A 57,006-nucleotide genomic window follows, 5' to 3' on the forward strand; every position below is an offset into this window, starting at 1 on the left:
TGAACTTCATCGGTGGGTCATCCCTTCAGTCCGCCGGCCAGCAGGTCCGCGCGCCAGAACCGCTGCAGCACCAGAACGAGGGCGATCAGCGGGATGACGGAGACGGCCGAGCCCATGATGACCAGCGAGTACAGGTCCCCATCGCCCGCGCCCTTGCCCAGGAACGTGTACAGGCCCAGGGTGATCGGATATTTGTCCTGGTCGGAGAGCATGATGAAGGGCAGCAGGAAGTTGTTCCAGATGCCGACGAACTGCAGCAGGAACACCGTGACCAGCCCCTGCACCATCATGGGCAACACGATGGTGCCGAAGATCCGGGTCTCCCCGGCGCCGTCCAGGCGCGCCGCCTCCAGCGTGCTCTCCGGCACTGAGGCGGCGGCGAAGACCCGGCACAGGAAGATGCCGAACGGGTTGATGATGACCGGCAGCAGCACCGACCAGTGGGTCCCGGCCAGGCCGACGGCGGACATCAGCAGATACTGCGGGACGGCCAGCACGATGCCGGGCACGAGCACGCCGGCGAGGATCACGGAGAACAGGACCTCGCGCCCGCGGAAGCGGAACTTGGCCAGGGCGTAGCCGGCCATGGCCGACACCAGCGTCGACAGCATCGCGCCGACGCCGGCGTAGAGCAGCGAGTTGAGCCCCCACTTCCAGAACTGGCCGCCGCCGTAGGCGCTGAGGTTGGCCAGGTTCTCGAGGAGGCCGGTGCCGGGGGCGAAGGAGAAGGTGGTGAACAGCTCGCGCGACGTCTTGGAGGCGGCGATGACCACCCAGGCCACCGGGGTCAGGCAGTACAGCGCGCCGAGCAGCAGCACGATCAGCGGGAGGCGGGGCCGCCGCGCCGCCGCCGGGCGGCGGCGGTGGAACTGGCGCTCACCGGTGCGGGATACGGCGGTCATGCGTTGTCTCCGAAGGTCCGGCGCTGGAAGAACCGCAGCAGCAGCAGCGAGATGACCAGGATGCCCACCGCCAGCACCACGGAGGCGGCCGCGGCCCCGCCGAGGTTGTCGTTCGTGAACGCCTCCTGGTAGATCTTCATCAGCGGCACCCAGGTGAAGCTGATCGTGGTCGTCATCGGCCGTAGCGTGGCCGGCTCGCTGTAGAGCTGCAGGGTGCCGATCACGGAGAACAGGCCGGTGAGCACGAGCGCGGGGGCGACCAGCGGGATCTTGATGCGCCAGGCGATCTGCCACTCACTCGCCCCGTCGATGCGGGCCGCCTCGTAGACGGAGGTGGGGATGGCGCGCAGCGACGTGAAGATGATGATCATGTTGAAGCCGACGCCGGACCACAGCGCGATGTTGGCCAGCGAGAAGTACAGGGCGGGGAAGCCGAAGAAGTCCAGCGGCCCGGCATTCAGCTGCCTGGCGAGGTAGGTGATGGGGCTGGTGCTGGGCAGGTACAGGAAGCCCCACAGGAGGCTGGCGATCACGCCGGGCACCGCGTACGGCAGGAAGATCGCGGTACGGGTGAAGCCGCGCGCCCGCACCCTGGGGGTGTCGAGCAGCAGCGCGAACAGCAGGGCCAGGCCCAGCACGCTGGGGATGGCGATGACGCCGTAGAGCAGGACGCGGCCGAGCCCGGCGACGTACTCGGGGTCGGAGAGCGCGGCGGCGTAGTTGTCGAACCCGATGAAGGCTTCCACCCGCCGCCCGAACGCGCCCCCGCCTTCGATGCGGAAGCCGCGGAAGCTCAGGTAGACGGCGTAACCGATCGGGACGATCAGGAACAGGGTGAACAAGACGATCGCGGGCGTGGCGAACAGCCACGGGGTGGCGACGGCGCGGACGCGCAGGCGTCGCCCGGCGGAGCTGGCGGTCATGAGACGTCCAGAAAGGGGTCGAGCCGAGGGCCCGGCCGGGCCCTCGGCGTCTTACTTGGTGACGGTGTAGCCGGACTTCTGCAGGTCGGCGACGACGGCCTGCTGCGTGGCCTGGTACACCGCGCGGAAGGACGTCTTGTCGAGCGCCGCCTTGTTGAGCGCGTCACCGAAGGCGCTCTGCGCGATGTTCACGTTGGGTCCCCAGGTCACCGGGATGGTCGTGTTCTTGATCACCTGGTCGGTGACCTGGTAGAAGTCCTTCTGCTGCGGCATCAGCTTAGGCGGCTCGTGGGTCAGCGTCGCCTGGCGCCCGGCGTTCCCGCCGGGATAGATGTCGAGCGTGAGCTGCAGCTTGGAGCCCTCGTCGGAGGCGCCGAGCCAGGCGGCGAAGGCCGCGGCCTCCTTGGCGTGCTTCGACTTGGCCGGCACCAGGTAGGCGGATCCGCCCAGGAACGGGACGGCGGGGTTGCCGGGCGTCCACTGCGGCAGCGGCGCGGTTTCCCACTTGCCGGCGGTGTCGGGCGCCACCGAGTAGATGACGCTGGGTGCCCAGGCCGCGGCGGCCCAGCTCAGGATCTTGCCCTTGTTGACCTGGGCGTTCCACTCCGGCGTGAGCAGCGGCTCGACCTTCACCAGGTCCCGCTTCACGAGGTCCTCCCAGAAGTCGGCGGTCTTCAGGGACGGCTCGCCGTCGATGCCGACCTTCCAGGCGTTGCCGTCGGTGCTCCACCACTGGGCACCGGCCTGGGTGGCCTGGGCGGCGAAGAACTCGAGCTGGTTGGCGGCGAAGCTGGCGATGTAGGCGTCGGGGTCCTTCTTGTGGATCTGCTCGGCGGCCTTGGCGTACTCGGCCCAGGTGGTGGGGACCTTGACGCCGTACTTGTCGAACAGGTCCTTGCGGTAGGTCAACGCCATCGGCCCGATGTCCTGGGGCACGCCGTAGACCTGGTTGTTGAAGGTGGTCAGGGCCCAGATGTTGGGGTCGATGCCCGACTTGGCGGACGCCACGTCGGCGGTGATGTCCTTCACGGCTCCGGAGACCACCATGGCCGGCACGGCGCGGTACTCCAGTTGCACGACGTCGGGGGTGTCGCCGGCCTTGTCGGCGGCCAGCAGCTTGGAGGCGGTGTCGGAGGTTCCGCCGACCTCCGACAGCTTGATCGTGACGTTGGGGTTCTCCTGGTGGTACTTAGCGATGATCGCCTCGGCCTCCGGGTCGCCGCCCTTCAAGTTCCAGGTCCAGACCTGCAGCGTGACCGGCCCGCTCGCGCTCGCCGCCGTGTTCGGGGAGGGGGTGTCGGCGGACGAGCAGGCGGCCAGCGACGCCGCCAGGGCGAGCGCCAGCGCCGCGGCGCCGAGCTTCGTCCGGGGTCGGCGGCGTCGGGGCGGGGTCGGTGGGGTCATGACGATCTCCTGGGCAAGGGGTGGTGCGCCTCGGCGGGAATGCCGGGTCGTGCGTTGGGATCTAACCTGATGTTAACGTTGTCATCCTGTCAAGCCCCCTCTTTGTGAGATCTCTCGGAGCCCCCGTGCCTGCTTTCCGCAACCCGGTCCTGCCCGGGTGCTATCCGGACGCCTCGATCTGCCGGGTCGGCGAGGACTTCTACCTGGTCACCTCGTCATTCACCTATTTTCCAGGACTGCCCCTCTTCCACAGCCGTGACCTGGTGCATTGGCGTCAGCTCACGCATGTGCTGGACCGGCCCGGACTGCTCGCGCTGGAGGGCCTGGACGTCTCCGACGGCGTCTGGGCACCGACCATCCGCCACCACGAAGGCACCTTCTACGTGGTCTCCACGCTGGCCGTGAACCGGCAGGGCAGCCTCACCTTCGTCGTGACCGCCGACGACCCCGCCGGGCCGTGGTCGGACCCCGTGCCGCTGGAGGCCGAGGGCATCGACCCGTCGCTGTTCTTCGACGACGACGGCCGGTGCTGGCTCACCGCCTGCCGCGACGCGGTCCAGGGCGGTCCCGGCGAGCTGTGGATGCGCGAACTCGACCTGGAACGGCTCAAGCTCGTCGGCCCCACGCACGTGCTGTGGCAGGGCGCGGTGCGCGGGGCGTGGGTGGAGGCGCCGCACCTGTACAAACGCAACGGGGTGTACCACCTGATCGCCGCGGAAGGCGGCACCGAGAGCAACCACAGCGTCACCGCGGCGCGTTCCGGCACCGTCACCGGACCCTACGTCACCGACCCGCGCAGCCCCCTGCTGACCCACCGGCACCGCGGCCCGGGCGAGCCCATCCACAACGTCGGCCACGCCGACCTGGTGGACACCCCCGTCGGCGAGTGGTGGGCGGTGACGCTCGGCGTGCGGCCGATCGCGGGCACCCACACGCTGGGCAGGGAGGTCTTCCTCGTGCCCGTGACCTGGACCGCCCACGGGCCCGTCTTCGCCCCCGAGTCGGGAGCCGTGCGGCTGTCGGAGCGGCTCCCGTCAATCGCGTCCGGCCGACCGGACGGCGACGCCGCCGTTCTGGCTGGACAACCGGACGGCGACACCGCCGTACCGGACGGGCAATCGGACGGCGACACCGCTGTTCCGGCCGGCCGGGCGCACTTCGGCGGGCTGGAGTGGAACAGCCTGCGCGGTCCCGCCGGCGACCGCGTCCGGCCCACGGCCGACGGGTCCGGGCTCGACCTCGGCCTCGCCCCCGAGGCCCTCAGCTCCACCGGCGTGCCGGCCTTCCTCGGCCGGCGCCAGCAGCACGTCCGCTTCGGCGTGCGGACCCGGATCAGCTTCGCCGCGGCCCGCCCGTCAGAGGAGGCCGGCCTGGCCGTCTTCCAGCACCAGGACCACCACGCCACACTCTCCCTCACCGTGGACGGCGACGGGCAGGCGCAGGTCGTGCTGACGGTCCGGGAGGCGGGCACGAGCACCCGCCGGGCCTCGGTCCCGGTCTCGACCGGCGAGGTGCTGCTGGCGGTCGACGGAGACGAGGCCGGCTACACCTTCCGCGTCAGGGACCTCACCGCGGCGCAGTGGATCAGCCTGGCCACGATCGAACGGTCCTTCTTCAGCACCGAGCGCGCGGGCGGTTTCGTCGGGGTCTATCTGGGCCTGTACGCCACCGGCAACGGCCACGCGAGCGACGGACGGGCGCGGGTCCACTGGTTCGACTACCAGCCCGACCCCGAAACGGCCGCCTAGCGGGGCGGCTTGGGCAGAGCCGTGCTGCGCCTGGCGGGTCGGCTCGGGCGGCGTTGCGCCTAGCGGGGCGGCTTGGGCGGCGCCGTGCTGCGCCGGATCACGAGCTCGGGAGCGATCCGCTCGCATGAGGCCGGCTCACCCTGCATCATGCGCAGCACCTGCTCGATGCAGCGCGCGCCGAGAGCGACGAAGTCCTGGCGGACCGTGGTCAGCGCGGGCACCTGATAGGCCGCTCCCGCGATGTCGTCGAAACCGACGAGCGAGACGTCGCCGGGCACCTTCACGCCGAGCTCGGCGAAGGCCGCCAGCACCCCCATGGCCATCTGGTCGTTGCCGGCGAAGATCGCCGTCGGCGGCTCGCCGGTGCGGCGGGTGACGAGGTAGTGGGCCAGCCGGTAGCCACTGTTGCCGGTGAAGTCGCCCTCGAAGAACTCGCCGCCGGCCTCCGGCGCCTCTTCCAGCGCGGCCCGCCAGCCCTCGACGCGGGCTCGGGCGTCGAAGGTGCGCAGCGCGCCGGTCAGGTGGACGATGTGGCGGTGCCCCAGCTCCACCAGATGCCGTACGGCGAGCCGCGCGCCCAGCTCCTGATCGAGCTCGACGAAGCCGACGTCCGGGTTGGGCACGTTGCCGGACATGACCACCGTCATCGGCACGCCGGTCACGATGTCGGCCAGGGCGTCCATCACCATGGGCCGGTCGGCGATGACCGCGATGGCCTCGACCGCCTGGTCGGTGAGCCGCTGCAGGGTCTCGGCCAGGTCTCTGGTGGTGCCGCCCTGCCAGCTGGCCATATTGACCCAGTATCCGGCCCGCTGCGCCGCCGTCTGCACGCCCCGCAGGACGCGCGGCAGCTCGTACAGCTCGGCCCCGGCGAGCACCACCCCGATCGTCGAGGAACGGCGGCTCTTGAGCGCGCGGGCGACGCTGTTACGGCGATAGCCGAGCTTCTCGATGGCGGCCTCGACGCGAGCCCGGGTCTCCGGGCGGACGGACGGGTGGTCGTTGAGGACGCGGGAGACGGTCACGTGCGACACGCCCGCCTCGCGTGCCACATCCACCATGCCTGGTGCCCGATTCATGTCCTTCGCTTCCCGGCCTCCACCGTGCTGGCCCGTCTGCCCGAGCGACCCGCCCGCGCGCCGCGGTGCCGATTCGATGGTGCCACATCCGCCGGGCGCTCCCGCCCAAAGCGGTCATGGCATCGGAGTCGTCCGTGAACTCTTTCGCGCCGTGGCGGTAAGTACAGGCGACCGTGCCCACCGAGGAAGGCACCGCATGAAGGAGCTGACCGTTTCATGGCAGAACCGGCGACGGCCGAGGCCGCCGACCCGGACCTGATCCGCAGGTCCCGGGAGGAGCCCGAGGTGTTCGCCGTGCTGTTCGACCGCCATGCCCCCGCGCTGCACCGCTACGCCGCCCGCAGGCTGGGCGCCGACGCGGCCGAGGACGTGGTGTCGGAGACGTTCCTGGCGGCCTTCGAGCACCGGCACCGCTATCAGCCCGGCCAGGACGACGCCCGGCCCTGGCTGTACGGCATCGCCTCGAACGTGATCGGCAAGCGGCACCGCCGGGAGCTGGCCAGGTACCGGGCGTACGCGCGTGGCGGCCTGGACCCGGCGGAGATCGGCGGCGGCCTGGTCGAGGACGGCGTCGCGACGCTGGCGGTCAACCGGCCGCTGGTCGCGGCGCTGGCCCGGCTGCGCACCGGGGACCGGGACGCGTTGTTGCTGGTGGCGTGGGTCGGGCTGACGTACGAGGAAGTGGCCGTCGCGCTGGACATCCCGGTCGGGACGGTCCGCTCGCGGCTCAACCGGGCGCGCAAGAAGGTCCGCCAGGCCCTGGAGGGAACCGATCATGGATGAGATGGCGGAGCTCGACCGCCTGTGGGCGGACACGCCCGAGGCCACCGAGCGTGACCTGGCCGCCGCCCGCGTCGCCCTGCTGGCCCGGGCGGCGGCCCCGCCGCGCACACGACCACGGCGCCGGTACGCCTTCCGGCTGGCCGCCGTCGGCCTGCTGGCGACGGCGCTCACCGCTGTGATCATCGCGGGGCAGGTGGTCCTGGGCGGGTCGGCCACGCCGCCGGCCAACGCCCAGGCGGTGCTGGAGCGGGCCGCCCGGGCCGCCGCCGACCAGCGGGACCTGGTGCCCGGGCCCGGCCAGTACGTGCACACGAAGAGGCGGACCCAGGACCCGCGCAACACGCGCGACCCGTCGGGCGGGCCGGTGCTGGGTTACGTGGTGACGGCGGTCGAGGAGCGCTGGGAACCCGCGGACCCCGGCAAGCCCTGGCTGCTCCGGGATCGGGCCGAGTCCGTCACGGGCGACCCGGTGCCCCGGTGGCTGTGGGACAGAGGCGCCGAGGACACCCTGTACGAGTCCTCCTGCCCCGGACAGCGCGCCTACGTGCGGCTGGGCGCCTGGCCCACCGACGTCGAAGCGGTACGCGCGAAGCTCGCGGCCCGGACCGGCCGGGACCCGGCGCGGATGTGGGCCGAGCTCAAGCAGCTGGTCGCGGAGTCGGTGGTGCGTCCGAGCCTGAGTGCCGCGCTCTTCCAGGTGGCGTCCGAGCTGAAGGGGATCCGCCTGATCGGCGATGCCGTGGACGCGGCGGGCCGGCCGGGCGTCGCCGTGGCCATGGACGAGGGCGACGGCCGCCGCTCCGAGCTGATCTTCGATCGGCGGACCTACCACTACCTGGGCGAACGCACGGTGAACACCAGGGACATCCAGGTCAAGATGCCCGAGGGCGTCTACACCTCCCGCAAGGGGACGGTGACGGGCACCGCCGTGCTGACCGTCGATCTGGTCACCGCCCTGCCGGAGGTGTCGCCCAAGGCGTCGCGGCTGCGCATCCCCTGCTGAGACCTTCCCCCGATCCGGCGCCTTTCGCGCCGGGAGTTCTGTTTCGCATGTCCGGAAAACGAAGGGAAATCATCATGTTCATTGCCAAGGCGGTCGCCGCCGCCCTGCTCGCGACCTCGTTCGGCGGCCTGGCCACGGCCACGCCGGGGACCGAGGCCGCGTACGAGAACAAGGCCAAGATCGAGTCGATGCGGGCCGCCTGCATGAAGGAGCAGGGGCTCGCGTACCTGCCGGAGAAGGTCATCAAGCGCGACCGGACGAAGGACGAGCGCGCCCGGCTCGCGGGCGACCACGAGGCGATGCGGGCCTACCGCGCCAAGTACGGCTTCGGCGTCTGGTCCAGGCTCGTCTTCCCCGGCGACCCCGCGGTCGACCGGGACATGGGTGAGAGCAGGAACGACAAGCTCCTCATGTCGCTGTCGGCCAAGGACCTCAAGGCCTGGCGGGCGGCGGACGACAAGTGCTTCGCCAAGGCCGTCAAGACCGTGCTGGGCAAGACGGTGACCTCGCAGGACGACTTCCTCGCCGACGTGAACTCGGCGCTCGCCAAGGGGCTGCGCGAGCTCGACGCCGACGCCAAGGTGGCCGCGCTGGGCAAGGAGTTCGGCGGCTGCCTGAAGGTCGCCGAGACCAGGCCGTCGGTGCTGGCCGGCCGGGGACGGGCCACGTTCGCGAAGGAGGCCACCGAGGTCGCCAGAGCCCAGAGCAAGGGCTCGCTGCCGAAGGGGGCCGTCGTGCTGCCTCGGCTGACGCCCGAGCAGGCCAAGCCGTACCTGGACAAGGAGGTCACGGCGGCGCTGGCCGACCTGGAGTGCGGCAAGGCCTTCTACCCGGCGTACGCGCCCCGGGCGCGGGCGATCGAGGAGCGGGTGTACCAGGAGTTCGCGCTGGACTTCGCGCTCTGAGCACCGTTGCCCGGCGGACCATGCCGTCCGCCGGGCAACGGCTGGGCATGGATCATCTTTGACCACCGAAAGGTAGGACATGAGCTTAGGCAGTGGGCTGATGGCCGCGGTACTGGCCGGCACGGTCGGTCTGGCTGCCGTTCAGCAGCCTGTTCCCGGTGACAGTGCGAGCGCCGCGCAAGAGGCAGGCAGCGTCACCCTCCTGACCGGCGACCGCGTCGTCGTGACGGGCCGCGGCCACCGGGTGGAGCCCGGACCGGGCCGGCAGGTGAGGTACTTCACGCAGTACCGCGACGGACACCTCCACGTGATCCCTTCCGACGCGATGCCGCTGGTGGCCGCGGGCGTTCTGGACAGGCGCCTGTTCGACGTCACCCAGCTCCTGCGGTGGCGGCTGGGCGACGCGGACAGAGCGGACATCCCGCTCATCACCCAGACGGGCGCGGATCCGGCGTCGCCGCTGAAGGCCGCGCAGCAGACCGCGCGACTCGCCGCGCTCGGGATGACCGCCCTGCGGCTGCCCAAGAAGGGCGCGGGAGAGTCCTGGAAGGACCTGATCAGCCGATCCCGGGCCCAGACCGCGGGCAGGACGAGGATCTGGCTGGACGGGCGCCGCTCGTTCACGCTCGACCAGAGCGTCAAGCAGATCGGCGCCACCGAGGCGTGGAAGCAGGGCATGACCGGAGAGGGCGTCACGGTCGCCGTGCTCGACAGCGGCTACGACCCCGACCACCCGGACCTCAAGAGCGTGGTCACGCAGGCGCGCAGCTTCACCGGCGACTCCGACCCGCGCGACACGTTCGGCCACGGCACGCACGTCGCCTCGATCATCGCGGGCGCCGGGGAGAAGTACCGCGGCGTGGCGCCGGGGGCCAGGCTCGCCGTCGGCAAGGTCGGCGGCGCCGAGGGCATCACCGACTCCGCCCTGCTGGCGGGCATGGAGTGGGCGGCCACCGAGGTCAAAGCGAAGATCGTCAACATGAGCATCGGCGGGGCCGACACCATGGACCTCGACCCGCTGGAACAGGCGATCAACACGCTCTCGGCGCGGACCGGCGCGTTGTTCGTCGTGGCCGCGGGCAACAACGGCGGTCCGGGCACCGTGAGCAGCCCGGGCAGCGCCGACGCGGCCCTGACCGTCGGCGCGGTGGACCGTACGGACCAGCTGGCCGGGTTCTCCAGCCGCGGTCCCCGGCTGGGCGACCACGCGATCAAGCCGGAGATCACCGCCCCCGGTGTCGAGATCACGGCGGCGGCCGTCGGCGGCGGTTACATCGCGCACAACGGCACCTCTATGGCCGCGCCGCACGTGGCGGGGGCCGCCGCGATCCTCGCCCAGCGTCATCCCGGCTGGACCGGTGAACGACTCAAGGCCGCCTTGATCGGCAGTGCCGTCCCCACCCCGGGCGCCACACCTTTCGACCAGGGCGGCGGGCGGGTGGACCTGGTCCGCGCGCTGGCACAGCCGGTCGTCGCCGTACCGGGCACCGCCTGGGCCGCCTTCCCCTGGGACGGCACGGACGGCCGGCAGGCGACCAGGACCCTCACCTACGCCAACTCCGGCGACTCCCCCGTCACCCTGGACCTCGCTGTCACGGGCGACGTGCTGAAACTGTCCACGGACCGGCTGCAGGTGCCGGCGGGAGCGGAGGCGCAGGTCACGCTCACCATCGACGCCGAGGGCAAGAGCACCGGTGAGCACACCGGCGTCGTCACCGCCACCTCGGGCGACACCGTCATCCGCACCCTGGCCGGCGCGTACGTGGAGCCGGAATCGGCCGACGTGACCGTCACCGGCATCACCCGGGACGGCGGCCCCGCCTCGGGCTTCGGCGAGTTCTACAACCTCGTCACCGGCGGTTCCCAACTCATCATGTTCGAGCGCGGAACGGCCAAGGTCCGCCTGCCCAAGGGCCGTTGGAACCTCTACGCGGACGTGTACGAAGCCACCGCCGCCACGACCGCGCACGTCCCGGTCTACGTCGGCAACGACGATCAGAAGGTGGTGCTGGACGCGCGCCAGGCCAAGCAGATCCGGTTCTCGGTGGACGATCCGACCGCCGTGCCGGAGCAGATCCAGGGTCTCACCCTGGCCAACGGGACCTGGTACTTCGGCTGGATAGCCGTCGGAGACCCCGGCCGGAGCTTCTTCGTGCTCCCCGTACGCCAGCCCGAGCTGCGCTACATGACCAGCACCGTCTGGCACAAGAAGGACACCTCGCCCAGCCCCTACCGGTACGACCTGGTCGACTACCGGGTCGGCGGCATTCCGGACGACCCTGCCTACACCGCGCGGACGGCCGACCTGGTGAAGGTGAGCGAGACCTACCGCGCCTCGGGCGTGCCGGGCCGGGGCGTGGCGGCCACCGGACCCCGCATGCCCGGTATGGACTGGGCCTTCACGGTCCCGTCGCCCGCCGTCGATCTCCCCGGCTCCATGACGAACTACCGGACCCCGGGATTCGTCTGGGACAGCGACTTCCGGACCGGCACCGCCACGCTGACCGGCATCAGCGGCCGCCTGGATCGGGGACCGGTACGCGAGGTGTGGAACGCCGCGGTCACCGGACCCGGGTTCGCCGCCGGCGGCGGCGAACGTACCGGAAACGAGCTGAACGTCTCGGCCGCACAGCTGTTCAGCGACGGCGCCCCCGGGCGGAGCGGCGCCGACGCCGCGGCCACCGGCGCGCTCACCCTCGCCCGGAACGGCGAGGTGATCGCGAAAGCCGACGTGACCGGCTGCGCGCCCGCGGAACCGGGCAAATGCCTGCTGTCGGCGCGGCTCCCGGAGGCCGCGGACACCTACACGCTGACCGCGTCGGTACGCAGGCAGGCACCCCACACGGCCCTGACCACGGCGGTGGACACCATCTGGACCTTCCGCTCGGCCGGCACGGCGAAACCGTCGCCCCTGCCCTTGATGGCGCTACGCTACGCACCGGCCGGCCTCGACGACTCCAACCGCGCCCGTCCGGGATCCGTGACCCGGGTCCCCGTCCGGGTCGAGCGGAACCCCGGAGCCGCCAAGGCCGCGGTGCGGTCTCTCACCCTGGAGATGTCCGCCGACGACGGCGCGACCTGGCGCCGGATCCCCGTGCTCCCCGGCGGCACCGGCTGGACGGTGCTGCTCCCCAACCCCCGCACCCCGGGGTACGTCTCGCTCCGCGCCACGGCGACGGACAGCGCGGGTGACCGCGTCACCCAGACGATCAGCCGCGCCTACGCCGTCGGCTGACGAGACCTGGCCGGCCGACCTCGGCCGGCCAAGTCTCCTGTCACATCACGTCGGCCGCTCCACCGCCGGCCGGCCTCGCGGACAACGCCGTGACCCTGATCACCCGGCGACCGGGTCCCGGCCAGGACCGGGAGGTGACGTTCACCGGGCAGATGAGCGGGGGCCATCTGTACGTGATCCCGTCCGACGCCCGGCCGCTGATCGCCAAGGGGGGGCCTGCCCATGGCGGACACCGCCGGCACCGGCCTCACCCGGACCGTCATCAGGGCCTGCGCGGTGGGCTCTCCCAGCTGAGGGAGCGCAGCGTGTCGGCCTGACGAACGCGTTCGGCCAGGCTGTGGTCCAGGGACGACACCGTACGGGCCGGGCAGGGCTCGTCCCGCAGCTCGGCGGCGAGGATGCGGTCCAGGCGGAAGCCCCGCCCCGCCCGCCGGCTGCGGCACCATCCGATCAGGTACCACGCGCCCGAGGCGGTGAGCAGCCCGCCCGGCTCGACCTCGCGCTCGCTCTCCCGGCCCGCCGAGTCGGCGTACCGGATCCAGACGACGCGCCGGCGGGCCACCGCCTGCTCGACGACCGGGAGCACGCCGGAGGCGGTCCGGGCGGGCAGCACGTGGATGCGTTCGGTCAGGGCGCGCACCTCCTCCGCGGCCGACTCGCCCAGGGCGGCGGCCAGCTTGCGCATGGCGGCCGGCCCCGCGGCCGAGAACGGCGTCGTCTGCTCGGCTCCGGCCAGCGCCGCGGCCACCGCCAGCGCCTCCGCCGCGGTGAGGTTGATCGGCGGCAGGGCGGTGTCGCGGTCGATGAACCAGCCGCCGTGCCGCCCGGCCTCCGCGCGCACCGGCACCCTGGCCTCCATCAGCGCCTGCAGATCACGCTGCACGGTACGCCGCGACACCCCGAACCGGTCGGCCAGCCAGCCCACGGTGCGCGGCCGGGGCGCGGCCGCGCGCAGCTCGTCCACCAGGGCGTAGAGGCGTTCGGTACGGTTCATGGCGTCATCCGGGTCGGGGTTCTCAGGTTAGGGCAGCCGCCGGCGGACGAACTCCTCCTGGGCCGCCAGCTCGCCCCGGGCCAGCGCCGTGGGATGCAGCGTGAACCCGTGCCAGCCCTCCTCCGCCACCACCAGTTCGGCCGTGTTGCCCGCCGCCGCCCAGCGGGCCGCCATGAACAGCGTGTCGTCGAGGACGGGATCGGCCGTTCCCACCGTGAACCGCGCGTGGGGCAGGTCACGCAGGTCCGCGTAGAGGGGGGAGATGTCGGGATCGAGGCGTTCGTCGGGCGAAAGTCCCGGAAACTGCTTGCTCCGGAACCATTCCTGGATCGGCCGGTTGATCAGCCGGTTCCGGTCGCCCGACGCGCGGCTGCTCGGCGTGCCATGGCCCAGGTCATAGCCGCCGAAGGAGAGCTGTGCGGCCAGGAACGCCTCGGCGGGTGTCACGGCGTGCCGGTCACGCAGCCGCAGGAGCGTGGTGACGGCCAGCCGCGCCCCGGCCGACTCGCCGCCGACGAGCAGCCGTTCCGTGCCGAACTCGGCGGCGGCGTTCGCCAGCAGCCAGAGGGCCGCCTGCTCGGCGTCGTCGTTCCCGGCGGGATAGGGGTGCTCCGGGGCGAGCCGGTACTCGACGCTGAGCACCGCCACCCCGCAGTTGGCGGCCACGTCACGCAGGCGCGGATCCTGCCCGTCCGCCGAGCCGATCACCCCGCCACCGCCGTGGAAGTGCAGGAACACGCCCTCCGGCGCGCGCCCGTCCGGCGGGAGGAAGACCCGGAGCGGGAGCCGGCCGCCGTCGGAGGTGGTCACGGTGCGCCAGCTCGCCTCGGGAACCCGCGGCAGGGTGGGGAACCCGCCTCCGCCCGTGCGCTGGAACTCGCGGGCCGCCACGGGGTCGTCCTGGACGTGCAGCGGCACCTGGCCGTCGAGCAGTTTCTCCATGCGGTCGTTGACGGCGACGGTCTCGGCCAGCTCGTCGGGGTCCTGACCGATCAGGTGAATGGTGGGTACGTTCATGCGGCCCAGCGTGTCGCGAGGCCGCGACACCGTTGTGTCACGGTTGGCGGGTGATGTCGCTCACATCGTGGTGCCGCGTTTCCGCCGGTCCGACGGGGAACAGGTCGGGCATGGAGGTGCTGAGCAATCGAGTGCTGCTGCGTCCGAAGGATCTCGCCCGGAGCCTCGGCTTCTACCGTGAGACGCTCGGCCTGGCCGTCTATCGCGAGTTCGGCCCCGCCGACCACCCGGGCGTGGTCTTCTTCCTCGGCCAGGGGTTCCTGGAGATCTCCGGGCACTCCGACGACGGGGCCGTTTCCGGGCTGTCGCTGTGGCTGCAGGTACGCGATGTGGCGCAGGAGGAGGGACGGCTCCGGGAGGCGGGGGTCACGGTGGTGCGTGAGGCGCGGCTGGAGCCGTGGGGCCTCATCGAGCTGTGGATCGAGGACCCCGACGGGCACCGCATCGTGCTGGTCGAGGTCCCGTCCGATCATCCGCTGCGCCGTGACACCCGCTGACGGAGCCGGGTGCCGTGACACCCGGCGACAGGGCCGGGTGAAGGTCAGGCCATCGCGCGCTCGATGGCCTCGATGATCCGCGGCCGCAGCTCGGCGGCGCTGATGATCGCGTCCACCGAGCCGACCTCGACCGCGCGCTGGATGCTGTGCACCCGGTCGAACTCCGCGGCGACCTCGCCGAGCTTCTCCGCCCGGACGGCGGCCTGCACCTCGGCGAGCTGGGCGTTGAGCGCCGCCCGCTCGGCGCCGCTGGCCGCCGAGACCCGCGTCTGCAGCTCGGTCACCCGCGGGTCGGTCGCGGTGCGGTTGTTCACCTCGCCGGAGAACACCACGGCGGCGGCCGGGGCGCCGCCGAGCACCGAGGCGAACGAGCCTTCCAGCGCCAGCACGGTCATGTTCGGGTTGAGCGCCTTGGAGAACACCACGAACGCGCCGCCGTGGTAACGGGAGATCACGCAGAACACGATCGGCCCGTCGAAGTTGACGATCGCCCGGCCGATCTCCGCGCCGTACTCCAGCTGGAGCTTGCGCATCGACTCCGGCGAGCCGTCGAACCCGGACAGGTTGGCCAGCACCACCAGCGGCCGGTTGCCCGACGCGGAGTTGATCGCCCGCGCGGTCTTCTTCGACGACCGCGGGAACAGCGTGCCCGCGGTGTAGGTGTCGGGGCCGTCGGTGGGCGGGAAGCCGCGCCGCGGCACCGAGCGCGACTCGATGCCGATCAGGCAGACCGGCCGGCCACCGATGTGCACGTCCTGTACGGCGGACGTCTCCGCGTCGGCCATGCCCGCCCAGCGCTCCAGCACCGGGTGGTCCTGGTCGGACACGGCACGCATCACGGTGCGGATGTCGAACGGCTTCTTGCGGTCGGGGTTGTGTTCGGCGGAGAAGATCTGGCCGACGGTGGCGAAGTCGCTGCCGTCGATCGTGTGCGGGAACTCGGTGATGTCGCGGTCGGCCGGGTCGATGGTGTGCGCCCGCCGCGGCGCGGTCTCGCCGGGCACGACGTAGGTGTGGTCGTAGTGCGCCATGAGCACGTCGCGGGCGGCCGGCAGGTTGGGCGCCCAGTATTGCGCCTGGCCGTTCGGCCCCATGACGCGGTCGTAACCGCCGATGCCGAAGTTGTCCTCGGCCGACACGCCGCCGGAGAAGTCGAGTGACTGCTTGCCGGTGAGCACCATCGCCGAGTCCGGCGTCATCACCAGGATGCCCTTGGTGTGCATGAGCATCGTCGCCTCGGCGTTCCAGTACGGCTGGGCGCCGACGGTGATCCCGGCGACCACGATGTTGATCTCGCCGCCGTCCTGGGTGAACGTGACGATCCGCTTGAGCGCGGCCGCGACCCAGTCCATGTTCTCGGTGCCCGAGGTCATCGAGATCCGCGCGCCGGCCGACAGCGCGTACCACTCCAGCGGAACCCGCATCCGTTCGGCGAGGTCGAGGGCGGCGATCACCCGCGAGCACTCGGGCTCCGACAGCGCGCCCAGCGCCTTCGTCGGGTCGCCGAGCAGGACCACGCGGGTGACGCCTTCGGGGTGCCGCTCGGTCGGCGTCGTGACGACGCCCGCCACGATCGCCGCGGAGTTCTTCCCCTTGGGCCGGTCGACCGGCACGAGCACGCCACCGGCGTCGAGGTCGTGCTCGGCGAAGCTGCCCTCCGGCCCGGCGAGCAGGCCGGTCAGCTCGTACGGGTAGACGTTTCCGCGCCGGGCCGCGCGCAGCACCTTCTGGCGGTAGTCGTCCAGCGGCTGGACCGGCTCCGTCGACGGCTTGCCGACGTCGAGGCTCGCGCCGTGGCCCGGGTCGAGGGTGATCCGCACGGCGACCTCGGCCAGCTCGCCGGCGGCGTTGCGCTGGCGGGCCACGAACTGGACCTCCTCCAGCCCCGCGCCCGCCGTGGTCGGCAGGATGCGCTGGACCAGCATGTTGAGCTCGTCGGTGGACAGCTCGGTCGACGGCCAGACGTACATCATGATCCGGTTGGTGTCGAAGCGCTTGTTCTGGGGGCGCTGCGCCTGGATGTTGCGGATCGCGTCGAGGCCCGCGGTGAGCGCGTCCTCCACGGCGGGCAGCGCGATCAGCCTGCCGTCGGCCTCGCGCAGCGGCGTCAGGTCGCGGACCTGGCCCATCGCGATGAGCCGCTCGTCGGCCGGGTTGCTCCGCGCCACGGCCTTGAACAGGTAGACCTCCTCGTCGGCCGACGGCAGCCGGGTGAGGTCGAACTCACGCAGCCGCTGCAGTTGCAGGCGCTCCGCGATCTGCGGGTGCAGGCCGCGGATCAGCCGGTCCTCGGCGAAGCCCGCGCCGTCGGGGCGGAAGGTGAAGTGGTGATGCATCACGGCGCCGCTGGTGCCGACGACGGTGGTGGTGACCCGGCTGACGCCCGCGGGCCGCGAGTGCTCGGCGAGGAGCTGCCCGATCCGCGCAGCCATGGCGTCGGCGTCCGGCTGGTCCTCCCAGGTGACGTAGAGGTCGGCGACCAACCCCCCATCGGTGGCGCTGCCGGTGGCGAACGTGCCGACGGCGCCGATGGCCGCGGGCAGGGCGGCGATGTCGACCGCCGTGGTGACCACGCGGGTCACGCCGTCCGCGCCGGTGCGCTCGGCGGTGACGAACGGGCAGCCCGCCACCTCGCGCGCGGTGACCTCGGACAGCCCGCGGTTGCCGTAGTAGCGGCGGGTCAGCACCTCCAGCAGCGGCGCGTGGTCCAGCCCGGGCCGGCCGATCCGCTGGCCGATCAGCCGGACCAGCGGCTCGGAGCTGGCCACCATGGCCTGGATCCGCTCGGCGCGGTCCGGCGCGTCGGGGTCGGCGTCCAGGTAGCGCAGGTCGTCACGTACGGCGGCGTAGACCTTGGCGCGGTTGCGGCGCAGCAGCGGCTGGGCGAACCAGCGGAACACCACGCCGCGGGCCAGGTCGGACACCGTGGGGAAGCGCACCTGCGTGGCCTCGACCAGGTGCTCCAGGCCGAGCCCGGCGCGCTCGTTGAGCGACTCGAACGGCGGCGCGCCGGCCAGCCAATGGCGCAGCAGCTCCGACACGATCGCGACGCCGGCGCTCATCTGCTGCTGGGCCAGGAAGATCCGGAAGACCGCCGCCTCCAGCTCAGGCGTGCGGTCGAGGTCGTGGACGCCGTAGTGGGCGAGGACCCTGGTGAGCTTGGCCTGGAAGCTCTGGGTGACGCCGGCGCGCTCGACGTCGAGGCTCTGCAGGTAGCTGTGGAAGAACTCGCGCGGGCTGTGCACGGGGTTGCCCGGCTCGACGTCGAGCGCGCCGCCCGGCTTGTTGCGGCTCAGCTCGGCCAGATCGGCGAACACGGTGAGCAGGTCGAGCTCGCCCTCGATCGGCTGCCTGCCCAGCTCGGCGCGGGCGTCCAGGTACGAGGTCAGCACCTGCTTGCGGTCGTCGGGCCCGCCGTCGAAGCCGAGCAGCAGGCCACGCAGGTCCTGCAGGCCGCGCTCGACCCGGTCGGCCGCGGACACGTCCGACGGCACGGCGGGCAGGTCGATCTCGACGGTGCCCGCGGCCTCCTCTTCGGGGCCTTCGTCGGCGAGGGGCTCCAGGCGCATCAGCGGCGCACCGGTCTCGACCTGGCTGCCCACCGACACCGGGCACTCACGGACGCGGGCGCGGAACGGCGCGCGCAGCACCGTCTCCATCTTCATGCTCTCCAGCACCAGGATCGGCGCGCCCGCCTCGACCTCGTCGCCGGCCGACAGCGGCGTCGCGACCACCAGCGCCGGCGCGGGCGAGCGGACGACGCCGCCCTCGTCGCGGCTGATCCGGTGCGTCACGCCGTCGACCTCGACCAGGTGGATCGGCCCGTGCGTGGCCGACACCACCCGGAACCGGCGGCCGTTGACCACGATCTGGCCGCTGTGCTCGTCGAACCGCTCCACCTCGACGTCCGCCGGGTGCACGTCGCCGCCGCCGGAGATCCCGACGCGGAAGCGCCGGTGCCCGACGCGGGCCACGCTCACCCGGTAGCCGACGCCACGGAGCTTGAGGTCCAGCGGGCGGCCCGAGTCGTGCTGCACCTGCGGGCGGCCGCCGTGCGCGGTGGACAGCAGCCGCCGGCGGCCGACCTCCTCCTCGTCCTGGTAGGCCTCGATCGCGGCGGCGGCCAGGGCGATCGCGGAGTGGCGGTGGCTGATCAGGCGGCCCTTGGCGCGTACGCGGTCGATCCAGCCCGTGTCGGCGCTCGCGTCGATCACCTCGGGCTGGTCGAGCAGGTCGAGCACGAAGCTCTTGTTGGTGGCGCCGCCCTCGATGATCACCGTGGTGTCGGCCATCGCGCGTCGCAGCCGGCCCAGCGCCTGCTCGCGGTCGCGGCCGTAGGCGATGATCTTCGCGATCATCGAGTCGAAGTCGGCCGGGATGGTGTCGCCCTCGCTGACGCCGGTGTCGACGCGGATGCCGGGCCCGGTGGGCAGGATCAGGCGGGCGATGCGGCCAGGAGCGGGCGCGAAGTCGCGGTCGGGGTCCTCGGCGTTGAGCCGGGCCTCGACGGCGTGGCCGGCCTCGGCCGGCTGGGGGCCCTCGAGCTTCCCGCCGCCGGCCACGTGCAGCTGCAGCCGGACCAGGTCGGTGCCGGTGGTGATCTCGGTGATCGGGTGCTCGACCTGCAGCCGGGTGTTGACCTCGAGGAAGGCGAACAGCTTCTCGCCGGGGTGGTAGAGGAACTCGACGGTGCAGGCGCCGCAGTAGCCGACCGCCACGGCGAGCCGCTCGGCCGACGCCTTCAGCTCGGCCGTCTGCTCGATCCCCAGCACCGGCGAGGCGGACTCCTCGATGATCTTCTGGTTGCGCCGCTGCACCGAGCAGTCCCGCACGCCCAGCGCCCACGCGGTGCCCTGACCGTCGGCGATGACCTGGACCTCGACGTGGCGGGCGCCGGTGACCAGCCGCTCCAGGAAGACCACGCCGGAGCCGAACGCGCGCAGCGCCTCCTGGCTCGTGCGCTCGTAGGCGTCGGTCAGGTCCTCCTTCGAGGCGACCATGCGGATGCCGCGCCCGCCGCCGCCCGCGGTCGCCTTGAGCATCAGCGGGTAGCCGATCTCGTCGCCGGCGCGCAGCGCGTCCTCCAGGGTGGCGACCTCGCCGCGGCTCCACGGCGCGACGGGGACGCCGACCTTCTCGGCGATGAGCTTGGCGCCGATCTTGTCGCCCAGCTTGCGCATCGCCTCCGCGCTCGGCCCGACGAAGGTGACGCCGATCTTCTCGCACAACTCGGCGAACGCCGGGTCCTCGGCGACGAACCCCCAGCCGACCCACGCGGCGTCGGCGCCGGTCTCCACCAGTGCCCGCTCCAGGACGGCGTGGTCGAGGTACGGGCGGGCGGAGGCGGGGCCCAGCGGATAGGCGAGATCCGCTTCGCGGACGAAGGTCGCGTGGCGGTCGGCGTCGGTGTAGAGCGCCACCGTCTCGATCCGGGCCCCGGTCTCCGCGCAGAGGTCCCGGACGGCGTGGATGAGGCGCATCGCTGCCTCTCCACGGTTGACGATGGCGACACGACTGAACACCGGCTGAGCCTCCCCATACTCACGCACAAAGGCGACGCCCGAGTCCGGAGCGCCGCCTGCACCTTTCTACACCCTGCTCGATCGCCGCCCGCTACACCAATGGCCCGCATCGCTCATGGCGAAGCCGCTGCGTTGTGGAAACCCCACAAAAGGTGCCCGGCCCCCTCCCGCCCCGCCACCGCCCTCCGAAGCCTCCGGAACCGGACGGGCACACGCCTCGGCGAATGTGCCGAAATTTCGTTGCGACAATTATCGAGGCAACCGCCACAGAAGCACCATAAAGCCGCCATAAATTCCTTGGGAAAAGCAGGTGGAGCGCCTGGCCAATTTTTCGCCAGAGTCCTTTTATATGGCATCTGACCTGGCCATACAGCGCGAAGCAACGATGCGGAACGGTACTCGCCGCAGGCACCGAGGATGCAGCTCCGTATGCGATTTGAGCACCGTGCAGAACATCTGTCCAGGCCCTTGCCGGACGCTTTTCGAGCACTTACTGTCCAGGTGATCAAATCACCATGAAGGAGGCCTGGTTGCGCCGATTAACGTCCACGGTCGCCGCCGCGGCGACGCCGCTCCCTCTGTTGCTCGTCGTCATCATGGCCTTGGCGGCCACGGCGGTCGCGAGCGTACCGGCTCGCGCCGCGCCGGTGGACGAACGGACCACGGCGGCGCCGCCGCCGTCGATAGAGCCGGGGTTACGCGCGCGGGCCGCCGCCGCCGGCAAGATCAGAGTGAACGTCGTCACCAGAACGCGGGCCGATCTGCCCGACGCCGCGAGCGCCGGCCAGGTGCTGCAGTCGTTGTCCCGGTTCCCTATGGTGACCTTGCGTGTCGACGCCGCGGCGCTGGACCGGCTGGCCGCCCGGCCGGGCGTCGTGAGCGTGTCGGAGGACCGGCCGGTGCCGCCGGTGCTGGCCGAGAGCGTCCCGTTGATCGGCGGCGATCGCACCCGGGCCGCGGGCCTGACCGGCGCGGGCAGCGCGGTGGCCGTCCTGGACACCGGAGTCGCGACCGGCCACCCCTTCCTGAGCGGACGGGTGCTCGACGAGGCCTGCCTCTCCCCCATCGACGCCGACTACGGCGCCACCAGCCTGTGCCCCGACGGCACCGCCCAGCAGGAGGGGCCCGGGGCGGCCGACGCCGAACAGGGGCCCTGCGCGGACCCCGCCCTCGACTGTGATCACGGCACGCACGTGGCCGGCATCGCCGCCGGCGACGGCAAGGGCGTGACCGGAGCACCACCGGCCGGTGTCGCACCCGGAGCCGACCTGGTCGCCATTCAGGTGTTCAGCAAGTTCACGTCGGAGGACTTCTGCGGCGCGGGCGCCGCGCCGTGCGTGCTGAGCTTCACCAGCGCCCAGGTGGCGGGCCTGGAGAAGGTCCTGGAGCTGAAGGAGGCCGGTACGCCGCTGGTGGCCGCCAACCTGAGTCTGGGCGGCGGCCGGTACACCGCGACGTGTGACACCGATCCGCGCAAGCCGGCCATCGACGGCCTCCTGGCGGCCGGGGTGGCGACGGTGGTGGCGGCCGGGAACAACGGGTACGGCGACGCGGTGAGCGCACCGGCCTGCGTGTCCTCCGCCATCACGGTGGGCAGCACCACCGACGACGACACCGTGTCCACTTTCAGCAACCGCGGCCCCTCCTGGACCTCTTCGCCCCCGGGACCTCGATCATCTCCTCCGTGCCCGGGGACAAGTGGGCGCCGCTGAGCGGCACCTCGATGGCCGCTCCCCACGTGAGCGGCGCGCTGGCCGTGCTCCGCCAGGCCTTCCCCCAGTCGAGCATCGCGGAGCTGGAATCGGCCATGAAGACCACGGGCAAGGCCATCACCTACACCGGCGCCACCACTCCGCGGCTCCGGCTGGACAGCGCCGCCCTCCCCCAGAACCCGACCCCCACGCCCACCCCCACTCCGCCGGACGATCCGAAGGGCGTCTGGCCGCCGTACTTCGCGAACCTGGACGACCACGCCATTCCCGATCGGGGCAGCGTGGACTCTCCGATCGACGTGAGCGGCATCCTCGACAAGGGGCCGGTCCAGCTGCACGTCTGGGTCTCCGTCCAGCACCCCTGGGTGGGTGATCTGAAGCTCGAACTGGTCAGCCCGGACCGGAAGGTGTTCCCGCTGCGGGAGCCGTCCCCGGACGGCAGCGACTCCATCGACGAGACGTACGACGTGGACACCAGTTCCGTGACCACGCCGAACGGCACCTGGAAGCTCCGCGCCACGGACGCCTACTCCCCCGACGCCGGCTTCATCGACGGCTGGTCGATGGACTTCCCCTTCTTCGAGAACTGGGACGACCACAACATCCCGGACAAGGGCGTCGTCACCTCGCCCATCACGGTGACGGGCTGGCTCCCGGGCAACGCGCCCTCGAAGGCGACGGTCTACGCGGAGGTCCACCACACCTGGGTGGGCGATCTGAAGATCGACCTGATCAGCCCGAACGGCAAGGTGTACAAGCTCCGTATACCAAGCCCCCAGGACAACGGCGACGTGATCTGGGAGACCTATCCGGTGGACGGCAGCGCCTCACCGGCGAACGGGACGTGGACGTTACGCGTCGAGGACGTCACCGCGGGCGACACGGGTTACCTGGACGGCTGGTGGATCAAGTTCTGAGCCGCTGATCCACAGGGGCCTGCCTGTGACGGCCGAGCGGGAAGCCCGGCTGTCACAGGCGGGCCGAGCGCGGATGACCGGCTCATCGCCGGTTCACCGTGACGCCGGTTTCGAGGTCGTGGGCGCCGTCCGGAGACCGCGGTGGCGGGCCACCTCGACGCCGTTCACCCACACCGTGGCGTAGCGAAGGGCACGGGCACCCTTCGAGAATGTGACCTGAATCACACAGCCTACCGATTCACAATCATGTAACCGATTACATACGCTCGTGTAACCGATTACATGGAGGTCAGGTGGCTCGAATCAAAGATGTCGCCGCGCAGGCGGGCGTCTCCGTCGCGACGGTCTCCCGGGTGCTCAACGACAACCCCTCCGTCACCGAGGAGACGCGCAACCGGGTCCACGACGCGATGGCCGCGCTCAACTACCGGCCCAACGCCGTCGCCCGGTCGCTGCGCACCGAAGCCACCAGGACGCTCGGGCTGATCATCGGCGACATCCTCAACCCGTTCTTCGCCGAGCTGGCGCGGGCCGTGGAGGACGAGGCCCGCGCGGCCGGCTACACCGTGATCATCGGCAACGCCGACGAGCGCGCCGACCAGCAGGACCACTACGTGCGCACCCTGCTCGAACGGCGGGTCGACGGGCTGCTGATCTGCCCCACCGCCGAGGTGACGCCCCTGGTGGAGGAGGTCAGCCGGGGAGAGCGCCCGCTGGTCTTCCTGGACCGGACGCTCAGCGGCATCGAGGTGCCGTCGGTACGGGCCGACGGCAGCACCGCCATCGCCGAGCTGGTCGCCCACCTGCGCGCCCTCGGGCACCGGCGGATCGCGTTCGTGTCCGGGCCGAGCACCCTGTCCACCGGCCGCGAGCGGACCGAGGCCTTCCTGCGGGCGGCGGCCGAGCACGGCCTGGAGATCCCCCAGGAGTACGTGCGCGTCGGCGACTTCCGCGCCGGCAGCGGCCAGCGGATCACCTCCGAGCTGCTCGACCTGCCCGAGCCGCCGCGGGCGATCTTCCTGGGCGACAACCTCATGGCACTCGGCGCGCTCGACGCGATCAGCGAACGCGGCCTGGAGATCCCCCGCGACGTCGCGCTGGCCTCGTTCGACGACGTGCCGTGGTTCAACCACGTCCATCCCCGCATCACCGCGATCAGCCAGCCCACCGCCGAGCTGGGGCGGCGCGCGGTCCGGGTGATCCTCGACGTGCTGAGCGGCCGGGCCGCCGAGTCGGTGGTGCTGCCCGCCAGGCTCGTGGCGCGCGAGTCCTGCGGAGAGACCGGCACGAGGAAGGAGGGCGGCTCGTGAGCCAGGCACGGGAGATCCTGCGCGTCGAGGGGCTCGGCAAGAGATTCCCCGGCGTGGTGGCGCTCGACGGCGTCGACTTCGACCTGCGCGCAGGCGAGGTACACGTCCTGCTCGGCGAGAACGGCGCCGGCAAGAGCACGCTCATCAAGATGCTGTCCGGCGCCTACCAGCCCGACAGCGGCCGCATCCTCGTCGACGGCGAACCGGTCGACATCCGCAACGCCTCCGACGCCCAGCGGCTCGGCATCGCCACGATCTACCAGGAGTTCAACCTGGTCCCGCAGCTGACCGTGGGCGAGAACCTCGCCCTGGGCCGGCCGCCCCGCCGCTTCGGGTTCGTCGACACGCGCCGCATGCACGAGCAGGCCCGCGGCATGCTCGACCTGGTCGGTGTCGGCGTCGACCCGCGCACCCGCGTCGCCGACCTGGGCATCGCGCAGATGCAGATGGTCGAGATCGCCAAGGCGCTCGCGCTGAACGCCCGCGTCCTCATCATGGACGAGCCCACCGCCGTGCTCACCACCACCGAGGTGCGGCGCCTGTTCGACCTGGTCGGGCAGCTTCGCGAGCGGGGCGTCGCGATCGTGTTCATCACCCACCACCTGGAGGAGATCGCCCAGATCGGCGACCGGGTGACCGTGCTGCGCGACGGCCGCTCGGTGGCCCAGGTGCCGGCCGGCACGCCCGAGGAGGAGCTGATCCGGCTCATGGTGGGCCGGCCCATCGACCAGCAGTACCCGCGCGAGGCGAGTGCGGCCGGCGAGCCGCTGCTGCAGGTGCGCGACCTGAGCCGGGCCGGCGCGTTCTCCGGCGTGTCCTTCGAGGTGCGGGCCGGCGAGGTCGTCGGCCTGGCCGGGCTGGTCGGCGCGGGCCGCACCGAGGTGGCCCGGGCGGTGTTCGGCGCCGACGCCCCCGACTCGGGCGAGGTGCTGGTACGCGGCCGGCGGCTGCCCGGCGGCGACGTGCGCGCCGCCATGGAGGCCGGGCTCGGCCTGGTCCCCGAGGACCGCAAGGGCCAGGGACTCGTCCTGGGCGCCGACATCGCCGAGAACCTGGGCCTGGTCACCCTGCGCGGCGCCAGCCACGGCGGATTCGTCGACCGGGCCGGGCAGCGCCAGGCCGCCGCGCGGGTGGCCGACCAGCTCGGCGTGCGGATGAGCCACCTCGGCCAGGAGGTGCGCACCCTGTCGGGCGGGAACCAGCAGAAGATCGTGATCGGCAAGTGGCTGCTCGCCGACGCCAACGTGCTCATTCTCGACGAGCCGACGCGCGGCATCGACGTCGGCGCCAAGGTCGAGATCTACCAGTTGATCAATTCGCTCACCGCCTCCGGCCACGCGGTCCTCATGATCTCCAGCGATCTGCCCGAGATCCTCGGGATGAGCGACCGCATCCTCGTCATGGCCAGAGGCAGGCTCGTCGGCGAGCTGGAGGCCGCCGACGCGAACCAGGACTCCGTGATGGCGCTGGCCGTCACCGAGGTGGAGGATGCTCGTGTCCACTAACGTGCTGGCCGTACGGCCGACGGCCAGGAACCTGCTGGCCGAGAACGGCTCGGTCGCGGCGCTCGTCGTGCTCGTCGTGGCCCTGTCGTTGCTGTCCGGCGACTTCCTGACCGTGACGAACCTGCTGAACGTGGGCGTCCAGGCGGCGGTCACCGCGATCCTCGCCTTCGGCTCGACGTTCGTCATCATCACCAGCGGGATCGACCTGTCCGTCGGCGCCGTGGCCGCCCTGTCGGCGATCGTGCTGGCCTGGACGGCCGCCGACAGCGGGCTGCCCTGGCCGCTGGCCACGCTCGTCGCGCTCGCCGTCGGCATCGGATGCGGGCTGGTCAACGCCGCGCTCATCGCGTACGGCAAGCTGCCGCCGTTCATCGCCACGCTCGCCATGCTGGGCGTGGCGCGCGGCCTGGCCCTGGTGGTCTCCCAGGGCAGCCCCATCGAGATGCCGGAGGCGGTCTCCCACCTCGGCGACACCGTCGGGGGCTACCTGCCGGTGCCCGTGCTGGTGATGGCGCTCATGGGCGTGATCGCCGCCGTCGTGCTCAACCGCACGTACGCGGGCCGGGCGATGTACGCCATCGGCGGCAACGAGGAGGCAGCCCGGCTGTCCGGCATCGCCGTCAGCCGGCAGAAGCTCGTCACCTATGCCCTGTCCGGCGCGTTCGCCGCGGTGGCCGGCATCGTCCTGGCCAGCCGGCTCGCCTCGGCGCAGCCGCAGGCCGCCTCCGGCTACGAGCTGGACGCGATCGCCGCCGTGGTCATCGGCGGGGCGAGCCTGTCGGGCGGCAAGGGCAGGGCGCTCGGCACGCTGGTCGGCGCGCTCATCCTGGCCGTCCTGCGCAACGGGCTGAACCTGCTGTCGGTGTCGGCCTTCTGGCAGCAGGTCGTCATCGGCGTCGTGATCGCCCTGGCCGTCCTGCTCGACACCCTGCGCCGCCGAAGCGGCCGCTGACATCCCGCAAACCCAGTAAGAAAAAGTGAGGTACCACCCATGCGCATCCACGCCCTCGTAGCGGCGGGCGCCGCCCTGACCCTCGGTCTGACCGCCTGCGGCTCGTCCGGCACGTCCTCCGCCGGCTCGGCGGGAGCCGCCTCCGGCGGCGACGTCAAGATCGGCATGTCGATCTCCACCCTGAACAACCCCTACTTCGTGCAGCTGCGCGCCGGCGCCGAGGCCGAGGCCAAGAAGCTGGGCGTCACGCTGACCGTCACCGACGCGCAGAACGACGCCTCCCAGCAGGTCAACCAGGTGCAGAACTTCACCAGCCAGAGCATGAAGGCGATCATCATCAACCCGGTCGACTCCGACGCCGCCGCGCCGGCGGTCAAGATAGCGGAACGTTCCAACGTTCCGGTGATCGCCGTGGACCGTGGCGTCAACGGGGGCAAGGTCGCCCAGACCGTCGCCTCCGACAACGTGGCCGGCGGCAAGCTGGCCGCGGAGCGGCTCGCCAAGGAGATCGGCGAGAAGGGCGAGGTCGTCGTCCTCCAGGGCGTGCCCGGCACCTCCGCCTCGCGCGACCGCGGCCAGGGCTTCGCCGAGGGCATCAAGGCGTTCCCCGGCATCAAGGTCGTCGCCCAGCAGCCGGCCGACTTCGACCGCGCCAAGGGCCTGGACGTCATGACGAACCTGCTGCAGTCGCACTCCGGCGTCACCGGCGTGTTCGCGGAGAACGACGAGATGGCGCTCGGCGCGATCAAGGCGCTCGGCGCCAAGGCCGGCAAGGACGTCAAGGTGGTCGGCTTCGACGGCACCCCCGACGGGCTGAAGGCCATCGAGGCCGGCACGCTGGCGGCCAGCATCGCCCAGCAGCCGGCCCTGCTCGGCCAGCAGTCCGTCCAGAACGCGGTCAAGGCCGTCAAGAGCGAGCAGCTGGAGGCCACCGCCAACGTGCCGGTGAAGGTCGCCGCCAAGGACAACCTGTCCGAGTTCACCGGCGCATGAGCTCCTTGGGCGAACACGACGTCGTGGTCGTAGGGTCGGCCAACGCCGACCTGGTCGTCCAGGTCGACCGGCATCCCGCACCCGGCGAGACCGTGCTCGGCTCGGAGCTGGCCGTCCATCCCGGAGGCAAGGGCGCCAACCAGGCCGTGGCCGCCGCCCGGCTCGGCGCTCGGGTGGCGCTGCTCGGCCGGGTCGGCGCCGACGGGCACGGGCGGCTGCTGCGCGAGTCGCTGGAACGCGACGGCGTGAACCTCGGCCACCTGCACGACACGGCGGCCGCCAGCGGCATCGCCATGATCGCCGTCGGGCCGCAGGGTGACAACAGCATCATCGTCGCCCCCGGCGCCAACGCCCGGCTCACCGAGGGTGACGTGCTGGACGCTGCGCCGCTGCTGCGCTCGGCCCCGGTCGTGTCCCTGCAGCTGGAGATCCCGCTGCCGGCGGTGCTCGCCGCGGCCCGGCTGGCCCGGCGCGCGGTGCTCAACCTGTCGCCGGCCGTCCCGGTGCCGGACGAGCTGCTGGCGCTGTGCGATCCGCTGGTCGTCAACGAGCACGAGGCGGCCCTGCTGCTCGGCGCGTCCGGCGCGCCGGACCGGCAGGCCAGGGAGCTGCTGGCGCGCGGCCCCCGCTCGGTCGTCATCACGCTGGGCGCCGACGGGGCCGTGGTGGCCGACATGGTGGCCGAGGACGGCGCCGTGCACGCGGTGCCCAGTCCCCGCGTGGAGGCCGTGGACACCACCGGGGCCGGTGACGCGTTCACCGGGGCGCTGGCCTGGCGGCTGGCCGCGGGCGAGCCGCTGGCGCGGGCCGCGGCGTTCGCCGCCAGGGTGGGCGCAGCGGCCGTGCGCCGAGCGGGGGCGCAGGATTCGTACCCGACGATGGCGGAGGTGGAGGACCTGTGAAGCGCGGCGGCGTCATCAACGCGGCCCTGGCGGGTGCCCTGGCGCGGCTCGGGCACACCGACGAGCTGCTCATCTGCGACAGCGGCATGCCGCTGCCGGCGGGGGCGGAGGTGGTGGACCTGGCATTCGTGGCGGGCATCCCGTCGTTCGCCGACGTGCTCGACGGCATCCTCGCCGAGATCGTCGTCGAGGGCGCCACGGCGGCCGAGGAGGTCCGGGCGGCCAATCCCGCCTGCGCCGCGCTGCTCGGCGAGCGGCTGCCGGGGCTGGCGTACGTGCCGCACGAACGGCTCAAGCAGCTCTCCGCCGCCAGCAGGCTGGTGGTGCGCACCGGGGAGGCGCACCCGTACGCCAACGTCATCCTGCGCTGCGGCGTGGCCTTCTGAGCGGCCCCGCCCACCCTCAGGCGACGCGGTAAGCCTGGGCGGTGCCGGTGCGCAGGGTCAGGCCGTGGCCGGGGGTGCCGGTGTGCGGGCGGGCCAGGCCGCCGGTGGGGTCCGCGGCGCCGTCGAACAGGGTGGACTCGATGCGCTGGTGGTCGTGGAACCACTCGATGTGGCGCAGGTTGACGGTGGCGGCCGCGGCCGGGAGGTGCAGGTTGGGCGCGCAGTGGGCGGAGACCTGCAGGTGGTGCCCGGCGGCGATGGCGGTGGCGGCGAACCAGCCGGTGTAGCCGCCGCAGCGGGTGGCGTCGACCTGGAGGCAGTCGACGGCCCGGGCCTGGCACATGCGGTTGAAGTAGGGCGGGTCGCAGCCGTACTCCCCGGCGGTCACGTCGGCGGCGCAGTGCTCGCGGACCAGCCGCAGCCCGGCCAGGTCGTCGGAGGAGACCGGCTCCTCGAACCAGGTCACCTCGTGCTCGCGCATCCGCTCGGCCACGCGGACGGCCTGCTTGGCGCCGTAGCCGCCGTTGGCGTCGACGTACAGCTCGGCCCGCTCGCCGATGACGCGGCGGGCCAGCGCCACGCGGCGCAGGTCGCGCTCGGGGCACGTCCCGGAGGACTCGCCGATCTTGATCTTCACCCGGCCGATGCCCTGGTCGTGCACCCAGCCGGCGAGCTGGGCCGTGGTGGCGGCGTCGTCATACGTCGTGAAGCCGCCCGAGCCGTACAGCGGGACCTCCTCGCGCGCCGCGCCGAACAGGCGCGCGAGCGGGACGCCGAGCAGCCGCGCCTTCAGATCCCACAGCGCGACGTCCACCGCGGAGAGCGCGTATCCGGCGACGCCGGGCCGGGCGGCGTTGCGTACCTGCCGGTTCATGGCGGCCGACAGGGCGGGGATGCCGAGCGCGTCGGACCCGATGATCGTCTCGGTCAGCAGCTCCGTGACGAGGGACGCCGTGGCGGCGGGGGCATAGGTCCAGCCCGTGCCGGTCGTGTCGCCGGCCGTCACCGTGACGACCACCAGCGTGGTCGCCCGCCAGGCCAGGGTGCCGTCGCCTTCGGGCTGATCGGTCGGTATCCGGTACGCGCTCGCCGCGACCTGCTCGATGGTGCTCACCCCGTCCAGCCCTACCCCGCACGTCCCCGCCAAACGCGCGCCGCGAATTTCCCGGCCCATTGCTGAATAGTTCAGCGGGGCGTAAACAATTCGCCCGGTAATTACCGGCAGCGCTCCATCGGACCGGCGCCCGAGTTTATTGCCACGACACAACGGACAGCCATCTCTCATGTTCTGGGGGAAACGACGCGAACGGCCGTCGCGGCCATGATGTTCGCCCGAGCCGCGAATCTGTGGCGACGGCATGATTGTGCCTCTTCTCGTGACAGGGCCGGGGCGGTGTGCGTCGACGACGCGTACCGGCACTGCGAGCAGATCATGCGCGGTCAGGCCCGTAACTTCTCGTTCGGCCTGCGACTGCTGCCCGCCCCCAAGCGCCGCGCGCTGAGCGCCGTCTACGCGCTGGCCCGCAGGATCGACGACATCGCCGACGGCGACGGCCCCGCCGGACGGCGGCTGGCCCGCCTGTCCGCGATCCGCGGGATGCTCGACGGGACCGCTCCCGCGCGGCACGACCTCGTGCTGGTGGCGCTGTTCGAGGCCGCCCGCCGCTATCCGATCCCGCTCGCGGCGTTCTCGGACCTCGTCGACGGCTGCGCCGCAGACGTGCGCGGGAGCACGTACGAGACGTTCGACGACCTGGTCGGCTACTGCCGCTGCGTCGCCGGCTCGATCGGGCGGCTCTCGCTTGGCGTGTTCGGCGCGGACGACATGGAGACGGCCACGCCGCTCGCGGACGCGCTCGGCGTGGCCCTGCAGATCACCAACATCCTGCGCGACCTGCGGGAGGACCGCATGGCCAAGCGGGTCTACCTGCCCGCCCACGACCTCGAACGGTTCGGCTGCACCCTGGACGTCGACGCGTACGGCCGGTTCAGCGACCCGCCGGAGCGCCTGGCCGCGCTCGTCAGGTTCGAGGCGGACCGGGCGCGCGACTGGTTCGCCACCGGGATGCGCCTGCTGCCCATGCTGGACGCGCGCAGCGCCGCCTGCACGGCGACCATGGCCGGCATCTACCGGTGCCTGCTCGACCGCATCGCCGCCGATCCCGCCCGGGCGCTGGCCTCCCGGATGTCGCTGACGACGAGGGAGAAGTCCATGGTCGCGGTACGTGCCCTCGCGAGGCGTGAGAGTTGATCGTTGCCGCGCTGCTGGCGGTGCTCGCCGCGGTGTGCAACGCCGCCACGTCGGTCCTGCAGCGGCGAGCGGCGCGACCGCTGCCTCAGGAGCTGGGACTGCGGTTCGGCCTGATCCGGGCGCTGATCGGCAACCCGCTGTGGCGGTGGGGGATCGTGGCGATGATCGGGGGCTTCCTCTTCCAGGCGGCGGCGCTGTCGAAGGGAGGCATCGCGCTGGTCCAGCCGGCCCTGGTGATCGAGCTCCCGTTCACCATGATCATCATGTCCTGGGCGTTCGGCACGGTTCTGGACGGGAAATCGTGGCTGGCGATCGGCGCGCTGTCGGCCGGCCTCGCGATGTTCCTCGCCGCGGCGGTCCCCGGCCCGGGGCGGTGGTCACCGGACACGGCCGAATGGATCATCGCCGCCGCCGCGACCTCGGCCACGATCGCCGCGCTGGTGACGGTGGGGGCCATGACCAGGGGGCCCATCCGGGCCGCCACGCTGGGCGTGGCCGCGGGCATCGGCTTCGCCTTCACGGCCACGCTCATCAAGAAGTGCACGATGATCCTGGCGGACGACCCCCGCGCGCTGCCGGTCTCCTGGCCCCTGTACGCGATGCTGGCCGCGGGCCTGTGCAGCCTGTTCCTCCTGCAGAACGCCCTGCACAGCGGCACCCTCGTCGTCGCCCAGCCGGCGTTGACCATCAGCGACCCCTTGGCGGGCATCCTGTACGGCGCGCTGATGTACGGGGAGCCGATCCGCGCCGGGCCGTGGCTGGTGATGGAGGCGGCGGGCGCCGGGCTCCTGGTCTACGGGGTCATCGTGCTGACCCGTTCGCCGCTCATCCAGGATCAGAGCGCGGCCCCCTCGGCGCGGAAATGAGGCCCGCCTGGACCGGCATCGAGGAGAACAGCGCGGACGCCCGGTCCACCTGGCGCTTGCGCGATCGCGGGTCCTCGAGCAGGTCCAGCGCCGCCAGCAGCTCCGACGCGGTGCCCGTGTGGAGGCTCACCCCGGCCCCGGCCATCGCCCGCGCGCCGGCGACGCCGTGGCCGCCGATGGGCCGGTGGATGACGACCGGCAGCCCGGCGGCGAAGGCCTCGTGGCAGGTCAGGCCGGAGCCGTTGTCGACCAGGGCGTACGCGGCCGCCATGAGCTCCGGCACGTCGTCGCGCCACCCCAGCGCCGGGCCCAGCCCGGCGGCCCGCAGGCGGCGCCGCAGCTCGGCGTTGCTCCCGCACAGGACGATCGGCGTGTACCGTCCCGACCTCGCCAGGGTGCGCGCGGTCGCGACGACCTCCCCGACGCCCCACGAACCGGTTGACACCAGCACGAGCCGGTCGCCGGGGTCCACGCCGACGCGACCGGCCACTCCCCCGGGATCGACCACCGCCCGCGCGAACTCCGGGCGCACGACCGGGGCGCAGCAGAGCGCCGGGCGGCCGCTCCGGGCGGCGATCTCCCCGATGATGTCGGGATTCGGGCACAGATACCGGTCGTTGCCGGGGTGCAGCCACAGCCGGTGCACCGTGAACTCGACGATCAGCACCGTGCTCGGGCAGGGCAGCCCGCCGCGCTCGCGCAGCAGCCCCGCGATCTGGGCCCCCAGGTGGAAGGTCGAGACGACCTCGTCGGGCGAGCGGGCGGCGACGAGGCGGCGCAGGGCGGGCAGGGCGAGCACCGTGAGCGGCGAGGTGCCCGCGGCCCGTTTGCCGACGAAGAAGACCTGGTAGATGACGTCATAGAGCCAGGGGGCGCGCAGGATCATCCAGCGGTATCCGCGGCGCAGCGCCGATCCCAGCCGGAGCGGGAGCAGCTGGAGGACATCGATGATCTCTGAATCGGCATTCTCGGCCGCGAGCCGGGCGGCCAGCTCGGCGGCGACCCGGTCATGGGCGCTGCCCATCGGCGCGCTGAGAATGAGGACCAGCCTGGACATCTCATGTCCCCCGATCGGCCGCGCCGCGCTGCCGCTCGGGCTCGCCTGCCTGGCGCTGCTGCACGCGGGTCCCGCCGTCACCTGGCTGCCGCCGGTCCGCCGGCGGATGCCCTCCGTCGCCGGCGTCGGCGACCCCGGCCATGTGGCGCTCACCTTCGACGACGGGCCCCATCCCGGCTCGACCCCGCGCTTCCTGGACGAGCTGGGGCGGCTCGGCTGCCACGCGACCTTCTTCGTCCTCGGCGAGCTGCTCGAACGCCACCAGTGGCTGGGCCGCCGCATCGTGGCCGAGGGTCACGAGCTGGCCGTGCACGGCTGGCGGCACGGCAACCCCTTGCTCGCCCCGCCGGGCCGGCTGACGGCCGAGATCGGCCGGACCGCCGACCTGGTGCGGGCGGTCGGCGGCGTGCGCGCGACGTGGTACCGCCCGCCCTACGGCGCGCTCAGCCTGGAGGCGCTGGTCTCCGCCCGCCTGCACGGGCTGCGCCCCGTGTTGTGGACCGTCTGGGGCCGGGACTGGGAGGCGGCGGCCACGCCCGGCTCGGTGCTGGCCACCGTGGCGGCCGGGCTGCGCGGCGGGGCGACCGTCCTGCTCCATGACTCCGACCACGCCTCCGTTCCTGGGTCCTGGCGACCGGCGCTCGACGCCCTCCCCGCGCTCGTGGAGCGCTGCAGGGACATGGGCCTGCGCGTGGGCCCGCTGCGCGAGCACGGCGTCGCGTTTCCATAACGGCCACTCCCCCTTTTCCATGGAATTCAAACGGCGTTTTCCCGGCCCGGCCCGCGAGTAAATTCCGCGCAAATCGCCGGGCAATGGAATGCCGTCATGTTTGCGTTCCCCGGGGCCGGATAATTTCCTGTCGTGCGGTCAGAGAGATGCCATTCGCGGGAGCCGGCGGAAAAGGCGCGCCGGGAGAACTTCCCGGTGGCCTCCCGGCTGCTTCCGCGCCGGCACCGCGACCACCTCATGGCTCTGTACGGCTTCGCGCGCACGGTGGACGACCTCGGCGACGAGGGACGCCCCGGCGACCGCCTGAGGCTGCTGGACGAGGTCGAGGCCGACCTCGCCCGGCTGTACGACGGCCACCCGCCACGGCTCGGGCCGCTCCGCACGCTGGCCCGTACCGTCCAGGAGTGCTCGATCCCCGCCGAGCCGTTCCGCCGCCTCGTCGAGGCCAACCGGCGCGACCAGACGGTCACCGGCTACGAGACGTTCGACGAGCTCCTGGGCTACTGCGAGCTGTCGGCCAACCCGGTCGGCCATCTCGTCCTGTACGTGTTCGGCGAGGTCAGCGGCCCCCGGCTGGCCCTGTCCGACAAGGTGTGCTCGGCGTTGCAGGTCATCGAGCACTGCCAGGACGTCGGCGAGGACCACCGGCGCGGCCGCGTCTACCTGCCGCAGGAGGACCTGCGCCGGGCGGGCTGCCCGATCGGCGACCTCGCGGCGGCGGCCACGTCACCGCGGTTGCGCGAGGTGGTGGCCGTGCAGGCCGGACGGGCCGCGACGATGCTGGCCGAGGGGGAGCCGATCGTCGCCTCCTTGTCCGGCTTCGCCCGTACGGCGGTCGCGGGCTACGTCGCGGGAGGCCACGCCACCCTGGCCGCGCTGAGCGGCGCCCGCTACGACGTCCTGGGCCGCGCCGTCCGGCCACGCCGCGTACGCCTGCTCGGGGCGTGGGCGCGTGTCCTCATGACCATGAGCCGGCCCGACGCGGGTCTGCGACGACTGCCGTCGGCATGAGAGGGCTGCCCCTGTGATGACGATCGCGCCGGTGGCGGTGGTCGGCGGCGGCCTGGCCGGCATCACGGCCGCCCTCGCGCTCGCGGAGGCCGGCTGCCCCGTGACGCTGTACGAGGCCCGCCCGAGGCTGGGCGGCGCCACGTACTCCTTCCGGCGCGGCGGGCTGACGGTGGACAACGGCCAGCACGTCTTCCTGCGCTGCTGCACGGCGTACCGGGGACTCCTGGAACGGCTCGGCGGCACCGCGCTGGTCGACCTGCAGAGCCGCTTCGACGTGCGGGTGCTCGGCGCGGCGGGCCGGTCGGGGCGGCTGCGCCGCGCCGCGTTGCCCGGCCCGCTCCACTTCGTGCCCGCGCTCGCGCGATACCGCCTGCTCGGGCCGGGCGACCGGCTCCAGGCCCTGCGCGGCTCGCTCGCGCTGAGCAGGCTCGACCCGGCCGACCCGGCTCTCGACACGGTGACGTTCGGGAGCTGGCTGGCGGCGCACGGCCAGCGGGACCCGGTACGGCAGGCGCTCTGGGACCTGCTCGCTGTCGCGGCCCTGAACACGGGGGTCGAGGAGGCCGCGCTCGGCCCGGCGGTGAAGGTGTTCAAGACGGCCATGCTCGGCCGGCCGGACGCCGCCGACCTGGGCATCCCCCTGGTGCCGCTCGGCGAGCTGCACGACACCGCCGCCAGGGCCGCCATCGCGGGACGCGGCGGCGCGGTGCGGCTGTCGGCGAAGGTCACGGCCATCGAGCCGGGCCCGGCCGTCGTCGTGGACGGCGTCCGGGTCCAGGCGTCGGCGGTCGTCCTGGCGACGCGCCACGAGCAGGCCGCGAAGCTGGTCCCCGCGGAGGCGGCGCCCGCCCGGGACGGATGGGGCGCCCTGGACGCGAGCCCCATCATCAACGTCCACGCGGTCTACGACCGGCCGGTCATGCGGGGGCCGTTCGTCGCGGTCACCGGCTCGCCCGTGCAATGGGTGTTCGACAAGACCCGGGTCGCCGGGCTCGGCGAGGGGCAGTACCTGACGGTGTCGGTGTCGGTCGCGGACACGTGGATCGACCGGCCGACCGCGGACCTGCGCGAGACCTTCGTCCCGGCGCTGCGCTCGGTGTTCCCGGCCGCGCGCGAGGCCAGGATGACCGACTTCTTCGTCACCAGGGAACGGCGCGCGACGTTCCGCCAGGGCCCCGGCAGCGGGGCGCTCCGACCGGGGAGCGCCACCCGGTGGCCCGGCCTCTATCTCGCCGGCGCCTGGACCGACACCGGCTGGCCGGACACGATGGAGGGCGCCGTACGCAGCGGGCTGCACGCCGCACGCCTGGTCAGACAGCATGTGCGAGATCAGGAGAGCGTGTCATGACCCTGACCCTGCCGCCGGCGGAGGCCGCCCGCGAGCTCGTCGAGCCGGTGCTGCGCGAGGCCGTCGGCCGCCTCGACCCGCGTATCGCCCGCGTCGCCCGCTACCACTTCGGTTGGACCGACGGCGACGGCCGGCCCCGCGCGTCCGGTGGAAAGGCGCTGCGGCCCACGCTCGCGGTGCTGTCGGCCCGGGCCGCGGGAGCGGACATCGAACGGTGCCTGCCCGCCGCCGCCGCGGTGGAGCTGGTGCACGCGTTCTCCCTCCTGCACGACGACGTCATGGACGACGACCCGGTGCGCCGGCACCGTCCGGCCGCCTGGACGGTCTTCGGCCGCTCCCAGGCGATCCTCTGCGGCAACGCGCTGTTCGCCCTGGCCCTGGAGCTGCTGCTGGAACAGGGCGGCCCCGGCTACGCGGCGGCCGCCCGCGCGCTCAACCATGCCACGCTCTCGCTCATCGCGGGTCAGGCCCTGGATCTGGAGTTCCAGGACCGCGGCGACGTGACGCGGGAGGAGTGCCTGCTGATGTCGCGGCACAAGACCGCCTCGCTGCTCGCCTGCGCCTGCTCGATCGGCGTCACGGCGGCAGAAGGTCCGGCCTCGCTGGCCGGCGCTCTGGACGCGTTCGGCACCGAGGCCGGTCTCGCCTTCCAGCTGACCGACGACCTGCTCGGCATCTGGGGACGACCCGAGGTGACGGGCAAACCGGTGCTGGCCGATCTGCGGGCCCGCAAGAAGAGCCTGCCCGTGGTCGCCGCGCTCACCAGCCGTACGGAGGACGGACGCCGCTTCGCCGAGCTGCTGGCCAGGCCCGGGGAGCTGACGGAGGCCGACCTGCGCGACGCCGCCGACCTGGTCGAGCAGGCGGGCGGCCGGGCCTGGGCCGAGCTGGAGGCCGGGCGGCGCTTCGACGCCGCGACCCGATGCCTCGACGCCGCGGACCTGCCCGCGGACGTGCGCGCCGAATTCCTGCACATCGCCCGATTCATCACATCCAGGGACCACTGACATGACCACCCTCGAGACGACGCCGAGCCTGCTCACCGACGCCGAGCACGCCCTCCGGGCCGCCTGCGATCACCTGATCGGCCTGCGGTCCCCGGAGGGCTGGTGGAAGGGCGAGCTGCAGACGAACGTGAGCATGGACGCGGAGGATCTGCTGCTGCGGCAGTTCCTCGGCATCCGCACCGAGGAGGACACGGCGGAGGCCGCCCGGTGGATCCGTTCGGAGCAGCGGGCCGACGGCACCTGGGCCAACTTCCACGAGGGGCCCGCGGAGCTGTCCACCACGGTCGAGGCGTACACCGCGCTGCGGCTCGCGGGCGATCCGCCTGACGCGGAGCACATGCGGGCCGCGTCGCAGCAGGTCCGGGCCATGGGCGGGATCGAGGCGAGCCGGGTGTTCACGCGGGTCTGGCTGGCCCTGTTCGGGGAGTGGTCGTGGCGGGACCTGCCGGTCATGCCGCCCGAGATGATCTTCCTGCCCTCGTGGTTCCCGCTCAACGTCTACGACTGGGCCTGCTGGGCCAGGCAGACGATCGTGCCTCTGACCGTCGTGACCGCGTACCGGCCGGTGCGCCGGCTCCCGTTCGAGCTGCCCGAGCTGCGGACCGGCCGGGCGCCGCACCGTGCCGCGGGCGGGGGCTGGGAGGCGGTGTTCGGCGCGCTGGACCGGGCGTTGCACCGGTACGAGCGGCGCCCGTCGCGGGCCCTGCGGCGGGCCGCGCTGAGGCGCGCCGTCGACTGGGTGGTCGCCCGCCAGGAGGCGGACGGCTCCTGGGGCGGGATCCAGCCGCCGTGGGTGTACTCGATCATCGCGCTCCACCTCTCCGGCTACGACCTGGACCATCCGGTGATGCGCAAGGCGATCGGGGGGCTCGACCGGTTCACCGTCCGCGACGAGAAGGGGCGCCGGTTGGAGGCGTGCCAGTCCCCCGTGTGGGACACGGCGCTGGCGGTCAACGCGCTGCTCGACGCGGGCACCCCCGCCGACCATCCGGCCGTCACCGGGGCCGCCGACTGGCTGCTGCGCGAGGAGGTCACGAGGTCGGGAGACTGGGCGGTGCGCAGGCCGGGCCTGCCGCCCGGCGGGTGGGCGTTCGAGTTCGACAACGACGGCTATCCCGACATCGACGACACCGCGGAGGTCGTGCTCGCGCTGCGCCGGCTGGACCGCCCCGGCGCGCGGCCGGCGATCGAGCGCGGGGTCCGCTGGATGGCCGGCATGGCGAGCGCCGACGGCGGCTTCGCGGCGTTCGACGCCGACAACGACCGCGCGCTCTGCACCAAGCTGCCCTTCTGCGACTTCGGCGCGGTGATCGACCCGCCGTCCGCCGACGTCACCGCGCACGTCGTCGAAGCCCTGGCCAAGGAGCGGCCCAGCTCCCCCGTCCTGCGCAGGGCCGTGATCTGGCTGCTCAAGGCGCAGGAGGAGGACGGATCGTGGTTCGGCCGCTGGGGCGCGAACCACGTCTACGGCACCGGGGCCGCCGTGCCCGCCCTCGTCGCCGCGGGGGTCCGTCCGGGGCATCCCTCCGTACGCCGCGCCGTCGCCTGGCTGGAACGCCACCAGAACGACGACGGCGGCTGGGGCGAGGACCTGCGCTCCTACCGCGACCCGGCCTGGATCGGCCGCGGGGCCTCGACCGCCTCGCAGACCGCCTGGGCCCTGCTGGCCCTGCTCGCCGCCGGCGAACGCTCCCCGGCGGTGGAAAGAGGCGTGCGCTGGCTGGTCGAGCGGCAGCGGCCGGACGGCACCTGGGACGAGCCGTACTTCACCGGCACGGGCTTCCCCGGTGACTTCTACATCAACTACCACCTCTACCGGCTCGTCTTCCCGATCAGCGCCCTCGGGCGCTACCTGCGCCGCGACCTGGAGCTCTCATGACCGGACTGCTGATCTGCGCCGCGCTCGGGATCGAGGCCCGCGCGGTCAGGCGCGGCCTGCCGGCCCACCTCGCCAGGGTCGTCGTCACCGGGATCGGCCCGCGGCGGGCGGCCCGCGCGGCCGCGGGCCTGGCCTGGCAGGAGGCGGTGGCCGTGGTCGGTTTCGGCGGTGCCGCCGGCAGGAGCCTGCGGCCCGGCGACGTCCTGGTGGCGAGCGAGGTCCGGTTCAGGGGACGCGTCCATCCCTGCCCGTCGGCTCCCTTCCTCGCCGGCGAGCTGGCCGACGCCGGCCTGCCCGCCCAGGTCGGGCCGCTGGTCACCGCCGATCACGTGGTCCGCGGCGCGGAGCGGCACCGCCTGGCCGCGGAGGGTGCGTACGGCGTGGACATGGAGACCGGCCCGCTGGCCCGCGCCGCCGCGGGGCGCCCGCTGGCCGCCGTGCGGGTCATCGTCGACACGCCGGAGGCGCCGCTGCTGAGCCTGGCCACGCTCACCCGCGGCGTGGCCGCCCGCCGCACGCTCGCCGCCGTCGGCCCCGTCCTGGTGCGCTGGGCGGCGCTGCTACCCGAGGAAGTGCTGTCATGACCATCCCAATCCGGCAGAGCCTGCGCGTCGGCGGCTACATCCTGGGCCAGCGGCTGCGGGGACGGACCAAGTTCCCGCTGCTGGTGGAGCTGGAGCCGCTGTTCGCGTGCAACCTCAAATGCGCCGGCTGCGGCAAGATCCAGCATCCCGCCGACGTGCTGAAGCAGCGCATGCCGGTGGAGCAGGCCGTCGCCGCCATCCAGGAGTGCGGCGCCCCCATGGTGTCCATCGCCGGCGGGGAGCCGCTCATGCACCCGCAGATCGGCGAGCTGGTCCGCCGGCTCGTCGACATGAAGAAGTACGTGTTCCTGTGCACGAACGCGCTGCTGATCCCCAAGAAGATCGACGAGTTCGAGCCCTCGCGGTACTTCGCCTGGACGGTGCACATCGACGGCGTGCGCGAGCGCCACGACGCCGCGGTGTGCAAGGAGGGCGTCTTCGACGAGGCCGTTGCCGCCGTGCGCGAGTGCCGGCGGCGCGGCTTCCGGGTCACCACCAACACGACGTTCTTCTCCACGGACAGCCCGCGGACCGTCATCGAGGTGCTCGACTACCTCAACGACGAGCTCGCCGTCGACCAGATGATGATCTCTCCCGCGTACGCGTACGAGAAGGCGCCCGTACAGGACCGGTTCATGGGCGTGCGGGAGACGCGCGCGCTGTTCCGCGAGGCCTTCGCCGGCGGGAGACGGCGGCGCTGGCGGTTCAACCACTCGCCGCTGTTCCTGGACTTCCTGGAGGGGCGGATCGAGCTGCCGTGCACCGCCTGGGCCATCCCGTCGTACTCGCTGTTCGGCTGGCAGCGACCGTGCTACCTCATGGCCGACGGGTACGCGCGGACCTACCGCGAGCTGATCGAGGACACCGACTGGACGGCCTACGGCCGGGGCCGCGACCCCCGGTGCGACAACTGCATGGCGCACTGCGGATACGAGCCGACCGCCGTCCTGGCCACGATCGGGTCGCTGAAGGAGTCACTGCGCGCCATCAGGAGCGGCTGACCCCTCCATGCGCCCGAAGCGTCGCGCGAGCACCCGGAACGCGCCGGGCGCCGCGCCGCGCAGCCTGGCCGGCACCCGCAGCCAGCCCGGCACGAACGACTCCGGCCGCCCGTCCCTGATCGCCGCCACGATCGCCCGCGCCACCCGCTCCGGCGCGATCGGCGCCGGCCGGCCGCGCGTGTAGGGGACGCCGCGCCGTACGAAGAAGGGGGTGTCCACCACCCCGGGCAGCAGGACGGACACGCCGACGCCCGGCACGTGATGCAGCTCATGGCGCAGGCTCTCCGCGAAGGCCATCAGCCCCGCCTTGGTCGCCGAGTACACGGCCTCCTGCGCCACGCCCACCGCCCCGGCGATGGAGGCCACGAACACGAGGTGCCCGCGGCCCGCGGCCACCATCCCCGGCAGCAGCAGCCGCGTGAGCGCGATCGGGGCGGCGAGGTTGACCGCCAGCAGCTGCTCGACGCTGCCGGCCGGCATCCGTACGAACGGCCCCGCCCACCCCACGCCGGCGTTGTTCACCAGGACGTCGACGTGCCCGCTCCGCTCGGCCAGCTCCTCGGCCTGGGTGGTGACGTCGCACACCAGCACGCGCCCGCCGGTGGCCGAGGCGACGGCCGCCAGCCGCTCGCGGTCGCGCCCGGCCAGCGTCAGCCGCGCACCGGTGCCCGCCAGCGCCCGCGCGGTGGCCGCGCCGATGCCCGAAGAGGCGCCGGTGACGAGGACGTGGGCATCGGCGAGCCTCATCGCGTCACCTGTTTTCCGTAACTGTGCGTATCAGGACGTACAGTCGTGTGCTTTCCACTCCCACGCCGTCCCAACCGGCCACGGGGCAGGTCACGTACGCGTCGCGGCGGCGACGATCGTCGCCGCGAGCGCCGTTCGGTGGTCCTTCGCCCAGGGCGGCCCCAGCGCCGCGCGCGGACCGTACAGGACCTCGCCGGCCCGCTCGGCCAGGATCCCGGCCGCCTGGTCCGCCACGTCCTTGGCGTCGTAGAAATGGACGGCCCAGCCGCGCTCGTGGGCGAGTTCGGCCAGGATCTGGCGGTACATGACGGAGTCCGCCCGGGCCTCGTACGGCACGCGCCGCTGGACGGCGATGTCGTCGGGGAAGTCGAGCGGCCAGGCCCGGAGCGAGAGCGAGACGATCGGTCCGGGCAGCGCGGACGCGAGCTCGTCCAGCGAGGCCGACGTCGCCCGGGCCGCCGACGCCCGCACGCGGGCCACCAGTTCGGAGGCCGCGGCATCGTCGAGACGTCTGCCGTCGTGGTGGATGGGCGCCGCCGGCACGCCGGGCTCGATCAGCTCGATCCGCCGGCGGTCCACCACCTGGTGGTCGGCCGATGCCGTGACCGCCACGGCCCAACCGAAATGATGGGCTATCCCCACGCGCATGGCTCCGATTATGCTCCCGCCCGCCCCTTTCGGCCCGGGACGCGGGGCCGCGGGCCGCGCCTTGGGCGACGGCACGGTATACAGAATCGACGATGGCGTGCCGCGGCCGTGTTTCCGCCGGTGATTTCCGACCACGCCCCGGACGGTGCCGCCGTCGGCCCGGCCGCCGCGTCCCACCCTCGCCCCGGCCCGCGCCGGACGCGCTCGCGGGGCCGCGGGGAGGACGGACGAATCATGCGGGACGGCGGGCGGTTCGTGCCCGTGAGCGTCGAGACGCTGATCAGCGGCACCGCCGGGCGGCGGCGGAACCCGCGCGAGTCGCGTGCCGGCCCGCCGCGAGAGATATCGCCGCGGCGAATTTCAGCGCAGGCGTACGACGGGCGAAAATTTAACGGCAGATTTACCCGCGGTTGGAATTCACCGTCGAGGCAGTTCGGCGAAGTCGTGAGAATTGTTGGTGTCGTCGTGTACACCGAGCGTGGTAATCGCTGCTTTCCTCATATTTCCAAGATAAATGCCAAAGCCCTGTCAGGCAATAAGCCGGCCTACCGAAATATGGCCAATTATTCATTCTGAATCGACGGACAATGCCGCGCTGATTTCCCGGTCGCCGACGCGGATCTGGACGGCCGCCAAGGCGGTGAGCGCCTGCTCCTCGAGCTGGCGGAACCCCCGGCGGCGCGCGTCGTTGAGCGCCTCGTGGCCGTGGGCGGACGCCTGTTCCAGGTTCCCCAGATCGCAATGGGCGCCGGCCAGCCCGATGAGGGACTCCAGCCGGGGCTGCCAGTTGCCGACCTCGCGGGCGATGGCCAGCGCTCTGCCGTGCTCCTCGGCGGCCTGCTCCGGGCGCCCGAGATACGTGCGTACGGTGGCCCGGGTGTTGAGCGTGTCGGCCTCGGCCCGGCGGTCGCCGATCGCGACGGACAGCTCCACCGCGCGGTCGGCGAACTCCAGGGCGCTGTCGTACCGGCCAGCGTCACGGTGGACCGCGGCCAGCGTGTTCAGGACGAGGACCTCGCCGTAGCGGTTGCCCGACTGGCGGAAGATGGGCAGGGCGCGGTCGAGGTAGTCCAGCGCGCGGTCGAGTTCGCCGAGATCGTGGTAGATCTCGCCCATGTTCTCCAGCGCGATCGCCTCGCCGTTGCGGTAGGCGGCCTGCTGGTAACGCGCCAGGGCCTCGTGCTGGAGCTCGGCCGCCCGCGCCAGTTGCCCCTGGCTCCGGTAGACCATGCTGAGGTTGGCCAGGCTGGTGGCGTGGATGGTGCGCTGGCCCGTCTGCCGGGCGATGGCGATGGCCTGGCTGTAGTGGTCGGCGGCCTCCTGCAGGGAGCCCAGTTTCCAGTGCACGTTGCCGAGGTTGTTGAGCACCGCGCACTCGCACTCGCGCCACCCGGAGCGCTGGGCGAGCTTCAGCGCCTGCGCGTAGTGGCTCAGCGACTGCGGATGCATGCCCCGGCTCTGGTAGACCTGCGCCATGCTGAGCTCGGTGGCGGCCTGGGCGGTGAGATCTCCGTCCAGGCCGGCGGCCGAACGGGCGGCCTCGGCGACGGCCTGCCAGTCGTTCGGGTCGCGCCGCAGCGACAGGTAGCCGCGCAGCGTGTCGGCCAGCCGCCAGGCCACCTCCCGGGGGCCGTGCGCGGCGGCGTACGTGATGGCCGCGATGAGGCCGGAGCGCTCCGCGTCGAGCCACGCCAGCGCGCTCGCGGGCCCCTCGAACGTCAGCGGGGACTGCCTGCGCGGCGGTCCCGCCAGCTGCAGGGCCTGCGGGTAGAGCAGGCGTTTGGCCTCGTCGGCGACCCGGAGATAGAAGTCGAACAGGCGCGCGAGCGCGCTCGTCCGCTCGGCCCCGTTCGCGTTGTCCCGGGCGTAGAGCCTGATCAGGTCGTGGAACCCGTACCGGCCCGGAGCGGTCTGCAGGATCAGGTGCGTGCGCTCCAGGCGGTCCAGGGCCCGCCGCACCTGATCGGCAGGGGCGGCGGCCAGCGCCGCGGCGGCCTGCGGGGTGAGGTCGGGGCACGGGCTCAGGCCCAGCAGCCGGAAGAGGCGCTGGTCCGGCTCGTCGAGGGCGGCGTACGACAGGTCGAACGCGGCCCGCACGGCGGCCCGGCCGTCCCCGTCGACCTGCAGGGCGTTCAGGCGGTCGCTTCCCGCGAGCTCAGTGACGCCGTCGATGATGGCGCGCGTCGGCTGCCGGGACAGGTTGATCGCGGCGATCCGCAGCGCGAGCGGCAGGTAGTCGCACAGCAGCGCCAGCCTGGCGGCGGCGTCCGCCTCCTGACGTACGCGGTCGGCCCCGAGGATCCGGGCCAGCAGGGTCCGCGCCTCGACCGGGTCCAGCACGACCAGCGGGAGCGGCCGGGCGCCGTCGAGGGCGACGAGCCCGTTCAGCCGGTCCCGGCTGGTCACCAGGGCCAGGCAGTCGGTGGCGCCGGGGAGCAGCGGGCGGACCTGCTCCGGCGTCGCCGCGTTGTCGAGCAGGACGAGGACGCGTTTGCTGGCCAGGAGGGTCCGGTACAGGGCGGCCGCCTCGTCCGCGTCCGCGGGCACCTGCTCGGGGGCGACCCCGAGGGAGCGCAGCAGGCGGGCCAGCGCCTGCTCCGGCCGCATCGGCGGCCCGGTGGCGAAGCCGCGCAGGTCGACGTAGAGCTGGCCGTCGGGGAAACGATCGCGGATCCGGTGCGCCCAGTACAGGGCCAGGGCGGTCTTGCCGACCCCGGCGGCGCCGGTGATCGCGATCGTGACCGGCGTGCTCGTGTGGTCCTGAACGTGCTCGTCCAGCCACCTGAGCTGCCCGGCCCGGCCGGTGAAGTCGGAGACGGAGCGCGGCAGCTGCGCCGGCACGGCGGGCGGCGCGGGTCCGGCCGCCAGGACGCGATCGGGCTGCGGCAGCAGCACCGGGTCGTTGCGCAGGATGGCCACCTCGAGCCGCTGGAGTTCGAGGCTGGGGTCGATGCCGAGCTCGTCGGCCAGGCGGCGGCGGGCTCTCCTGGCCTGCTCCAGGGCCGTGTGCGTCTGCCCGCTGCGGTACAGGGCGATCATCAGCTGGCACGTCAGCCGTTCGCGGAACGGATGGCATCGGGTCAGCTCGGTCAGCTCGTCCAGCAGCTGGCGGTGGCGGCCGAGCCGTAACCCGGCGTCGATCTTGTCCTCCAGCGCCACCAGCCGCGACTCCTCCAGGCCGCTGCCCAGGCGCTCCTGGGTCTCCGGAGGCGCCGCCCCGGCCAGCACGGGACCGCGCCACAGGCTGAGGCCCTGGTCGAGCAGCGCCACCCGGCGCTCGTCGTCGGGTTCCGCCCGGGCCCGCTGCACCAGGCCGCGGAAGCGATGGGCGTCGATCCGCTCCGGGTCGGTGCGCAGGACGTATCCCGCGCCCTGCGCCGTCAGCGTGGCCTCGGCCTGGGCGGGGTCGGCGCGGGCCAGGATCGAGCGCAGCTGGGAGACCGACACCCGGATCGCGTGCTGTGCCGTACGCGGGCGGGACCCCGGCCAGTTCAGCTCGACCAGCCGCTCCACCGTGACGGGATGGTTGGCCTCCAGAGCCAGAACCGCGAATGTCAGCCGCTGTTTGCGTGGGCCCAGTACGACGCGCTGCCCGTCCGAGTAGGCTTCGACGGCGCCGAGCAAGCGGAACTCCAACATGAGTCACACTCCGGTTTGGATTTCGCTCTCATGGTCTGTCAGGCGTTGGGGTTTCTCAAGACCTCGAAATCAGTCTCCGACGGCGCTTTGATCGGACTCTGAAGTAACTATGAACGCCCTCTCCCACTATTTACTCGGAGCCAGAACAATGACGCTGAGGGTGGGCAATGGCTGATTTTCCGGCTGTCGCGGAGGCGCCGCCGCCGCGGACCTTTCGGCTGGCGCACGCTTCACGGGGCGCGGTCATGGACTCGGCCCGGCTGGCGCTGCCCTGCGCGATCACCCGTGAGTGGGCCTGGGGGTCGGCCACCGGCTCCGGCGTGCGGGTCTGCCTGATCGACAGCGGGGTAGACGCGCCCCACCCGGTCTTCACCAGGCCCATCACCCCGCTCGCGGTGACGGGTGACGGCCTGGAGGTCGTGCCCGACGAGGTCGGCGACCAGGCGGGCCACGGGACGGCCTGCGCGGGCGTCATCCGGGCCATGGCCCCGGACTGCGAGCTGACCAGCGTCCGCGTGCTCGGCAGCGGGCTTCATGGCCGCGGCGAGGTGCTGCTGGCGGCGCTGGAGTGGGCCATCGAGCAGCGCTTCTCCCTGGTCAACCTGAGCCTGTCGACGCGTCGCGCCGAGCACAAGGAGGCCCTGCACGATCTCGTGGACAGGGCGTTCTTCGCCGGGGTCACCATCGTGGCCTCCGCCCACAACCGGCCGGTGCGCAGCTATCCGTGGCACTTCCCGAGCGTGATCTCGGTGGGTTCGCACACCTTGGCGCTCGCCGAGCACATCGAGTGCAACCCGGAGCCCCCGGCCGAGTTCTTCGCGCGCGGGATCGGGGTGGAGGTGCCGCTGCCCGGCGGCGGGACCTCGCGCCTGACCGGCAACAGCTTCGCCACACCGCACATCACCGGGCTGTGCGCGCGCGTACTGCAGCGGCACCCGGGCCTTGCCACCGGCCAGCTCAAGCACGTGCTGGCGGCCGTCGCGAACAACCGGACCTGAGGAGGCCACCATGGGCGTGGGCATCCCTGATTCCCTGACCTCCTCGCTGGGGAGGCTGTTGCGCCCCACCGAGCACGACGAGTTGCTGAGGTCGGCCGTACGGCTCGCCCGGCTGACGTTCTCGGCGTCGGCCGCGTCGGTGTTCCTGTACGACGAGGAGCGCGACCGGCTGGTGTTCGAGGCGTCGTCCGGGGAGGGCGAGGACCGGCTGCTCGGGGTGGCCATCCCGACCGGGCGCGGCGTCGCCGGGTGGGTGTTCCAGACCGGCGAGACCGTGCTGCTCAGCGACGTCCAGGAGGATCCGCGCTTCGACCGGGAGTTCGCGCAGAGCACCGGGTACGTGCCGAAGGTCCTGATGGCGGCCCCGCTGGAGCTGGAGGACCGCACGATCGGCGTGATGGAGGTGCTCGACCCGGCGCTGCAGCGGTTCGGGGAGATGGCGGCCATCGACCTGTTCACCGAGCTGGCCGCCCAGACGGCGATCACGCTCACGCTCATGGCCGCCGCCCGCTCGCTGACCCGGAGCGCCAGGGAGGGCCTCACCCCCTGGAGCCGGCTGGAGATCGCGCTCAGCCGTACGGAGGCCTCCGACACCGCGGTGGACGAGCTGCTCAACGCGCTGAGCAAGTTCGTCACCGCCACCACGGGCCACGGAGCGACCTGATGCATCTGGCCGAGATGGCGGTGCTGCGCGCCGTGCCCGCCGCGGGCGTCTTCCTCGCCCTCACCCGCCGCTGTCCGCTGTCGTGCGCGCACTGCTCGACGGAGTCCGCCATGGACGGCGCGGAGCACGCGGAACGGCCCTTCCGGCGGCTGGTCGCGTCCTTCACCAGGCAGGAGCGTCCGGAGTTCATCGCCATGTCCGGGGGTGAGGCGCTCCTGCGGCCGCGGCTGGTGCGCGACCTCGCCGACTCGGCGCGGCTCTCGGGGACGAGGTCGTACCTGCTGTCCGGGCTGTACTTCGCCCGCGACGGGCACGCGGTGCCGCCCGCCCTGCGGGCGGCCATCTCGGCGGTCGATCACTTCGCGGTCAGCCTCGACCGCTTCCACGAGCGGGAGGTGAGCAGGCGCGCGGCCTTCCGGGTGCTGCACGAGATCCGTTCCTGGGGGCCGCAGGTGAGCGTGCAGATCACCGGGGACGGCGGCGCTGACCCCTACGTCGCGGATTTGGTGCGCGAGGTTCGGGAGGAGTTCGCCGACCAGGTGCCCATGCTCGTGGTGCCGCTCCGGCCGGTCGGGCGCGCGAAGACCCTGGACGGCCCGCGCGCCGGCCCGAAAACCCTGCCCGCCGTGCCCGCGCCCGCGCCGTGCGAGATGGCGGCCTGGCCGCTGGTCACCTACGACGGTACGGTCCTCACCTGCTGCAACGACGACCTCGCCGCGGCCGCCCGCCCGCCGCACCTGGTGCTCGGGCACGCCGATGAGGATCCCTGGCCGGTGCTGCGCCGGCGCCACCTCGACCGGCCGCTGGCGCGGGCCGTGCGGATGTTCGGGCCGCGTTACGCGAAGGCGCGGTTCGGATCGGGCGCCGCCGCTCCCGGCTACTGCGACGTCTGCGTCACCCTGCATCAGGACCGCGGGCTGGGCGAACGGGTCGCCGGGTATCTGGACTCGCCTGCCGGTCCGGCGATGGAGGGCGCCGTACGCGGTCTCGTGGAACGGCACGGCCCGTACGGCTTCGCCCGCCGCCACGGCATCACGCGCTACAGCGAGCTGGTGACGCTCGGCTGGGAGGGTCGGGAGCGGTGATGCGCCGGTTGAGGCTAGCGGACATCGAGCGGCTGCGACGTACGCGTGGCCGCACCGTGCTGCTCTACCTCACCGATCGGTGCCCGGTCGGGTGCGCGCACTGTTCCGTCGCCGCGCTCCCGGCCGGCCCGCGCATCACCGACCACCGCCTCTTCGCGGACATCCTGGCGGGGATCTGCGCCGAACCCGGCATCGAGGCCGTCGCGATCTCCGGCGGCGAGCCGTTCGCCGAGCGTCGCGGGCTGATCCTCGCCGTGGACGCGTTCGCGGACGCGGGCAAGGACGTCGTGCTCTTCTCCAGCGGCCACTGGGCGTCGGGGCCCCGATGCCCGCGGTGGATCACGCGGGTGCTGGAACGGTCCTCGACCGTGATCCTCAGCACGGACAGCTTCCACCAGGCCGCCGTCGACCGGCGGCGGTTCGCCCGCGCCGTCGCGCACGCGGCGCGGGCCGGCTGCCACATCGTCCTCCAGCTCCTGGACGAGCCCGGCGCGGTGCCGTTGGCCGAGGGGGTCCTCCGTGACACGCTGGGGGACGACTGGTCCCGGCGCGCGGAGATCACGCTGATCACCCCGCTGCGGGCGGGCCGGGGCAGCGGCGTCTTCGCCATCGGGCGCCGCCACGGCGTCGCCGCGCTGGGCGCGTGCCCGCTGACCGCGTCGCCGACCGTCCGCTACGACGGCGTGATCACGGGCTGCTGCAACGAGAGCGTCATCACGGGCGGCGGCCCTCAGGGACTGCGGCGGCGGGCGACCGGCGCGGCCGAGGTGCGCGCCGCGCTGGCCGCGTTCCGCGACGACCCGCTGCTGCGCGCCGTCGGTTCGGTCCGGCCGGACGACCTGGTACGGCTGCCGCCGTTCGCCGCGCTCGCCCGCGCCCGCTACCCGGACGTCTGCGGCCTGTGCTGGCGCCTGCACGAGACCGCCGGCGACGACGGGGCCCGGTTGCTGACCGCCCTCATGGGCCGGGGAGGCGGGACATGACCACCAGCCTGCGTCTAATGGCCAAGATCGACCTCGTCATGCCCGCGCTGCTGGCCAGGACGGAGCGGATGTGGCGGCATCCCGCACCGCGCGAGCTCTACCTGGAATGGCTCAGGGCCCTGCACGGCATGCTGCGCGCGACCGTACCGCTCATCCTCGACGCCACCACGGCGTGCCTGGCCCGCGACGACGAGATCGCGCGGGGCGTCGCCGCCTATCTGGCCCGGCACGTGCACGAGGAGTACGGCCACGACCAGGACGTGGTGAACGACTACGCCCGCGCGGGAGGCGACGCCGGGACCCTGTTCACGGACCCGCCGCCACCCTGCGTCGCCGCGGTGGTCGGCAGCCAGTACTACTGGATCAGGCACGCCCACCCGGTGGCGCTGCTCGGGCACGTCGCCGTCCTGGAGGGCTACCCTCCCCCACCCGATCTGGCGCCCCTGCTCTCCCGGCGCACGGGCCTGCCGCTGGACGCGTTCCGCACGCTGGTGACCCATGCCGTCCTGGACGGCACGCACCGCGAGGAGCTGTGGCGCGCGATCGACGGGCTCCCGCTCACCCCCGAGGCGGAGTCGCTGATCGGCCTGAGCGCACTCAACACGGCATACGGCCTGGCGCAGCTCGTCGACGCCGTCCAACTGCGCGCGAACGCCGCAGGAAAGGAGAGGTCATGGCGACCATCGACCAATTGGAAGCCGCCGGCTTCGACCTGACGACCGCGTCAGAGGAGCAGATCGCGGTGCTGCAGTCGCTCAGCGACGAGGAACTCCAGGTGCTCGCCTCCATCAAGGCGCGCATGGAGGACGCCGCGGACGTCGAAGCGCATGCGTACGCGAGCGGCGGCTGGTGCTGGTGACCGGTGATGCGACCCTGCGCTCAATGCGGCGGTGAGAACCCCGCCGCCGCCCGCTTCTGCATGTCGTGCGGCGGCGCCCTGTCCCCCGCGTCCGCCTCCCGCACCACCCTGCGGTTCGTGACCGTGCTCTTCGGCGACGTGGCCGGCTCGACGGAGCTCGCGCGCGGCCTCAGCCCCGAGGTCTGGCAGGGCACGCTGGCCACGTACTTCGCCGACGTGAGCCGGGCGGCGACCGAGCAGGGTGGCCGGGTGGAGAAGTTCATCGGCGACGCCGTGGTCGCGGTCTTCGGGGTGGAGGCCACCCACGAGGACGACGCGGTCCGCGCGGTGGAGTGTGCCCGGGTCTCCCTGGAGAGGATCGCGCGCCAAGCCGCCGACCTGCGCCGTACGCGCGGGGTGGACTTCTCGGTCCGCTTCGGGATCGCCTCGGGACAGGTCGCCCTCTCCGAGCGGGACTCCTCGTTCGCGATCGGCGAGGTCATGAACCGCGCCGCCCGGCTCCAGGCCGCCGCGCCGGCCGACGGCATCGTCATGGACGTGCGGACCTGGCTGCTCGTACGGGGAGCCGTACCCACCAGGTCCATCGAGCCGATCGCGGCCAAGGGCTTCAGCCGGCCGCTGCGGGCCTGGCAGATCGCCGACACCCCTGGAGGACACGCCGACGAGCCGCGCACCCCGATGGTGGACCGCCGTTCCGAGCTGGACGAGCTCGTCGCCGCGCTGCGGGACGGTCTGCGCCGGCCGGGCGTCCCCGCCGTGGTGCTGTCCGGCGAGCCGGGCGTCGGGAAGTCCCGGCTGGTGGCCGAGGCGGCGCGGCGGATGGCGCCGGACGCGCGGTTCCTGGCCCTGCGCTGCCGGCGCGACGGCCGGCGGCTGGGCTACTGGCCCCTCTACCAGCTGGCCGAGGCCCTGGGGGGAGACGTGCCGAGGGGGCAGGGGCCCCAGGGCAAGGAGGAGATCTTCTGGACGCTGCGGGAGCTGCTGCGGGAGGCGGCGGAGCGGCGTCCGGTCGTCCTCGTCCTCGACGACTGCCAGTGGATGTCCCCGGCGGTGCGGGAGTTCGCGGAGGGCCTGGACGATCCGGACCTGGACGTCCGGGCCGTGCTGATGCTCAGCGGCCGGGTGGACGAGCCGCCGCTGACCCGGGGGCCGGTGACCACGCTGCGCGTCCCGCCCCTCGGCCCGGCGGACGCCCGGGAGCTGGCGGAGACCGTCGCCGCCCGGCTCGGGCCGGTCCCGCTGAGCGACGACCTCGCCCGCCGCAGCGCCGGCAACCCGCTCTACCTCGAACAGCTCGTCCACCTGCAGGTGGACGCCGAAGGCCGGACCGATCTCATCGCGCCGAGCGCGGAGGCGGCGGTGGGCGCCCGCCTCGACCAGCTGGGCGTGGACGCCCAGCGGCTGCTCGCCATCGCCGGCGCGCTCGGCGGCGGCTGCGTCGCCGGGGATCTGGAGAAGGTCGCCGCGGCCCTGGACCCGCCCCTCGACCAGACCTTCGACGAGACGCTGGCCCAGCTGCTCGGCGACGGGCTGCTGGTCACCCGGGCGAGCCCGGCCGGCGAGCTGGAGGTCGAGTCGCCGGTCGTCGCCGAGGTCGCGTACGGCAGGCTGCCGCTCGCCGACCGCGCCCACGTGCACGCCCAGGTCGCGGACCTGGCCGAGGCCCGCGTCGACCGCCATCCGTCGGAGATCGAGCTGTGCGCCCTGCACGCCGGGCGCGCGCACGCGGCCTGGCTCGAACTGCGCCCGGGCGGGCCGGAGGAGCGGCACGCCGCGGCCCGCGCGGCGCGTGCTCTGTGCTCCGCCGCCCAGTTCGCGGTCTCGCGCGGCGACCTGTCGATGGCGCTGCAGACCGCGAGCCAGGTCTCCCCGCTCGACTCCGGCCTGCCCGGCCTCGAACTGGAGATCGCGGCCGTCGAGACGTACGCCACGGCCGCCGCCGGGCGGGCGGACGAGACCCTGGCCCGGATCGCGGAGGCCAGGAAGCGCTGGGACACCGACGACAATCTGGCGGCCGCGGTGCAGCTCACCCTCAACGAGGCGGTGGCCCGCTCCACGATGACCGGGCGATGGCACCGGTCCCTGATCGGCCAGGCGCGCGAGCTGGCGTACCGGGCCGACGACCCGGCGGCGTACGCCAGGGTGCTGCTGCTCGAAGGCATCGGGCACATGGAGGACGGCGACTACGTGACGGCCGAAGCCGTGCTGCACGAGGCGTTCGGCCACGCGCGGCGGGCGCGCTGGTGCTTCGGCGCCACCGAGATCCACGGGAACCTGGCGCTCTGCCTCGCCTACGGCGACACCCCCGCCCCGGCGGCCACGGCGATCTGCGCGCAGCTGCACGCCGAGCTCAAGGACGCCCACACGGTACGCGCGGCCGTCGGCTGCCCGGCGGCCCTGCTCGCGGACATGACGTGCGACTCGGCCGCCGCCACGAACCTGCTCGACGAGGGCCGGTCCATCCTGGCCGGGATCGGGCACCAGCCCGGCCTGGCCGGGCTCGACATGTTCCGCGCGACCCTCGCGGAACGGCACGGCGACCACGACGGCGCCGGGCAGGCCCTGGAGCGCGCCATCCGGCGGTTCGACGCGATCGGGTTCAGCGCGGGCGCGCAGTCGGCCCGGCTCTGGCACGCGACGTTCGGCGGGTACGGCCCTCCCGGCGCAGGCACGCCTGTCGTACAGAACGGGGAGGGCCCGCCCGACACAAGCCCGCCCAGTGCGCAGAGCGCCGGCAGCTGGGACGTCGAGGTCCTGATCGAGCAGGCCGCCGCGGCCGCCGCGCTCCGCGAGGGCCGCCCGGACGCGGCGGCCGAACACGTGGCCCGCGCCGGCGCCCGCCTCGACGGGGTGCGCGGCGCGGGCGCCCGGATCACGCCCCTGCTCGTGTCGCTGCGGCTGGCGGTCGGCTGCCGGGACCGCGGGCTCGTCGACCGGGTGGCCGGCCTCACAAGGGCGGACGCCGAGGTGAAACGCGACGTCAGAGCCCTGCGAACGATCGGCGCGCTCGTATGAGCCGACTATGAACCGACTCTGAAGCCCCTCCCTGACGATCGTAGAGACGGCACCGAGGAGGTGGGCGAATGAAGCGGGCGGCGGAATCCGAGATACTGCCGGGGACGGTCCTGGAGGACACGGCGGAGCGCTGGCTCCAGTTCGGTCTCACGCCGATTCGGGAGCGGTCCGGCGACCTCTACGCGGAGCTGGCCGGGACCGCCCGGCAGGCCGTCCGCGACGGGCTGGCCCGCGACTTCTTCTTCATGCACAAGCCCCCCGGCCTGCGCATCCGGTTCCGGCCGGCGTCGCCCGAGCTCGACCCGCTGGTGCGCGACCGGCTGACCGCCTGGCGGCGGGACGGCGTGCTCGGCGACTGGCGTCCCGGCGTGTACGAGCCGGAGACGTACCTGTTCGGCGGGCCGGAGTCGATGCGCAGCGTCCATCGGGTCTTCACCGCCGACTCGCTGGCCTGGCTCGACTACCACCGGCTCCGCCTGGCCGGTCACGACCCCGGGCCCTCGTGGGCGATGTCGCTGCTGCTGCTCCGGTCGCTGTTCGGCGCGCTGCAGATCGTGGGCTGGGAGGATCTCGGGGTCTGGGAGCGGGTACGACGGCACCGTCCCCTCGCCGCGACCGCTGTCGCGGATCCGCGGTTCGCGCGGCTGGCCGCCGCGCTGCGAAAGGTCTGGCCGTCGCCCGACGCGCTGGCCGCCAAGCTGTCCCCCGAGGCGGCGGACCTCGCCGAGGACCACCGGCAGGTCGTCCGGCAGGAGGGCGAGCGCTGGTTCCGCGACTACTTCGAGAGCGGATCGGCCGCCATGGGACCGCGCGCGGTGGCGTCGTACCTGGTCATCTTCCACTGGAACCGGGCGAAGCTGCCGTCGGTGCGGCAGGCCCTGATCGCCGAGGCACTGCTGGCCCGTGAAGAGGGTGACGCGCGGTGACCACGATGAGCGAATCGGCCGTGCTCCGCGTCGCGGGGCTGCCCATCCGGCTCTGGCTGGCGGCCTCCTCCCCTGACCTGTTCGCGTGCGTACGCGCGCTGAACCACGTCCATGACGACTACCTCCGGGAGGCGTCCGACCTCGCCGGACGGCTCGGGGACGAGGTGGTGCCGAGGCCGGAGCTGCCGGCCGCGGCCCGGCGGGCGGTCCTCGCCGTACGGCGCCGCCTGCACCAGGGCCAGGCCCTCACCGGCGACCAGGCCCGCCGCCTGCGCGAGATCGTGACGGCCCCGGGCCTGACCGCCCGCCTGGACCGCGTGGCCTCGCTGTCCGCCGAGCTCCTGCGGCTGGAGGAGCAGGCCGGGGCCCAGGTCGAGAAGGAGCACGACCGCCTGCTGGCGGCACCGTGGCACCTGCTCGGCTCCGTGCCCGGCGGCCGGGCCTGCCTGACCCCCGACGTGCTCGCGGACATCGAGCGGCGGCTGGCCCAAGGCGAGCCGTGGACCTCCAAGAAGCTGCGCAGGCGCAGCGACTACCTCTGGCGGATGATCGCCCGCGGCGCGGTCAAGACCACGCCGCGGACCTGGCTGGGCCAGGTGTCACTGGTGCCCGTGGCGGAACAGTCGCCCGGCCTCTCGGTGAACGGCCAGGTCGCCGTCGACTGGACGGAGAACGTGCACGCCAGGAGGCTGGAGCTGGCACGATCGGCCGCGGACCGGCTGCGCCGGGATCACCGGCTGTCGATGACGCCCCTGCACCGGGTGGAGGGCGACCGCCTCGCGGTCTGGACGGTCGATCAGGCCTCCGCCACGCCCGACCTGCTCGCCTACCGGCTGCGGCGGAGCCCCGCGCTCGACCGCATCGTCGAGGCCCTGCGATCCGGCGTCCGCCCGGTGTCCGCGCTGGAGCCCGGCTCGCCCCCGGGTCTCGTCGGCAAGCTCGTCCGGCTCGGCGTGCTGGAGGTCTCGGCGCCGCTGAGACAGCGGCGCGGCCGATGGGAGAAGACCTCCGGCTCGACCGCCTCCGACGCCGGTGCCGGGTTCGTCGACGTGTACCGGCGCGCCGACGGCGCCTTCACCGCCGACCTGGCGGCCCTGCAGCGGGCCTTCGAGCAGTACCGCAGGCTCGGCCTGCTGATCGGCGAGGACGAGCCCAGGCCGGAGAGCAGGCTCCGGGAACGGATCGGCCCGCGACCGCGCCCCGTCATGGACGTGTTCGCCGAGGAACTGGCGGCCCGGACCGAGGAGGGAGAGCTGAACCACCGCGCTCTCCCGCAGAACGCCTGGCCACCGGCGCACCGCCCCGGCTCCGGCTACGCGCGGCTCCTGGACCTGATGGCCGCGTCGCCGGACACGGCACCCGTCATCGACATCACCCCGGCGATGCTCGACGCCGTCGGGGCACCGGACGCCCCGATCACCTGGCCGGTCGACTGCGTGGTCCGCCCGCTCCCCGGCGGCGGGTGGGTGCTGGACAACGCCGGCCCGGCCGCGGTCCTCGACGCGCGCTTCGTCGAGACGCTGCGGCGGCTGCACGGGACGGTGCCGGCCGCCGACGCCTACCGGGCGTTTCTCGCCGAGCTCGACCGAATCAGTGGCGTACCGTCAGTGGAGCTGCTGATTCCGCCGCTGGTACCGCAGGCCGCCAACGCAATCCGCAGGCCGAGGTACACCTCCCTCTGGACCGGCGACCCCGACCCCGGCCATTACGGCACGACGTGGCGTACCGGGGCGGCGCGGTACCTGCCGCTGGGAGAGCTCACCGCGCATCGTGAAGCGGATCGGGTCGTGATCTCCCACGCCGGGAGACCCGTACGGATCTGCACCCATGCGACGCGCAGCCCCCTGACGCCGTGGAGCGTGCTGACCCGGATCCTGTGCGCCGACTCCCAGCAGCATGCCCCCCGGTACCGCCGGTTGCGCTGCTCGCTCACCGCGTTCCCCGGACGCTCCTTCGTCCCCCGGATCACCGTGGCGGGATCGCTGGTGGTCTCCGCCGCGCAGTGGCGGATCGCCGCCGATCGGCTGGACCTCGTCGGCGGAGCCCTGGCCGGGCTCCGGGCGCTCAGCAGGCTGCGGGACCGGCTCGGGCTGCCCCGGTGGGTGTTCGTCGCCGGCCCGTCCGGATACCGGCCGCTGGCCTGCGACCTGGAAAGCCTGCGGGCGGTCCGGGTGTTCGAGCAGGCCCTCAAGGAGCTCGCGTCCGGGGACGAGCTCACCGTCACGGAGATGTTGCCCGCGGCCGACGAGCTGAGCGTGTCGGACCACGGTACCGAGCGCGTGGCCGCCGAGGTCGCCGTTCGATTGCCCCACGCGGTGCCGCCCACAGCGCTGGCGGCCGCCGCGGCCCAGATTTCGGCCGGAACGACGTGACCGGCCGGATGCCCGAAACACCCCGTCAAGGCAAGACAGAAAGGTGGCCAGCCATGTCCGAGAACACCACCCCCGAGCCCCAGGACATCCCCGAGCCCCAGGACGACGTCGAGGAACTGGTCGACGAGCTCGAGGTCCACAGCATTTCGGACCCCGCGTTCACCGACCCGTGCAGCGGAATGTGCACCGGGACCTGCTGAACCGCGATCGCCAGGGGCGCCGCGAACAGGCGGCGTCCTTGGCGATCCACATGTGAGCCGGCATCCGCTGAAAGGGCATCGTCGTGACATCGACCCACGTGCTCGAACGAGCCGCCGTGCAGGCGGTCGCCGAGACACTCCTTCGGGAATACGCCGTGCCGGCCGAGCCGGCGCAGAACAGGCCGGACTCCGGACCGGCCATCCTCGCCGCGCTGGCCGCCGGTGAGACTCGTCCGCCGGACGAGTCAGCCGCCTCCCGCGCCGTGGTCACGTGGCTGCGCGACTTCCGCAGCCCTCACTACCACCCGGGCCTTTTCGGCGGCGGCGCGTCGTCCAGGATGTTCGGCCTGCGGATCGCCGCCACGGCGTGGCCGCGGCTGAACGAGCCGCTGGCGAAACAGCGGGCCAGGCTCATCGAGTACGTGGCCGCCCCGCGCTGGCGGACCA

47 protein-coding genes and 1 pseudogene (2 of these 48 only partly in view) are annotated in these 57,006 nt (G+C 72.9%); 35 read left to right on the plus strand and 13 right to left on the minus strand.

The genetic code is table 11. The annotated features are described in order from the left end of the window. The 4 genes in view from yicI to AB0J87_RS56025 are tightly spaced (at most 51 nt apart) and all read right to left on the minus strand, a layout consistent with a single transcriptional unit that may run on beyond the window. Positions 1-10, minus strand: the 5' portion of a protein-coding gene (gene yicI / locus AB0J87_RS56010; RefSeq protein ID WP_363982589.1) for an alpha-xylosidase. It extends 2,228 nt beyond the left edge of the window; 10 of the gene's 2,238 nt are visible here — the first part of the coding sequence; its start codon is at positions 8-10; its stop codon lies beyond the left edge, outside the window. A 7-nt stretch (positions 11-17) separates the two neighbouring features. Next, on the minus strand, positions 18-902 hold the full coding sequence (locus tag AB0J87_RS56015; protein ID WP_363982591.1) for a carbohydrate ABC transporter permease: 885 nt from the start codon (positions 900-902) through the stop codon (positions 18-20). Next, positions 899-1,825, minus strand: a complete 927-nt coding sequence (locus AB0J87_RS56020) for a sugar ABC transporter permease (protein WP_355208643.1) — start codon at positions 1,823-1,825, stop codon at positions 899-901. The genes AB0J87_RS56015 and AB0J87_RS56020 overlap by 4 nt, the downstream gene beginning before the upstream one ends. Before the next feature lie 51 nt (positions 1,826-1,876). After that, a complete protein-coding gene (locus AB0J87_RS56025) occupies positions 1,877-3,229 on the minus strand; it encodes an extracellular solute-binding protein (RefSeq protein WP_363982594.1) in 1,353 nt (450 codons plus the stop codon). Positions 3,230-3,354: 125 nt separating this feature from the next. Here AB0J87_RS56025 and AB0J87_RS56030 point away from each other — a divergent pair, with 125 nt between their 5' ends. Next, positions 3,355-4,977 (plus strand): glycoside hydrolase family 43 protein, encoded by a 1,623-nt coding sequence (locus AB0J87_RS56030; protein WP_363982597.1) that lies wholly within the window; start codon positions 3,355-3,357, stop codon positions 4,975-4,977. A gap of 59 nt (positions 4,978-5,036) precedes the next feature. Here AB0J87_RS56030 and AB0J87_RS56035 read toward each other — a convergent pair whose 3' ends face one another. Then, positions 5,037-6,056, minus strand: a complete 1,020-nt coding sequence (locus AB0J87_RS56035; RefSeq protein WP_363982600.1) for a LacI family DNA-binding transcriptional regulator — start codon at positions 6,054-6,056, stop codon at positions 5,037-5,039. A 216-nt stretch (positions 6,057-6,272) separates the two neighbouring features. Here AB0J87_RS56035 and AB0J87_RS56040 point away from each other — a divergent pair, with 216 nt between their 5' ends. The 4 genes from AB0J87_RS56040 (at position 6,273) to AB0J87_RS56055 (ending at position 11,982) form a co-directional block, all read left to right on the plus strand. Next, positions 6,273-6,839 carry an RNA polymerase sigma factor gene (locus AB0J87_RS56040; RefSeq protein WP_350732947.1) on the plus strand — a complete coding sequence of 189 codons (567 nt, stop codon included), beginning with the start codon at positions 6,273-6,275 and terminating at the stop codon, positions 6,837-6,839. Beyond that, entirely contained in the window at positions 6,832-7,842 is a 1,011-nt protein-coding gene (locus tag AB0J87_RS56045) for a CU044_5270 family protein (protein WP_363982603.1), read from the plus strand. Before AB0J87_RS56040 ends, AB0J87_RS56045 begins: the two co-directional genes overlap by 8 nt. Positions 7,843-7,916: 74 nt before the next feature. Further along, entirely contained in the window at positions 7,917-8,747 is an 831-nt protein-coding gene (locus AB0J87_RS56050) for a hypothetical protein (RefSeq protein WP_363982606.1), read from the plus strand. 79 nt (positions 8,748-8,826) lie between these two features. Then, positions 8,827-11,982: a S8 family serine peptidase gene (locus AB0J87_RS56055; RefSeq protein WP_363982609.1), complete on the plus strand. Its 3,156-nt coding sequence runs from the start codon at positions 8,827-8,829 to the stop codon at positions 11,980-11,982. Between the two features lie 262 nt (positions 11,983-12,244). On the opposite strand, the gene AB0J87_RS56060 is transcribed toward AB0J87_RS56055, so the two are convergent. Next, positions 12,245-12,976: a WYL domain-containing protein gene (locus tag AB0J87_RS56060; protein ID WP_363982611.1), complete on the minus strand. Its 732-nt coding sequence runs from the start codon at positions 12,974-12,976 to the stop codon at positions 12,245-12,247. Between the two features lie 27 nt (positions 12,977-13,003). Then, positions 13,004-13,993, minus strand: coding sequence for an alpha/beta hydrolase fold domain-containing protein (locus tag AB0J87_RS56065; protein ID WP_363982614.1), 990 nt, complete (start codon positions 13,991-13,993; stop codon positions 13,004-13,006). A gap of 110 nt (positions 13,994-14,103) precedes the next feature. Here AB0J87_RS56065 and AB0J87_RS56070 point away from each other — a divergent pair, with 110 nt between their 5' ends. Next, on the plus strand, positions 14,104-14,490 hold the full coding sequence (locus AB0J87_RS56070; protein ID WP_350732953.1) for a VOC family protein: 387 nt from the start codon (positions 14,104-14,106) through the stop codon (positions 14,488-14,490). Between the two features lie 44 nt (positions 14,491-14,534). On the opposite strand, the gene AB0J87_RS56075 is transcribed toward AB0J87_RS56070, so the two are convergent. Continuing rightward, the gene (locus AB0J87_RS56075; protein WP_363982618.1) at positions 14,535-20,012 is read right to left on the minus strand and encodes a biotin carboxylase N-terminal domain-containing protein; all 5,478 of its coding nucleotides are present in this window, start codon (positions 20,010-20,012) and stop codon (positions 14,535-14,537) included. 815 nt (positions 20,013-20,827) lie between these two features. Here AB0J87_RS56075 and AB0J87_RS56080 point away from each other — a divergent pair. From AB0J87_RS56080 to rbsD, 8 genes and pseudogenes are all read left to right on the plus strand, one after another. Next, positions 20,828-21,774: pseudogene (locus AB0J87_RS56080) on the plus strand (S8 family serine peptidase); the annotation flags it as partial. Positions 21,775-21,819: 45 nt separating this feature from the next. Beyond that, a complete protein-coding gene (locus AB0J87_RS56085) occupies positions 21,820-22,641 on the plus strand; it encodes a proprotein convertase P-domain-containing protein (protein ID WP_363982869.1) in 822 nt (273 codons plus the stop codon). A 293-nt stretch (positions 22,642-22,934) separates the two neighbouring features. After that, the gene (locus tag AB0J87_RS56090; protein WP_363982621.1) at positions 22,935-23,951 is read left to right on the plus strand and encodes a LacI family DNA-binding transcriptional regulator; all 1,017 of its coding nucleotides are present in this window, start codon (positions 22,935-22,937) and stop codon (positions 23,949-23,951) included. After that, complete coding sequence (locus AB0J87_RS56095; protein WP_363982624.1) at positions 23,948-25,456, plus strand: sugar ABC transporter ATP-binding protein; 1,509 nt, start codon at positions 23,948-23,950, stop codon at positions 25,454-25,456. Before AB0J87_RS56090 ends, AB0J87_RS56095 begins: the two co-directional genes overlap by 4 nt. After that, a complete protein-coding gene (locus AB0J87_RS56100; protein WP_363982627.1) occupies positions 25,440-26,408 on the plus strand; it encodes an ABC transporter permease in 969 nt (322 codons plus the stop codon). Before AB0J87_RS56095 ends, AB0J87_RS56100 begins: the two co-directional genes overlap by 17 nt. A gap of 39 nt (positions 26,409-26,447) precedes the next feature. Further along, a complete protein-coding gene (locus AB0J87_RS56105) occupies positions 26,448-27,401 on the plus strand; it encodes a D-ribose ABC transporter substrate-binding protein (RefSeq protein ID WP_363982630.1) in 954 nt (317 codons plus the stop codon). Beyond that, positions 27,398-28,303 (plus strand): ribokinase, encoded by a 906-nt coding sequence (locus AB0J87_RS56110; RefSeq protein WP_363982633.1) that lies wholly within the window; start codon positions 27,398-27,400, stop codon positions 28,301-28,303. Before AB0J87_RS56105 ends, AB0J87_RS56110 begins: the two co-directional genes overlap by 4 nt. Then, entirely contained in the window at positions 28,300-28,689 is a 390-nt protein-coding gene (gene rbsD / locus AB0J87_RS56115; protein ID WP_350732963.1) for a D-ribose pyranase, read from the plus strand. The genes AB0J87_RS56110 and rbsD overlap by 4 nt, the downstream gene beginning before the upstream one ends. A 16-nt stretch (positions 28,690-28,705) precedes the next feature. On the opposite strand, the gene AB0J87_RS56120 is transcribed toward rbsD, so the two are convergent. Beyond that, positions 28,706-29,803, minus strand: coding sequence for an enolase C-terminal domain-like protein (locus AB0J87_RS56120; RefSeq protein WP_363982637.1), 1,098 nt, complete (start codon positions 29,801-29,803; stop codon positions 28,706-28,708). Positions 29,804-30,082: 279 nt separating this feature from the next. Between AB0J87_RS56120 and AB0J87_RS56125 the strand changes: the two genes are divergently transcribed. Together AB0J87_RS56125 and AB0J87_RS56130 are read left to right on the plus strand one after the other, a co-directional pair. Then, a complete protein-coding gene (locus tag AB0J87_RS56125; RefSeq protein WP_363982640.1) occupies positions 30,083-30,940 on the plus strand; it encodes a squalene/phytoene synthase family protein in 858 nt (285 codons plus the stop codon). Next, on the plus strand, positions 30,937-31,806 hold the full coding sequence (locus AB0J87_RS56130; protein WP_363982643.1) for a DMT family transporter: 870 nt from the start codon (positions 30,937-30,939) through the stop codon (positions 31,804-31,806). The genes AB0J87_RS56125 and AB0J87_RS56130 overlap by 4 nt, the downstream gene beginning before the upstream one ends. On the opposite strand, the gene AB0J87_RS56135 is transcribed toward AB0J87_RS56130, so the two are convergent. Next, positions 31,766-32,863 carry a hypothetical protein gene (locus tag AB0J87_RS56135; protein WP_363982646.1) on the minus strand — a complete coding sequence of 366 codons (1,098 nt, stop codon included), beginning with the start codon at positions 32,861-32,863 and terminating at the stop codon, positions 31,766-31,768. The genes AB0J87_RS56130 and AB0J87_RS56135 overlap by 41 nt on opposite strands. Between AB0J87_RS56135 and AB0J87_RS56140 the strand changes: the two genes are divergently transcribed. The 7 genes from AB0J87_RS56140 to hpnH all read left to right on the plus strand — a co-directional run bounded on the left by AB0J87_RS56140 (position 32,844) and on the right by hpnH (position 40,423). Further along, complete coding sequence (locus AB0J87_RS56140) at positions 32,844-33,593, plus strand: polysaccharide deacetylase family protein (protein WP_350732972.1); 750 nt, start codon at positions 32,844-32,846, stop codon at positions 33,591-33,593. The genes AB0J87_RS56135 and AB0J87_RS56140 overlap by 20 nt on opposite strands. A gap of 132 nt (positions 33,594-33,725) precedes the next feature. Then, positions 33,726-34,604: a squalene synthase HpnC gene (gene hpnC, locus AB0J87_RS56145; protein ID WP_363982649.1), complete on the plus strand. Its 879-nt coding sequence runs from the start codon at positions 33,726-33,728 to the stop codon at positions 34,602-34,604. 16 nt (positions 34,605-34,620) lie between these two features. Next, a complete protein-coding gene (gene hpnE, locus AB0J87_RS56150; protein ID WP_363982652.1) occupies positions 34,621-35,952 on the plus strand; it encodes a hydroxysqualene dehydroxylase HpnE in 1,332 nt (443 codons plus the stop codon). After that, entirely contained in the window at positions 35,949-36,959 is a 1,011-nt protein-coding gene (locus AB0J87_RS56155; protein ID WP_363982655.1) for a polyprenyl synthetase family protein, read from the plus strand. Before hpnE ends, AB0J87_RS56155 begins: the two co-directional genes overlap by 4 nt. 1 nt (position 36,960) lies before the next feature. Beyond that, on the plus strand, positions 36,961-38,838 hold the full coding sequence (gene shc, locus AB0J87_RS56160; protein ID WP_363982658.1) for a squalene--hopene cyclase: 1,878 nt from the start codon (positions 36,961-36,963) through the stop codon (positions 38,836-38,838). Beyond that, on the plus strand, positions 38,835-39,422 hold the full coding sequence (locus AB0J87_RS56165; protein WP_363982661.1) for a hypothetical protein: 588 nt from the start codon (positions 38,835-38,837) through the stop codon (positions 39,420-39,422). The genes shc and AB0J87_RS56165 overlap by 4 nt, the downstream gene beginning before the upstream one ends. Beyond that, positions 39,419-40,423, plus strand: coding sequence for an adenosyl-hopene transferase HpnH (gene hpnH, locus AB0J87_RS56170; RefSeq protein WP_363982664.1), 1,005 nt, complete (start codon positions 39,419-39,421; stop codon positions 40,421-40,423). Before AB0J87_RS56165 ends, hpnH begins: the two co-directional genes overlap by 4 nt. On the opposite strand, the gene AB0J87_RS56175 is transcribed toward hpnH, so the two are convergent. Both AB0J87_RS56175 and AB0J87_RS56180 read right to left on the minus strand, forming a co-directional pair. Continuing rightward, positions 40,397-41,170, minus strand: coding sequence for an SDR family NAD(P)-dependent oxidoreductase (locus AB0J87_RS56175; RefSeq protein WP_363982667.1), 774 nt, complete (start codon positions 41,168-41,170; stop codon positions 40,397-40,399). The genes hpnH and AB0J87_RS56175 overlap by 27 nt on opposite strands. Positions 41,171-41,260: 90 nt before the next feature. Then, the gene (locus AB0J87_RS56180) at positions 41,261-41,818 is read right to left on the minus strand and encodes a hypothetical protein (protein ID WP_363982670.1); all 558 of its coding nucleotides are present in this window, start codon (positions 41,816-41,818) and stop codon (positions 41,261-41,263) included. A gap of 261 nt (positions 41,819-42,079) precedes the next feature. Here AB0J87_RS56180 and AB0J87_RS56185 point away from each other — a divergent pair, with 261 nt between their 5' ends. After that, complete coding sequence (locus AB0J87_RS56185; protein ID WP_363982673.1) at positions 42,080-42,394, plus strand: hypothetical protein; 315 nt, start codon at positions 42,080-42,082, stop codon at positions 42,392-42,394. Here AB0J87_RS56185 and AB0J87_RS56190 read toward each other — a convergent pair. Then, on the minus strand, positions 42,386-45,457 hold the full coding sequence (locus tag AB0J87_RS56190; protein WP_363982676.1) for a BTAD domain-containing putative transcriptional regulator: 3,072 nt from the start codon (positions 45,455-45,457) through the stop codon (positions 42,386-42,388). The two genes, AB0J87_RS56185 and AB0J87_RS56190, sit on opposite strands and share 9 nt — an antisense overlap. Positions 45,458-45,702: 245 nt before the next feature. On the opposite strand from AB0J87_RS56190, the gene AB0J87_RS56195 reads away from it, so the two are divergent. The 11 genes from AB0J87_RS56195 to AB0J87_RS56245 form a co-directional block, all read left to right on the plus strand. Further along, complete coding sequence (locus AB0J87_RS56195; RefSeq protein WP_350732988.1) at positions 45,703-46,455, plus strand: S8 family serine peptidase; 753 nt, start codon at positions 45,703-45,705, stop codon at positions 46,453-46,455. Between the two features lie 10 nt (positions 46,456-46,465). Then, the gene (locus tag AB0J87_RS56200) at positions 46,466-47,119 is read left to right on the plus strand and encodes a GAF domain-containing protein (protein ID WP_363982680.1); all 654 of its coding nucleotides are present in this window, start codon (positions 46,466-46,468) and stop codon (positions 47,117-47,119) included. Continuing rightward, the gene (locus AB0J87_RS56205; RefSeq protein WP_363982683.1) at positions 47,119-48,204 is read left to right on the plus strand and encodes a hypothetical protein; all 1,086 of its coding nucleotides are present in this window, start codon (positions 47,119-47,121) and stop codon (positions 48,202-48,204) included. The genes AB0J87_RS56200 and AB0J87_RS56205 overlap by 1 nt, the downstream gene beginning before the upstream one ends. Further along, positions 48,204-49,187, plus strand: a complete 984-nt coding sequence (locus tag AB0J87_RS56210) for a radical SAM protein (protein WP_363982686.1) — start codon at positions 48,204-48,206, stop codon at positions 49,185-49,187. The genes AB0J87_RS56205 and AB0J87_RS56210 overlap by 1 nt, the downstream gene beginning before the upstream one ends. A 17-nt stretch (positions 49,188-49,204) precedes the next feature. Continuing rightward, on the plus strand, positions 49,205-49,903 hold the full coding sequence (locus AB0J87_RS56215; RefSeq protein WP_363982689.1) for an iron-containing redox enzyme family protein: 699 nt from the start codon (positions 49,205-49,207) through the stop codon (positions 49,901-49,903). After that, on the plus strand, positions 49,861-50,046 hold the full coding sequence (locus AB0J87_RS56220) for an aroma-sacti cluster domain-containing protein (protein ID WP_350732996.1): 186 nt from the start codon (positions 49,861-49,863) through the stop codon (positions 50,044-50,046). The genes AB0J87_RS56215 and AB0J87_RS56220 overlap by 43 nt, the downstream gene beginning before the upstream one ends. A gap of 6 nt (positions 50,047-50,052) precedes the next feature. Beyond that, positions 50,053-53,061, plus strand: coding sequence for an AAA family ATPase (locus AB0J87_RS56225; RefSeq protein ID WP_363982692.1), 3,009 nt, complete (start codon positions 50,053-50,055; stop codon positions 53,059-53,061). 68 nt (positions 53,062-53,129) lie between these two features. After that, positions 53,130-53,987: a thiopeptide-type bacteriocin biosynthesis protein gene (locus AB0J87_RS56230; RefSeq protein ID WP_363982695.1), complete on the plus strand. Its 858-nt coding sequence runs from the start codon at positions 53,130-53,132 to the stop codon at positions 53,985-53,987. Positions 53,988-53,992: 5 nt separating this feature from the next. Next, complete coding sequence (locus AB0J87_RS56235) at positions 53,993-56,359, plus strand: hypothetical protein (protein ID WP_363982698.1); 2,367 nt, start codon at positions 53,993-53,995, stop codon at positions 56,357-56,359. Between the two features lie 53 nt (positions 56,360-56,412). Next, positions 56,413-56,559, plus strand: a complete 147-nt coding sequence (locus AB0J87_RS56240) for a hypothetical protein (protein ID WP_363982701.1) — start codon at positions 56,413-56,415, stop codon at positions 56,557-56,559. A gap of 83 nt (positions 56,560-56,642) precedes the next feature. Next, positions 56,643-57,006 carry the 5' end (the start) of a lanthionine synthetase LanC family protein gene (locus AB0J87_RS56245; RefSeq protein WP_363982704.1) on the plus strand. 818 nt of this gene lie beyond the right edge of the window, so only the first 364 of its 1,182 coding nucleotides appear in the window; the start codon lies at positions 56,643-56,645; its stop codon lies off the right edge, out of view.

The organism is Nonomuraea sp. NPDC049625, assembly GCF_040675285.1.
GTDB lineage: Bacteria > Actinomycetota > Actinomycetes > Streptosporangiales > Streptosporangiaceae > Nonomuraea > Nonomuraea angiospora_A.

Bases quoted from the DNA above. Each gene is read 5' to 3' on its own strand.
- AB0J87_RS56180 (WP_363982670.1), bottom strand. From the start codon at position 41,818: ATGCGCGTGGGGATAGCCCATCATTTCGGTTGGGCCGTGGCGGTCACG.
- AB0J87_RS56055 (WP_363982609.1), top strand. From the start codon at position 8,827: ATGAGCTTAGGCAGTGGGCTGATGGCCGCGGTACTGGCCGGCACGGTC.
- AB0J87_RS56230 (WP_363982695.1), top strand. From the start codon at position 53,130: ATGAAGCGGGCGGCGGAATCCGAGATACTGCCGGGGACGGTCCTGGAG.
- AB0J87_RS56190 (WP_363982676.1), bottom strand. From the start codon at position 45,457: ATGTTGGAGTTCCGCTTGCTCGGCGCCGTCGAAGCCTACTCGGACGGG.
- AB0J87_RS56210 (WP_363982686.1), top strand. From the start codon at position 48,204: ATGCGCCGGTTGAGGCTAGCGGACATCGAGCGGCTGCGACGTACGCGT.
- AB0J87_RS56140 (WP_350732972.1), top strand. From the start codon at position 32,844: ATGAGGACCAGCCTGGACATCTCATGTCCCCCGATCGGCCGCGCCGCG.
- AB0J87_RS56020 (WP_355208643.1), bottom strand. From the start codon at position 1,825: ATGACCGCCAGCTCCGCCGGGCGACGCCTGCGCGTCCGCGCCGTCGCC.
- AB0J87_RS56165 (WP_363982661.1), top strand. From the start codon at position 38,835: ATGACCGGACTGCTGATCTGCGCCGCGCTCGGGATCGAGGCCCGCGCG.
- AB0J87_RS56195 (WP_350732988.1), top strand. From the start codon at position 45,703: ATGGACTCGGCCCGGCTGGCGCTGCCCTGCGCGATCACCCGTGAGTGG.
- AB0J87_RS56070 (WP_350732953.1), top strand. From the start codon at position 14,104: ATGGAGGTGCTGAGCAATCGAGTGCTGCTGCGTCCGAAGGATCTCGCC.
- AB0J87_RS56065 (WP_363982614.1), bottom strand. From the start codon at position 13,993: ATGAACGTACCCACCATTCACCTGATCGGTCAGGACCCCGACGAGCTG.
- AB0J87_RS56155 (WP_363982655.1), top strand. From the start codon at position 35,949: ATGACCCTGACCCTGCCGCCGGCGGAGGCCGCCCGCGAGCTCGTCGAG.
- AB0J87_RS56175 (WP_363982667.1), bottom strand. From the start codon at position 41,170: ATGAGGCTCGCCGATGCCCACGTCCTCGTCACCGGCGCCTCTTCGGGC.
- hpnH (WP_363982664.1), top strand. From the start codon at position 39,419: ATGACCATCCCAATCCGGCAGAGCCTGCGCGTCGGCGGCTACATCCTG.
- AB0J87_RS56100 (WP_363982627.1), top strand. From the start codon at position 25,440: ATGCTCGTGTCCACTAACGTGCTGGCCGTACGGCCGACGGCCAGGAAC.
- AB0J87_RS56135 (WP_363982646.1), bottom strand. From the start codon at position 32,863: ATGTCCAGGCTGGTCCTCATTCTCAGCGCGCCGATGGGCAGCGCCCAT.
- AB0J87_RS56025 (WP_363982594.1), bottom strand. From the start codon at position 3,229: ATGACCCCACCGACCCCGCCCCGACGCCGCCGACCCCGGACGAAGCTC.
- AB0J87_RS56110 (WP_363982633.1), top strand. From the start codon at position 27,398: ATGAGCTCCTTGGGCGAACACGACGTCGTGGTCGTAGGGTCGGCCAAC.
- AB0J87_RS56240 (WP_363982701.1), top strand. From the start codon at position 56,413: ATGTCCGAGAACACCACCCCCGAGCCCCAGGACATCCCCGAGCCCCAG.
- AB0J87_RS56050 (WP_363982606.1), top strand. From the start codon at position 7,917: ATGTTCATTGCCAAGGCGGTCGCCGCCGCCCTGCTCGCGACCTCGTTC.
- AB0J87_RS56205 (WP_363982683.1), top strand. From the start codon at position 47,119: ATGCATCTGGCCGAGATGGCGGTGCTGCGCGCCGTGCCCGCCGCGGGC.
- AB0J87_RS56015 (WP_363982591.1), bottom strand. From the start codon at position 902: ATGACCGCCGTATCCCGCACCGGTGAGCGCCAGTTCCACCGCCGCCGC.
- AB0J87_RS56085 (WP_363982869.1), top strand. From the start codon at position 21,820: ATGAAGACCACGGGCAAGGCCATCACCTACACCGGCGCCACCACTCCG.
- AB0J87_RS56225 (WP_363982692.1), top strand. From the start codon at position 50,053: ATGCGACCCTGCGCTCAATGCGGCGGTGAGAACCCCGCCGCCGCCCGC.
- AB0J87_RS56045 (WP_363982603.1), top strand. From the start codon at position 6,832: ATGGATGAGATGGCGGAGCTCGACCGCCTGTGGGCGGACACGCCCGAG.
- hpnE (WP_363982652.1), top strand. From the start codon at position 34,621: ATGACGATCGCGCCGGTGGCGGTGGTCGGCGGCGGCCTGGCCGGCATC.
- AB0J87_RS56060 (WP_363982611.1), bottom strand. From the start codon at position 12,976: ATGAACCGTACCGAACGCCTCTACGCCCTGGTGGACGAGCTGCGCGCG.
- AB0J87_RS56200 (WP_363982680.1), top strand. From the start codon at position 46,466: ATGGGCGTGGGCATCCCTGATTCCCTGACCTCCTCGCTGGGGAGGCTG.
- AB0J87_RS56235 (WP_363982698.1), top strand. From the start codon at position 53,993: ATGAGCGAATCGGCCGTGCTCCGCGTCGCGGGGCTGCCCATCCGGCTC.
- AB0J87_RS56215 (WP_363982689.1), top strand. From the start codon at position 49,205: ATGGCCAAGATCGACCTCGTCATGCCCGCGCTGCTGGCCAGGACGGAG.
- AB0J87_RS56040 (WP_350732947.1), top strand. From the start codon at position 6,273: ATGGCAGAACCGGCGACGGCCGAGGCCGCCGACCCGGACCTGATCCGC.
- shc (WP_363982658.1), top strand. From the start codon at position 36,961: ATGACCACCCTCGAGACGACGCCGAGCCTGCTCACCGACGCCGAGCAC.
- AB0J87_RS56035 (WP_363982600.1), bottom strand. From the start codon at position 6,056: ATGAATCGGGCACCAGGCATGGTGGATGTGGCACGCGAGGCGGGCGTG.
- AB0J87_RS56105 (WP_363982630.1), top strand. From the start codon at position 26,448: ATGCGCATCCACGCCCTCGTAGCGGCGGGCGCCGCCCTGACCCTCGGT.
- AB0J87_RS56220 (WP_350732996.1), top strand. From the start codon at position 49,861: ATGGCGACCATCGACCAATTGGAAGCCGCCGGCTTCGACCTGACGACC.